General features: G+C 63.9%; 54 protein-coding genes and 1 tRNA gene (1 of these 55 running past the window's edge). 23 read left to right on the top strand and 32 right to left on the bottom strand.

Annotated features, from left to right (window positions below; all coding sequences use genetic code 11):
* From fusA to rpoB, 5 genes are all read right to left on the bottom strand, one after another.
* Positions 1-1,895, bottom strand: the 5' portion of a protein-coding gene (gene fusA, locus ACIPY3_RS01255) for an elongation factor G (protein WP_400329113.1). The gene continues 220 nt to the left of window position 1, outside the view; the window shows 1,895 of its 2,115 coding nt (coding positions 1-1,895); its start codon is at positions 1,893-1,895; its stop codon lies beyond the left edge, outside the window.
* A 69-nt stretch (positions 1,896-1,964) separates the two neighbouring features.
* The gene (rpsG, locus tag ACIPY3_RS01250; RefSeq protein ID WP_021472399.1) at positions 1,965-2,435 is read right to left on the bottom strand and encodes a 30S ribosomal protein S7; all 471 of its coding nucleotides are present in this window, start codon (positions 2,433-2,435) and stop codon (positions 1,965-1,967) included.
* Between the two features lies 1 nt (position 2,436).
* The gene (gene rpsL, locus ACIPY3_RS01245) at positions 2,437-2,811 is read right to left on the bottom strand and encodes a 30S ribosomal protein S12 (RefSeq protein WP_009358312.1); all 375 of its coding nucleotides are present in this window, start codon (positions 2,809-2,811) and stop codon (positions 2,437-2,439) included.
* Positions 2,812-3,231: 420 nt separating this feature from the next.
* A complete protein-coding gene (locus ACIPY3_RS01240; RefSeq protein ID WP_400329110.1) occupies positions 3,232-7,131 on the bottom strand; it encodes a DNA-directed RNA polymerase subunit beta' in 3,900 nt (1,299 codons plus the stop codon).
* A 104-nt stretch (positions 7,132-7,235) separates the two neighbouring features.
* Positions 7,236-10,742, bottom strand: a complete 3,507-nt coding sequence (gene rpoB / locus ACIPY3_RS01235; protein WP_397325854.1) for a DNA-directed RNA polymerase subunit beta — start codon at positions 10,740-10,742, stop codon at positions 7,236-7,238.
* 394 nt (positions 10,743-11,136) lie between these two features.
* On the opposite strand from rpoB, the gene ACIPY3_RS01230 reads away from it, so the two are divergent.
* Together ACIPY3_RS01230 and ACIPY3_RS01225 are read left to right on the top strand one after the other, a co-directional pair.
* Positions 11,137-12,327 (top strand): acetyl-CoA C-acetyltransferase, encoded by a 1,191-nt coding sequence (locus ACIPY3_RS01230; RefSeq protein WP_400329106.1) that lies wholly within the window; start codon positions 11,137-11,139, stop codon positions 12,325-12,327.
* A gap of 54 nt (positions 12,328-12,381) precedes the next feature.
* Positions 12,382-12,861 carry an aminoacyl-tRNA deacylase gene (locus tag ACIPY3_RS01225; RefSeq protein ID WP_400329104.1) on the top strand — a complete coding sequence of 160 codons (480 nt, stop codon included), beginning with the start codon at positions 12,382-12,384 and terminating at the stop codon, positions 12,859-12,861.
* A 129-nt stretch (positions 12,862-12,990) separates the two neighbouring features.
* Here the strand turns inward: ACIPY3_RS01225 and rplL are convergent, their stop codons facing one another.
* From rplL to ACIPY3_RS01180, 9 genes are all read right to left on the bottom strand, one after another.
* A complete protein-coding gene (rplL, locus tag ACIPY3_RS01220; RefSeq protein ID WP_387435074.1) occupies positions 12,991-13,368 on the bottom strand; it encodes a 50S ribosomal protein L7/L12 in 378 nt (125 codons plus the stop codon).
* 75 nt (positions 13,369-13,443) lie between these two features.
* Positions 13,444-14,037 carry a 50S ribosomal protein L10 gene (gene rplJ / locus ACIPY3_RS01215; RefSeq protein WP_400269568.1) on the bottom strand — a complete coding sequence of 198 codons (594 nt, stop codon included), beginning with the start codon at positions 14,035-14,037 and terminating at the stop codon, positions 13,444-13,446.
* 301 nt (positions 14,038-14,338) lie between these two features.
* Positions 14,339-15,508, bottom strand: a complete 1,170-nt coding sequence (locus tag ACIPY3_RS01210; protein ID WP_400329101.1) for a GNAT family N-acetyltransferase — start codon at positions 15,506-15,508, stop codon at positions 14,339-14,341.
* The gene (locus ACIPY3_RS01205) at positions 15,487-16,587 is read right to left on the bottom strand and encodes a GNAT family N-acetyltransferase (protein WP_400329099.1); all 1,101 of its coding nucleotides are present in this window, start codon (positions 16,585-16,587) and stop codon (positions 15,487-15,489) included. The genes ACIPY3_RS01210 and ACIPY3_RS01205 overlap by 22 nt, the downstream gene beginning before the upstream one ends.
* A gap of 124 nt (positions 16,588-16,711) precedes the next feature.
* The gene (gene rplA, locus ACIPY3_RS01200) at positions 16,712-17,419 is read right to left on the bottom strand and encodes a 50S ribosomal protein L1 (protein WP_400329096.1); all 708 of its coding nucleotides are present in this window, start codon (positions 17,417-17,419) and stop codon (positions 16,712-16,714) included.
* 145 nt (positions 17,420-17,564) lie between these two features.
* A complete protein-coding gene (gene rplK, locus ACIPY3_RS01195; protein WP_166183617.1) occupies positions 17,565-17,996 on the bottom strand; it encodes a 50S ribosomal protein L11 in 432 nt (143 codons plus the stop codon).
* 129 nt (positions 17,997-18,125) lie between these two features.
* Positions 18,126-18,974 carry a transcription termination/antitermination protein NusG gene (nusG, locus tag ACIPY3_RS01190; RefSeq protein ID WP_400329093.1) on the bottom strand — a complete coding sequence of 283 codons (849 nt, stop codon included), beginning with the start codon at positions 18,972-18,974 and terminating at the stop codon, positions 18,126-18,128.
* 111 nt (positions 18,975-19,085) lie between these two features.
* The gene (secE, locus tag ACIPY3_RS01185) at positions 19,086-19,367 is read right to left on the bottom strand and encodes a preprotein translocase subunit SecE (RefSeq protein WP_387435083.1); all 282 of its coding nucleotides are present in this window, start codon (positions 19,365-19,367) and stop codon (positions 19,086-19,088) included.
* A gap of 80 nt (positions 19,368-19,447) precedes the next feature.
* Positions 19,448-19,520: transfer RNA gene (locus ACIPY3_RS01180), tRNA-Trp, on the bottom strand.
* A gap of 256 nt (positions 19,521-19,776) precedes the next feature.
* Between ACIPY3_RS01180 and ACIPY3_RS01175 the strand changes: the two genes are divergently transcribed.
* Positions 19,777-21,006 carry a pyridoxal phosphate-dependent aminotransferase gene (locus tag ACIPY3_RS01175; RefSeq protein ID WP_400329091.1) on the top strand — a complete coding sequence of 410 codons (1,230 nt, stop codon included), beginning with the start codon at positions 19,777-19,779 and terminating at the stop codon, positions 21,004-21,006.
* Between the two features lie 148 nt (positions 21,007-21,154).
* On the opposite strand, the gene ACIPY3_RS01170 is transcribed toward ACIPY3_RS01175, so the two are convergent.
* On the bottom strand, positions 21,155-21,829 hold the full coding sequence (locus ACIPY3_RS01170) for a LuxR C-terminal-related transcriptional regulator (protein WP_400329089.1): 675 nt from the start codon (positions 21,827-21,829) through the stop codon (positions 21,155-21,157).
* On the bottom strand, positions 21,826-23,310 hold the full coding sequence (locus tag ACIPY3_RS01165; RefSeq protein ID WP_400329086.1) for a PspC domain-containing protein: 1,485 nt from the start codon (positions 23,308-23,310) through the stop codon (positions 21,826-21,828). The genes ACIPY3_RS01170 and ACIPY3_RS01165 overlap by 4 nt, the downstream gene beginning before the upstream one ends.
* A gap of 125 nt (positions 23,311-23,435) precedes the next feature.
* On the opposite strand from ACIPY3_RS01165, the gene ACIPY3_RS01160 reads away from it, so the two are divergent.
* The 5 genes from ACIPY3_RS01160 (at position 23,436) to ACIPY3_RS01140 (ending at position 27,598) form a co-directional block, all read left to right on the top strand.
* On the top strand, positions 23,436-24,962 hold the full coding sequence (locus ACIPY3_RS01160; protein ID WP_400329083.1) for a PspC domain-containing protein: 1,527 nt from the start codon (positions 23,436-23,438) through the stop codon (positions 24,960-24,962).
* A 1-nt stretch (position 24,963) separates the two neighbouring features.
* Complete coding sequence (locus ACIPY3_RS01155; protein WP_400329081.1) at positions 24,964-25,365, top strand: hypothetical protein; 402 nt, start codon at positions 24,964-24,966, stop codon at positions 25,363-25,365.
* Positions 25,366-25,367: 2 nt separating this feature from the next.
* Complete coding sequence (locus tag ACIPY3_RS01150; RefSeq protein WP_400329078.1) at positions 25,368-25,616, top strand: PspC domain-containing protein; 249 nt, start codon at positions 25,368-25,370, stop codon at positions 25,614-25,616.
* A gap of 206 nt (positions 25,617-25,822) precedes the next feature.
* Entirely contained in the window at positions 25,823-26,848 is a 1,026-nt protein-coding gene (locus tag ACIPY3_RS01145) for a 6-phosphofructokinase (RefSeq protein ID WP_387435091.1), read from the top strand.
* 9 nt (positions 26,849-26,857) lie between these two features.
* On the top strand, positions 26,858-27,598 hold the full coding sequence (locus ACIPY3_RS01140; RefSeq protein WP_400329076.1) for a GNAT family N-acetyltransferase: 741 nt from the start codon (positions 26,858-26,860) through the stop codon (positions 27,596-27,598).
* A 100-nt stretch (positions 27,599-27,698) separates the two neighbouring features.
* Here the strand turns inward: ACIPY3_RS01140 and ACIPY3_RS01135 are convergent, their stop codons facing one another.
* The 7 genes from ACIPY3_RS01135 to ACIPY3_RS01105 form a co-directional block, all read right to left on the bottom strand.
* Positions 27,699-29,231 (bottom strand): DHA2 family efflux MFS transporter permease subunit, encoded by a 1,533-nt coding sequence (locus ACIPY3_RS01135; protein WP_400329074.1) that lies wholly within the window; start codon positions 29,229-29,231, stop codon positions 27,699-27,701.
* Positions 29,215-29,844 carry a PadR family transcriptional regulator gene (locus ACIPY3_RS01130; RefSeq protein ID WP_400329072.1) on the bottom strand — a complete coding sequence of 210 codons (630 nt, stop codon included), beginning with the start codon at positions 29,842-29,844 and terminating at the stop codon, positions 29,215-29,217. Before ACIPY3_RS01130 ends, ACIPY3_RS01135 begins: the two co-directional genes overlap by 17 nt.
* Positions 29,845-29,956: 112 nt before the next feature.
* Positions 29,957-30,382 (bottom strand): ankyrin repeat domain-containing protein, encoded by a 426-nt coding sequence (locus tag ACIPY3_RS01125; protein WP_400329068.1) that lies wholly within the window; start codon positions 30,380-30,382, stop codon positions 29,957-29,959.
* On the bottom strand, positions 30,379-31,464 hold the full coding sequence (locus ACIPY3_RS01120) for a YgfZ/GcvT domain-containing protein (protein WP_400329065.1): 1,086 nt from the start codon (positions 31,462-31,464) through the stop codon (positions 30,379-30,381). Before ACIPY3_RS01120 ends, ACIPY3_RS01125 begins: the two co-directional genes overlap by 4 nt.
* A 52-nt stretch (positions 31,465-31,516) precedes the next feature.
* Positions 31,517-32,239 (bottom strand): flavodoxin family protein, encoded by a 723-nt coding sequence (locus tag ACIPY3_RS01115; protein ID WP_400329062.1) that lies wholly within the window; start codon positions 32,237-32,239, stop codon positions 31,517-31,519.
* 80 nt (positions 32,240-32,319) lie between these two features.
* Positions 32,320-32,919: an FABP family protein gene (locus ACIPY3_RS01110; protein WP_397324283.1), complete on the bottom strand. Its 600-nt coding sequence runs from the start codon at positions 32,917-32,919 to the stop codon at positions 32,320-32,322.
* Positions 32,920-33,085: 166 nt separating this feature from the next.
* Positions 33,086-33,820 (bottom strand): permease, encoded by a 735-nt coding sequence (locus ACIPY3_RS01105; protein WP_397324284.1) that lies wholly within the window; start codon positions 33,818-33,820, stop codon positions 33,086-33,088.
* A gap of 264 nt (positions 33,821-34,084) precedes the next feature.
* Between ACIPY3_RS01105 and ACIPY3_RS01100 the strand changes: the two genes are divergently transcribed.
* The 10 genes from ACIPY3_RS01100 to asd all read left to right on the top strand — a co-directional run bounded on the left by ACIPY3_RS01100 (position 34,085) and on the right by asd (position 44,290).
* Positions 34,085-34,783: a winged-helix domain-containing protein gene (locus ACIPY3_RS01100; protein ID WP_397324286.1), complete on the top strand. Its 699-nt coding sequence runs from the start codon at positions 34,085-34,087 to the stop codon at positions 34,781-34,783.
* A gap of 208 nt (positions 34,784-34,991) precedes the next feature.
* A complete protein-coding gene (gene mshD / locus ACIPY3_RS01095; protein ID WP_400329058.1) occupies positions 34,992-35,963 on the top strand; it encodes a mycothiol synthase in 972 nt (323 codons plus the stop codon).
* Between the two features lie 104 nt (positions 35,964-36,067).
* Positions 36,068-38,317: an RNA degradosome polyphosphate kinase gene (locus ACIPY3_RS01090; protein WP_397324289.1), complete on the top strand. Its 2,250-nt coding sequence runs from the start codon at positions 36,068-36,070 to the stop codon at positions 38,315-38,317.
* A gap of 8 nt (positions 38,318-38,325) precedes the next feature.
* Complete coding sequence (locus tag ACIPY3_RS01085) at positions 38,326-39,294, top strand: NUDIX domain-containing protein (RefSeq protein WP_400329055.1); 969 nt, start codon at positions 38,326-38,328, stop codon at positions 39,292-39,294.
* Between the two features lie 64 nt (positions 39,295-39,358).
* A complete protein-coding gene (locus tag ACIPY3_RS01080) occupies positions 39,359-41,008 on the top strand; it encodes a hypothetical protein (protein ID WP_400329052.1) in 1,650 nt (549 codons plus the stop codon).
* Complete coding sequence (locus ACIPY3_RS01075; protein WP_400329049.1) at positions 41,005-41,403, top strand: GntR family transcriptional regulator; 399 nt, start codon at positions 41,005-41,007, stop codon at positions 41,401-41,403. Before ACIPY3_RS01080 ends, ACIPY3_RS01075 begins: the two co-directional genes overlap by 4 nt.
* Positions 41,400-42,203 carry a thymidylate synthase gene (locus tag ACIPY3_RS01070; RefSeq protein WP_400329046.1) on the top strand — a complete coding sequence of 268 codons (804 nt, stop codon included), beginning with the start codon at positions 41,400-41,402 and terminating at the stop codon, positions 42,201-42,203. The genes ACIPY3_RS01075 and ACIPY3_RS01070 overlap by 4 nt, the downstream gene beginning before the upstream one ends.
* Positions 42,200-42,799 (top strand): dihydrofolate reductase, encoded by a 600-nt coding sequence (locus ACIPY3_RS01065; RefSeq protein ID WP_400329043.1) that lies wholly within the window; start codon positions 42,200-42,202, stop codon positions 42,797-42,799. Before ACIPY3_RS01070 ends, ACIPY3_RS01065 begins: the two co-directional genes overlap by 4 nt.
* 19 nt (positions 42,800-42,818) lie before the next feature.
* Positions 42,819-43,040 carry an NF038396 family protein gene (locus ACIPY3_RS01060; RefSeq protein ID WP_400330578.1) on the top strand — a complete coding sequence of 74 codons (222 nt, stop codon included), beginning with the start codon at positions 42,819-42,821 and terminating at the stop codon, positions 43,038-43,040.
* Between the two features lie 107 nt (positions 43,041-43,147).
* The gene (asd, locus tag ACIPY3_RS01055) at positions 43,148-44,290 is read left to right on the top strand and encodes an aspartate-semialdehyde dehydrogenase (protein WP_397324302.1); all 1,143 of its coding nucleotides are present in this window, start codon (positions 43,148-43,150) and stop codon (positions 44,288-44,290) included.
* A gap of 72 nt (positions 44,291-44,362) precedes the next feature.
* Here asd and ACIPY3_RS01050 read toward each other — a convergent pair whose 3' ends face one another.
* Positions 44,363-45,511 carry a winged helix DNA-binding domain-containing protein gene (locus ACIPY3_RS01050; RefSeq protein WP_400329039.1) on the bottom strand — a complete coding sequence of 383 codons (1,149 nt, stop codon included), beginning with the start codon at positions 45,509-45,511 and terminating at the stop codon, positions 44,363-44,365.
* A gap of 86 nt (positions 45,512-45,597) precedes the next feature.
* Between ACIPY3_RS01050 and ACIPY3_RS01045 the strand changes: the two genes are divergently transcribed.
* A complete protein-coding gene (locus ACIPY3_RS01045; protein ID WP_397324305.1) occupies positions 45,598-46,077 on the top strand; it encodes a hypothetical protein in 480 nt (159 codons plus the stop codon).
* Between the two features lie 21 nt (positions 46,078-46,098).
* On the opposite strand, the gene ACIPY3_RS01040 is transcribed toward ACIPY3_RS01045, so the two are convergent.
* From ACIPY3_RS01040 to ACIPY3_RS01015, 6 genes are all read right to left on the bottom strand, one after another.
* Entirely contained in the window at positions 46,099-47,166 is a 1,068-nt protein-coding gene (locus ACIPY3_RS01040; protein ID WP_400329036.1) for a UDP-N-acetylmuramate dehydrogenase, read from the bottom strand.
* A gap of 125 nt (positions 47,167-47,291) precedes the next feature.
* Positions 47,292-47,726 (bottom strand): MaoC family dehydratase, encoded by a 435-nt coding sequence (locus ACIPY3_RS01035; protein WP_400329033.1) that lies wholly within the window; start codon positions 47,724-47,726, stop codon positions 47,292-47,294.
* Positions 47,726-48,187 (bottom strand): MaoC family dehydratase N-terminal domain-containing protein, encoded by a 462-nt coding sequence (locus ACIPY3_RS01030; protein WP_400329030.1) that lies wholly within the window; start codon positions 48,185-48,187, stop codon positions 47,726-47,728. The genes ACIPY3_RS01035 and ACIPY3_RS01030 overlap by 1 nt, the downstream gene beginning before the upstream one ends.
* 61 nt (positions 48,188-48,248) lie before the next feature.
* Positions 48,249-48,473 (bottom strand): DUF3188 domain-containing protein, encoded by a 225-nt coding sequence (locus ACIPY3_RS01025; RefSeq protein WP_400329027.1) that lies wholly within the window; start codon positions 48,471-48,473, stop codon positions 48,249-48,251.
* Between the two features lie 31 nt (positions 48,474-48,504).
* A complete protein-coding gene (locus ACIPY3_RS01020) occupies positions 48,505-49,425 on the bottom strand; it encodes a DUF2797 domain-containing protein (protein ID WP_400329024.1) in 921 nt (306 codons plus the stop codon).
* A 2-nt stretch (positions 49,426-49,427) separates the two neighbouring features.
* Complete coding sequence (locus tag ACIPY3_RS01015; RefSeq protein WP_400329021.1) at positions 49,428-50,291, bottom strand: HpcH/HpaI aldolase/citrate lyase family protein; 864 nt, start codon at positions 50,289-50,291, stop codon at positions 49,428-49,430.
* A 380-nt stretch (positions 50,292-50,671) separates the two neighbouring features.
* On the opposite strand from ACIPY3_RS01015, the gene ACIPY3_RS01010 reads away from it, so the two are divergent.
* The 4 genes from ACIPY3_RS01010 to ACIPY3_RS00995 are packed head-to-tail and all read left to right on the top strand — an operon-like array spanning position 50,672 to position 54,500.
* On the top strand, positions 50,672-51,733 hold the full coding sequence (locus ACIPY3_RS01010; protein WP_400329018.1) for an ABC transporter substrate-binding protein: 1,062 nt from the start codon (positions 50,672-50,674) through the stop codon (positions 51,731-51,733).
* A 2-nt stretch (positions 51,734-51,735) separates the two neighbouring features.
* On the top strand, positions 51,736-52,620 hold the full coding sequence (locus tag ACIPY3_RS01005; protein WP_400329015.1) for an ABC transporter ATP-binding protein: 885 nt from the start codon (positions 51,736-51,738) through the stop codon (positions 52,618-52,620).
* Positions 52,620-53,522, top strand: a complete 903-nt coding sequence (locus tag ACIPY3_RS01000; protein ID WP_400329012.1) for an ABC transporter permease — start codon at positions 52,620-52,622, stop codon at positions 53,520-53,522. Before ACIPY3_RS01005 ends, ACIPY3_RS01000 begins: the two co-directional genes overlap by 1 nt.
* A 54-nt stretch (positions 53,523-53,576) precedes the next feature.
* Positions 53,577-54,500: a TauD/TfdA dioxygenase family protein gene (locus ACIPY3_RS00995; RefSeq protein ID WP_400329009.1), complete on the top strand. Its 924-nt coding sequence runs from the start codon at positions 53,577-53,579 to the stop codon at positions 54,498-54,500.
* Between the two features lie 92 nt (positions 54,501-54,592).
* On the opposite strand, the gene ACIPY3_RS00990 is transcribed toward ACIPY3_RS00995, so the two are convergent.
* Positions 54,593-55,546: an aldo/keto reductase family oxidoreductase gene (locus ACIPY3_RS00990; RefSeq protein ID WP_400329007.1), complete on the bottom strand. Its 954-nt coding sequence runs from the start codon at positions 55,544-55,546 to the stop codon at positions 54,593-54,595.
* Between the two features lie 13 nt (positions 55,547-55,559).
* Positions 55,560-57,314, bottom strand: a complete 1,755-nt coding sequence (locus tag ACIPY3_RS00985) for a glycoside hydrolase family 13 protein (protein WP_400329004.1) — start codon at positions 57,312-57,314, stop codon at positions 55,560-55,562.
* Positions 57,315-57,367: the final 53 nt, after the last annotated feature.

Raw genomic sequence — 57,367 nt, 5'->3', positions numbered from 1 at the left:
CCGATGACGTCGCCCATGTATTCCTCAGGGGTACGTACTTCGACGGCCATCAGCGGTTCGAGCAGGACGGGGTTGGCCTTGCGGGCACCTTCCTTGAACACCTGGGAACCGGCGATCTTGAACGCCATTTCCGAGGAGTCGACGTCGTGGTATGCGCCGTCGATCAGGCTGGCCTTGACGCCTACCATCGGGTAGCCGGCAAGGATACCGAACTGCATGGCATCCTGGATACCAGCGTCAACGGAGGGGATGTATTCACGCGGAATACGGCCACCGGTGACCTTGTTTTCGAACTCGTAGAAGGTACCGTCCGTGGTTTCCAGGGGCTCGAAGGAGACCTGGACCTTTGCGAACTGACCCGAACCACCAGTCTGCTTCTTGTGGGTGTAGTCAACCTTCTCCACAGCGCGCTTGATGGTTTCGCGGTAAGCAACCTGCGGCTTGCCGACGTTGGCCTCAACCTTGAATTCGCGGCGCATACGGTCAACGAGGATGTCGAGGTGGAGTTCACCCATACCCGCGATAACGGTCTGGCCGGTTTCTTCGTTGAGGGAGACCTGGAAGGTCGGGTCCTCAGCGGAGAGCTTCTGGATGGCCGTGGAGAGCTTCTCCTGGTCACCCTTGGTGTTCGGCTCGATCGCAACAGAGATCACGGGCTCCGGGAAGCTCATGGACTCGAGGACGATCTGGTTTGCGGGATCGCACAGGGTGTCACCGGTGGTGGTGTCCTTCAGGCCGATCGCTGCGTAGATGTGGCCGGCGGTAGCGCCCTCAACAGGCATTTCCTTGTTGGCGTGCATCTGGAAGAGCTTGCCGATGCGCTCCTTCTTGCCCTTGGTGGAGTTGACCACCTGCGCACCGGAGTCGACGTGACCGGAGTACACGCGGACGAAGGTGAGCTGGCCGAAGAAGGGGTGTGCTGCGATCTTGAACGCAAGAGCGGAGAACGGCTCGTCAGCGGAAGGCTTACGGGTCAGTTCCTTCTCTTCGTCGCGGGGATCGTGGCCGATCATCGCAGGAACGTCGAGCGGCTTCGGCAGGAAGTCCACAACGGCGTCGAGCATCGGCTGGACACCGCGGTTCTTGAACGCAGAACCACAGAAGACCGGGTAGAGCTCGGAGTTGATGGTCATCTTGCGGATGCCGGCCTTGAGCTCTTCGAGGGTGAGTTCTTCACCTTCGAGGTACTTCTCCATGAGTTCCTCGGAAGCCTCGGCAACAGTCTCAACGAGCTGTGCGCGGTATTCCTCGGCCTTTTCCTTGAGGTCGGCAGGAATTTCCTGGACCTCGTAGGAAGCGCCCATGGTCACGTCACCCTTGGCGTCGCCCGGCCAAACCAGTGCGCGCATTTCAAGGAGGTCAACAACGCCAACGAAGTCGTTCTCGGCACCGATCGGCAGCTGCATGACCAGCGGCTTGGCGCCAAGGCGGGAAACGATGGTGTCAACGGTGAAGTAGAAGTCAGCGCCGAGCTTGTCCATCTTGTTGACGAAGCAGATACGCGGAACGTTGTACTTGTCGGCCTGGCGCCAAACAGTCTCGGACTGCGGCTCCACGCCTTCCTTGCCGTCGAACACGGCAACTGCACCGTCGAGGACGCGCAGGGAGCGCTCAACCTCAACCGTGAAGTCCACGTGGCCCGGGGTGTCGATGATGTTGATCTGGTTCTTGTTCCAGAAACAGGTCACGGCCGCGGACGTGATGGTGATGCCGCGTTCCTTTTCCTGTTCCATCCAGTCGGTCGTCGAAGCACCGTCGTGCGTTTCGCCGATCTTGTGGTTCACACCCGTGTAGAACAGGATGCGCTCGGTAGTGGTGGTCTTGCCGGCATCGATGTGGGCCATGATGCCGATATTGCGGACCTTGTTAAGGTCGGTAAGCACGTCCTGTGCCACGGGGTCTCCCTTTCGGATGGACTACACGTTCGCCGCCGGCTCGGTCGAGCCGGCGGCGTCCGGGAAGTTTTACCAGCGGTAGTGTGCGAAGGCCTTGTTGGACTCGGCCATCTTGTGGGTGTCTTCGCGACGCTTCACAGCGGCACCGAGACCGTTCGACGCATCCAGGATTTCATTCTGGAGACGCTCGGTCATCGTCTTTTCGCGGCGGGCCTTGGAGTAGCCCACGAGCCAACGCAGAGCGAGGGCGGTGGAGCGACCCGGCTTGACCTCAACCGGAACCTGGTAGGTGGCGCCACCAACACGGCGGGAGCGCACCTCGAGGGAAGGCTTGACGTTGTCCATGGCCTTCTTCAGGGCTGCGACGGGGTCGCCGCCCGTCTTGGCGCGGGCACCTTCAAGGGCACCGTAAACGATGCGCTCTGCGGTGGACTTCTTGCCGTCGATGAGGACCTTGTTGATCAGCTGGGTGACCAACGGGGAGCCGTAAACGGGATCTGAAACGAGCGGCCGCTTGGGGGCCGGACCCTTGCGAGGCATATTACTTCTTCTCCATCTTTGCGCCGTAGCGGCTGCGGGCCTGCTTGCGGTTCTTGACACCCTGGGTGTCAAGGGCGCCGCGGACAATCTTGTAGCGGACACCCGGGAGGTCCTTCACACGACCACCACGGACGAGCACGATGGAGTGCTCCTGCAGGTTGTGGCCAACACCGGGGATGTAGGCGGTAACTTCCACACCACCGTTGAGGCGCACACGCGCAACCTTACGGAGAGCCGAGTTCGGCTTCTTCGGGGTGGTGGTGTAGACGCGGGTGCAAACACCGCGGCGCATCGGGCTGCCCTTCAGCGCGGGAGCCTTGGTCTTGGAGACCTTCGGCGTGCGGCCCTTTCGGACCAGCTGGTTAATCGTAGGCACTTTCGTGTTCTCCGTTTGTTTGATCTCTGCCCCCACACACAGGCGCCAGCCGGTGCTCAGTGGGAACTTTGGCGTTGCTCTCGCGGCCAGCCGGAACTCCCGGTAGGCGTGCAAAAGTGCGGCATTCGTTGCGCAAGTTGCCCGCAACCCGGAAACAGGCTCCACCCAACATCATGAGAACAAAACCAAAATGATGTTGCGGCGGCCATCATCCACTGCCACACAGAACAATTACCAAAAGTCTAGCACGGCTTGATCCGGCACCTTAATCGGGTGTATGGAGGACGACGGCGGCAGGCGGCTGCCGCCGTCGTGGTTCACTCCCCCGCCTCACCGGGCGGACCAACGCGTTAACGGGCCAGGCCCCGCACTCGATGAATGCGGGGCCTGGCCTTCAGTCACTGACTACTGCCTTATATTTCAGCGGAAGTCGTTGCCGAGATCGTAGTCATCCAGCGGGATGGCGTGGAACTCGGGAGCACCGTCGCCACCCAGGGCGTCATAGGAGAAGTCGGTGAAAGCGCTGGGGCCCGTGAACAGGCTTGCCTTCGCTTCTTCCGTCGGCTCCACAGTGACCTCTGTGTAGCGGGGCAGACCCGTACCAGCCGGGATGAGCTTACCGATGATGACGTTTTCCTTGAGGCCGAGCAAGGGATCGCTCTTGCCTTCCATGGCCGCCTGCGTCAGGACGCGGGTGGTCTCCTGGAAGGAAGCTGCCGACAGCCACGACTCGGTAGCCAAGGAAGCCTTGGTGATACCCATGAGTTCCGGACGGCCGGAAGCCGGTGCCTTGCCCTCGGACACGACGCGGCGGTTCTCGTCCTCGAAGCGGGCGCGCTCTGCGAGCTCACCCGGGAGCAGCTCGGAGTCGCCGGATTCGATGACGGTCACGCGGCGCAGCATCTGGCGGACGATGACCTCCACGTGCTTGTCGTGGATACCAATACCCTGGCTGCGGTACACGCCCTGCACTTCGTCCACGAGGAACTTCTGTGCGGCACGCGGACCCATGATGCGCAGAACCTGCTTCGGGTCCACCGGACCGTTGATCAGCTTCTGGCCGACGCTGACGTGGTCGCCGTCCTCGATGAGGAGGCGGGACCGGCGCAGCACCGGGTAGGCGATCTCTTCGGAACCATCGTCCGGAGTGATCACCAGGCGCATCTGGCGCTCGGACTCTTCGATGGTGATGCGTCCGGCTGCTTCCGCAATCGGTGCCACACCCTTCGGAGTACGGGCTTCGAACAGTTCCTGGATACGGGGCAGACCCTGGGTGATGTCATCGCCACCACCCGCGGAAACAGCACCACCGGTGTGGAACGTACGCATGGTCAGCTGGGTACCGGGCTCACCGATGGACTGTGCGGCGATGATGCCGACGGCCTCGCCGATGTCCACGGTCTTGCCGGTAGCCAGCGAGCGGCCGTAGCAAAGCGCACAGGTGCCCACCTTGGACTCACACGTGAGTACGGAGCGGACCTTGACCTCGGTGATGCCGGCAGCCAGCAGCTGGTCGATGACGACGTCGCCGCAGTCGGTGCCTGCAGGTGCCAGGACGTTGCCCTCGGAATCGACGACGTCGACAGCCAGGGTACGTGCGTAGGCGCTGTTCTCGACGTTCTCGTCCAGGACCAACTCACCGTTGGAGTCCGGAACGGCGATGGGCGTGACCAGGCCGCGCTCGGTACCGCAGTCCTCTTCGCGGACGATGACGTCCTGCGAAACGTCCACCAGACGACGGGTCAGGTAACCCGAGTTGGCGGTACGGAGAGCGGTATCGGCCAGACCCTTACGGGCACCGTGCGTGGCGATGAAGTATTCCAGCACCGACAGGCCCTCACGGTAGGAGGACTTGATCGGACGCGGGATGATCTCACCCTTCGGGTTGGCCACAAGACCACGGATACCCGCGATCTGGCGGACCTGCATCCAGTTACCACGTGCACCGGAGGACACCATGCGGTTGATGGTGTTCATCGGGGACAGGCTGTCACGCATCGCCTGGGCGATCTCGTTGGTTGCCTTGTTCCAGATCTCGATCAGTTCCTGGCGACGCTCGTCGTCGTCGATCAGGCCCTTGTCGTACTGGCCCTGGATCTTGGCAGCCATGTTCTCGTAACCGGCCAGGATGCCCGGCTTGGTGTCCGGAACCTCGATGTCGGAGATCGCCACCGTGACGCCCGAACGGGTTGCCCAGTAGAAACCGGCGTCCTTCAGGTTGTCCAGCGTGGCAGCCGTAACGACCTTCGGGTAGCGCTCGGCGAGGTCGTTGACGATCCGGGACAGTTCGCCCTTGTCGGCAACAGCCTCGACCCACGGGTAATCCTCAGGCAGCGTCTGGTTGAAGATGACCTGGCCAAGGGAGGTTTCAACGAGCGCCGGCTGGCCGGGCTCCCAACCTTCCGGAGCTTCCCACCCTGCGTAGGGAACGAAGTCCTCCAGACGGATCTTGACCTGGGAGTTCAGGTGAAGATCGCGGGCGTCGTAGGCCATGATGGCCTCGGACACCGAGGAGAACACGCGGCCCTCGCCGGCGGAACCGACGCGCTTGGTGGTCAGGTGGTACAGGCCGATGATCATATCCTGCGAAGGCAGGGTCACCGGACGTCCATCGGACGGCTTCAGGATGTTGTTCGAGGACAGCATCAGGATGCGGGCTTCGGCCTGGGCTTCCGGGCTCAGCGGCAGGTGGACTGCCATCTGGTCGCCGTCGAAGTCAGCGTTGAAGGCGCCACAAACCAGCGGGTGAAGCTGGATTGCCTTACCTTCAACAAGCTGCGGTTCGAAGGCCTGGATGCCGAGGCGGTGCAGGGTAGGTGCACGGTTGAGCAGCACCGGGTGTTCGGTGATGATCTCTTCCAGCACGTCCCAGACCTGCGGACGGTAACGCTCAACCATGCGCTTTGCCGACTTGATGTTCTGGGCGTGGTTGAGGTCAACCAGGCGCTTCATCACGAACGGCTTGAAGAGCTCCAGGGCCATCTGCTTGGGCAGGCCACACTGGTGCAGCTTCAGCTGCGGGCCGACGACGATGACCGAACGGCCGGAGTAGTCAACACGCTTGCCGAGCAGGTTCTGGCGGAAACGGCCCTGCTTGCCCTTGAGCATGTCGCTCAGGGACTTCAGCGGACGGTTGCCCGGACCGGTGACGGGACGGCCACGACGGCCGTTGTCGAAGAGGCTGTCAACAGCTTCCTGAAGCATGCGCTTCTCGTTGTTGACGATGATCTCCGGGGCACCGAGGTCAAGCAGGCGCTTGAGTCGGTTGTTGCGGTTGATCACACGGCGGTAGAGGTCGTTGAGGTCGGAGGTCGCGAAGCGGCCACCGTCCAGCTGGACCATCGGGCGCAGTTCCGGCGGGATCACCGGGACGGCGTCGAGAACCATGCCGAGCGGGCTGTTGTTGGTGGTCAGGAATGCGTTGACAACCTTGAGGCGCTTGAGCGCACGGGTCTTGCGCTGGCCCTTGCCGTTCTGGATGGTGTCGCGCAGCGACTCGGCCTCAGCCTGCATGTCGAAGGTTTCGAGGCGCTTCTTGATCGCCTCTGCACCCATGGAGCCTTCGAAGTACATACCGTAGCGGTCACGCAGTTCGCGGTACAGGCCTTCATCGCCTTCGAGGTCGGCAACCTTGAGGTTCTTGAAGCGGTCCCAGACCTGCTCGAGGCGCTCGATGTCGGCGTCGGCACGCTTGCGGACGTTCGCCATCTGGCGGTCAGCGGAATCGCGGGCCTTCTTCTTGTCTGCACCCTTGGCACCTTCGCCTTCAAGACGGGCAAGCTCGTCTTCAAGGTCGCGTGCAATCGTGGCGATGTCGCTGTCGCGGTTGTCCACCATCTGCTTCTTCTCAAGGTCATGCTCGACCTGGAGGTTGGGCAGTTCGGCGTGACGGTTTTCCTCGTCAACGCTGGTGATCATGTAGGCAGCGAAGTAGATGACCTTCTCAAGGTCCTTCGGAGCCAGGTCCAGGAGGTAGCCAAGGCGCGACGGAACGCCCTTGAAGTACCAGATGTGGGTCACGGGAGCGGCGAGCTCGATGTGGCCCATGCGCTCACGGCGTACCTTGGCGCGGGTGACTTCCACGCCACAACGCTCACAGATGATGCCCTTGAAGCGGACGCGCTTGTACTTGCCGCAGTAGCATTCCCAGTCGCGGGAAGGTCCGAAGATCTTCTCGCAGAAAAGACCGTCCTTCTCAGGCTTGAGAGTGCGGTAGTTGATGGTTTCCGGCTTCTTGACCTCACCGTATGACCAACCACGGATGTCTTCCGCGGTGGCGAGGCCGATCTGCATGAGGCCGAAGGAGGATTCGCTGGACATATGGTCCCTGTTCTCTCTTGTTCTCTAAATTCTGAAGTCTTGGTTACGGAAAGAGGGAGCTGCCCGGCAGGCGGCATTCTTGGTGCCGCCTGCCGGAACGGCTGCTAGACCTCTTCTACGGAACTGGGCTCTGCACGAGACAGATCGATGCCCAGTTCCTCCGCAGCCGTGAAGACTGCGTCATCAGAGTCACGCATTTCGATCGTGGTTCCGTCGGTGGAAAGGACTTCCACGTTCAGGCACAACGACTGCATTTCCTTGATCAAGACCTTGAAGGACTCCGGAACGCCAGGCTCAGGGATGTTCTCGCCCTTGACGATGGCTTCGTAGACCTTCACGCGGCCGTGGATATCATCAGACTTGATCGTGAGGAGTTCCTGAAGGGTGTAGGCGGCACCGTAAGCTTCGAGCGCCCACACTTCCATTTCACCGAAGCGCTGGCCACCGAACTGTGCCTTACCACCCAGCGGCTGCTGCGTGATCATGGAGTACGGACCGGTGGAACGTGCGTGGATCTTGTCGTCCACCAGGTGGTGGAGCTTCAGGATGTACATGTAACCGACGGAGATCGGGTCCGGGAACGGCTCGCCGGAGCGGCCGTCGAACAGACGGGTCTTTCCGGAGGAGTCGATCAGGCGGTCGCCGTCGCGCGTCACGTTGGTGGAATCGAGCAGGCCCGTGATTTCCTCTTCGCGGGCACCATCGAACACCGGGGTGGCAACGGTGGTCTGGCCGGTTTCACGGGGCAGGTTCGGGAGGTTCTTGACCCACTCCGGCTCGCCTTCGATCTTCCAACCGGTCTTGGCAACCCAACCGAGGTGGGTTTCCAGGACCTGTCCAACGTTCATACGGCCCGGAACACCAAGCGGGTTCAGGACGATGTCCACCGGGGTACCGTCTGCAAGGAAGGGCATGTCCTCGACCGGAAGGATCTTGGAGATAACACCCTTGTTGCCGTGGCGGCCGGCGAGCTTGTCGCCGTCGGTGATCTTGCGCTTGGCTGCCACGTAGACGCGGACCAGCTGGTTCACGCCCGGGGGCAGTTCGTCGTCGTTGTCGCGGTCGAAGACGCGGACGCCGATGACCGTACCGGACTCGCCGTGGGGAACCTTCAGGGAGGTGTCACGGACTTCGCGGGACTTCTCACCGAAGATGGCGCGGAGCAGGCGCTCTTCCGGGGTCAGTTCGGTTTCACCCTTGGGGGTGACCTTGCCTACCAGGATGTCGCCGGCTTCAACCTCGGCACCGATGTGGATGATGCCACGCTCGTCCAGTCCTGCAAGGACTTCCTCGGACACGTTCGGGATGTCACGGGTGATTTCCTCGGCACCAAGCTTGGTGTCGCGGGCATCGATCTCGTGCTCTTCGATGTGGATGGAGGAAAGGACGTCCTCGGCGACGATGCGCTGGGACAGGATGATGGCGTCCTCGAAGTTGTGGCCTTCCCAGGACATGAATGCCACGAGGAGGTTCTTGCCGAGGGCGAGCTCACCCTGGTCCGTTGCGGGACCGTCAGCGATGATGCCGCCAACTTCCAGGCGCTGGCCTTCGTTGACCAGGACGCGGTGGTTGTAGCAGTTGCCCTGGTTGGAACGGGCGAACTTGTTGATGCGGTAGTTGGTCTCCGTGCCGTCGTCATTGATCATGACTACGAGCTCGGCGGAAACCTCGGTGACCACACCGGCCTTCTTCGCGATGACCACGTCACCGGCGTCGACTGCTGCGGCGCGCTCCATGCCGGTGCCCACGAACGGAGCCTCGGAACGGACCAGCGGCACAGCCTGGCGCTGCATGTTGGCACCCATGAGTGCGCGGTTGGCGTCGTCGTGCTCGAGGAACGGGATCAGGGCAGTTGCCACGGACACCATCTGGCGCGGGGAAACGTCCATGAACTGGACATCTGCGGCGGGAACCAGAACCGGCTCGCCTCCACCACCACGGGCACGGACAAGGACGGTCTCTTCGGAGAAGCGCTTGTCAGCGTCCAGCGGAGCGTTGGCCTGTGCGATCAGGACCTCGGCTTCGTCGTCGGCAGTCAGGTACTCGACGTCGTCGGAAACCACACCGTTGGAAACCTTGCGGTAAGGGGTCTCGATGAAGCCGAACGGGTTGATGCGGCCGTAGGAAGCCAACGAACCGATCAGACCAATGTTCGGGCCTTCAGGGGTTTCGATGGGGCACATACGTCCGTAGTGGGACGGGTGAACGTCTCGGACTTCCATGCCTGCACGGTCACGGGACAGACCACCGGGGCCAAGGGCCGAGAGACGACGCTTGTGCGTCAGGCCCGAGAGCGGGTTGTTCTGGTCCATGAACTGCGACAGCTGGGACGTTCCGAAGAACTCCTTGATGGCTGCCACAACCGGACGGATGTTGATCAGGGTCTGCGGCGTGATGGCCTCGACGTCCTGCGTGGTCATGCGTTCGCGGACGACGCGCTCCATGCGGGACAGGCCGGTGCGGACCTGGTTCTCGATCAGTTCGCCCACGGCGCGGATGCGACGGTTGCCGAAGTGGTCGATGTCATCGATCTCGACGCGGAGCTCGTGGTCTTCGCCATCGCGCTTGCCCATGATGGTCTTCTCGCCGGCGTGCAGCGCAACGAGGAACTTGATCATGGCAACGATGTCTTCGACGTGCAGGACCGAAGCTTCCTTGTCGCCAAGGGAGCGGTCGATGCCGAGCTTGCGGTTGATCTTGTAACGGCCAACCTTGGCGAGGTCGTAGCGCTTCGGGTTGAAGTACAGGTTGTCCAGCAGGGACTGGGCAGCCTCGACTGTGGGCGGCTCGCCCGGACGCAGCTTGCGGTAGATGTCCAGAAGCGCGTCTTCGCGGGTTTCGGTGGCGTCCTTCTCCAGCGTTGCGCGCATGGAGTCGTACTGGCCGAACTCTTCCAGGATCTGGCCTTCGGTCCAGCCGAGGGCCTTCAGCAGTACCGTGACGGACTGCTTGCGCTTGCGGTCGAGGCGGACGCCCACCTGGTCGCGCTTGTCGATTTCGAGCTCGAACCAAGCACCACGCGAGGGAATGATCTTCGCGGTGAAGATGTCCTTGTCGCTGGTCTTGTCGGCAGCGCGCTCGAAGTAGGCACCGGGCGAGCGGACCAGCTGGGAAACAACAACACGCTCGGTGCCGTTGACCACGAAGGTTCCCTTTTCGGTCATGAGCGGGAAGTCGCCCATGAACACGGTCTGCTGCTTGATTTCGCCCGTGTTGTTGTTCATGAACTCGGCCTTGACGTACAAGGGAGCCGAGTAGGTGGCGTCACGGTCTTTGCATTCGGCCATGGTGTACTTCGGGTCAGCGAACTCCGGCTCGGAGAAGCTCAGGGACATGGTGCCCTGGAAGTCCTCGATCGGGGAGATCTCTTCGAAGATATCGGCAAGTCCGGAGGTGGTGGCGACGCTGAGGTCGCCCTCCTCGACAGCCTTCGCTACCCGCGCCTGCCAGCGTTCGTTTCCGACCAGCCAGTCAAAGCTGTCTGTCTGCAGGGCGAGAAGATTCGGAACATCAAGGGGTTCGTGAATCTTTGCGAATGAGAGGCGGCGGGTGGCACCATCGGTGCTTGCCGTGTTAGCGGTTTCGTTATTAGAGGTGCTCGAGGCGACCAAGAGGGATCCTTCCACAGACCTTCAGGCGTTTTCAGATCTCCCCCGTTTGCATGTTGCGGAGTGCTCCGCAGCATACTTAATCCGGTTCCGCTATATGACCCGGACCCAGCCCTGCAAAAGGCATTTGCACGCTATGGACGGCATGCCAATTGACGCAGCTGAGAGGTAAAGCCCACCGCTATATGAAGGCTGAAGGTTAACAGGGAAGACGCAAATATCTACAATACGGCAAAGCAGCCTTCCTGTCTACCCCAGATCGTCCGTGAATGCAAGCACCGTTGCTGCAGGCACCTAAGCCCAGGAATGCGGCGGCGCCCACATGCGTTGGAACGGATACCTGGAGACGCGCCCCGCGATAGCCTTGCAGTAACACCACCGGACTGGAAGAGAGACCATGACCACCTCCGCTGACGACAATGACGTTGTCATCCTTGCCGCTTCCCGGACTCCGCAGGGCCGCCTCAACGGGCAGTTGGCGGGATTCACCGCCGTCGACCTTGGCGCCCACGCCATTACTGCCGCCCTGGCGTCCAGCGGCGTCAAAGCCGAACAGGTGGACGCCGTGATCATGGGCCAGGTCCTGCAAGCCGGCGCGGGCCAGAATCCCGCCCGGCAGAGCGCGATCGCGGCCGGTGTGGGCTGGAACATCCCTGCCGTGACCATCAACAAGGTGTGCCTCTCCGGGCTGACCGCCGTCATTGACGCTGCCAGGATGATCCGCAGCGGCGATGCCACGGTGGTGGTGGCCGGCGGACAGGAATCCATGACGCGCGCCCCGCACCTGCTGCCGGGCTCACGCCAGGGGTGGACCTATGGCTCCATCCAGGCCCTGGATGCCGCGGCGCACGACGGCCTCACTGATGCGTTCGACGGCCAGTCCATGGGTCTCTCCACGGAGTCCAAGAACGTGACGCTCGGCATCGACCGCCGCGCACAGGACGAGGTGGCAGCAGCTTCCCACCAACGCGCCGCCGCTGCGGCCGCGGACGGAATTTTCGACGTCGAGATCGCTGCGGTGAGCGTCAAGCAGCGCAAGGGAGAGCCGCTGGTCCTCACCACCGACGAAGGCGTCCGCCCCAACACCACCATCGAAACTCTGGCCCCCCTGAAGGCGGCCTTCGCCACAGACGGCACCATCACGGCGGGCAACTCCTCTCCCCTGTCCGACGGCGCCTCTGCACTGGTGCTGGCCAGCCGCCGCTTCGCCAGGGACAACGGCCTGGACTATCTCGCCGTCGTGGGCAAGCCGGGCCAGGTGGCCGGGCCGGACAACTCCCTCCATTCGCAGCCCTCCAATGCCATTGCGCAGGCGTTGAAGAAGGCGGGCTGGACCGCGGAGGACCTTGACTTCATCGAGATCAACGAGGCCTTCGGCTCGGTGGCCGTCCAGTCGCTCAAGGACCTGCAGTACCCGCTGGAGAAGTGCAACATCCACGGCGGCGCCATCGCCCTTGGCCACCCCATCGGTGCCTCCGGCGCCCGTCTTGCCCTGCACGCGGCCCACGAACTCAAGCGCCGGGGAACCGGCAAGGCCGCAGTTTCCCTGTGCGGCGGTGGAGGCCAGGGTGAGGCCCTCCTCCTGTAACGTGACTGAAACTCCAACGACCGTCTCATCAGCGACCAACGAGGACCGAAACCCATGACCCAGACAGCCAACGGAGCGGAGCGCTTCCTTGAGGATGCCGCCGCACGCGGACTGGAGGTGGACGTCGTCGAACGTCCCGCAGCCCGCAGCCTCGAAGAGGCGGCCGTAATCCTGGGCATCAACCCCGGCGACATCGTCAAGTCCCTCGTGGTCAAGCACCGGGACGGCAGCTTCCTGTTCGCCCTGATTCCGGGCGACCGGCAGATCTCCTGGCCCAAGCTGCGGGCGCTGGTGGGCGTGAACAAGCTCTCGCTGCCGCACGCGGACGTGGCCCTTGCCGCGACCGGTTACGAACGGGGAACCATCACTCCCCTGGGCAGCACCACCGCGTGGCCGGTCTACGCGGATGCGACCATCACGGGACGGCGGATCTCCATGGGCGCCGGCGCGCACGGCCGCAGCGCCTTCGTGGACGCGGACGCCCTCACGGCCGCATTGAACGCCACGGTCGCGGACATCAGCGAACCCAACTGAGTCGCAATAGTGCGCGTTTTGACCGCTCAAAACGCGCACTACTGCTACTCAGTTGGGTGGGCACACGGGCGATTTAACAGCAGGAAGCCCCGCCCGGCGAACCGGACGGGGCTTCCCCAGCAGAACGAGTTACTTGATGGTAACCGTTGCGCCAGCTTCTTCGAGCTGAGCCTTTGCCTTCTCTGCGGCTTCCTTGTTGGCGCCTTCGAGAACAGCCTTCGGTGCACCGTCAACCAGGTCCTTGGCTTCCTTGAGGCCGAGGGAGGTGATAGCGCGAACTTCCTTGATCACTGCGATCTTCTTGTCGCCAGCAGCTTCGAGGATGACGTCGAATTCGGTCTTCTCTTCAGCAGCTTCAGCGGCACCGCCGGCAGCGGGGCCAGCAACTGCAACAGCAGCAGCCGTAACTTCGAAGGTCTCTTCGAAGAGCTTGACGAACTCGGAGAGCTCGATGATGGTCAGTTCCTTGAAAGCTTCAATGAGCTCTTCGTTGCTGAGCTTCGCCATGGTGGCGTCCTTCCATTAGGTGGTGCGGATCCGGACTCTGCCGCTCCATGCACCGGAGTTTGATGGGGGGAGAACTTAGTTCTCTTCGGTTGCGGCTTCAGCAGCTTCGGCCGGAGCCGCAGCTTCCTCAGCAGCAGCCTCTTCAGCGGCCGGAGCTTCTTCAGCGGCCGGAGCAGGTGCGCCGCCCTCTTCTTCAAGCTTGAGGCGCAGGGCATCGATGATGCGTGCAGCAGCGGATGCAGGAGCCTTGAGGACACCGGCAACACGTGCAAGCTGGAACTCGCGGGACTCAAGGGCAGCCAGTGCGGCAACACCCTCAGAGTCAAGTGCCTTGCCTTCGAACAGACCGGTCTTGATGACCAGCTGCTTGTTGGCCTTGGCAAAGTCCGTAAGGCTCTTGGCAGCAGCAACGGCGTCGCCCTTGATGAAGGCGATCGCAGTGGGGCCGGAAAGCTGACCGTCGAATGCATCGACACCAGCTTCCTTGGCTGCGATGGCGCTCAGGGTGTTCTTGACGACCGAGAACTTGGTGTCCTGGCCGAGAGCAACACGGAGTTCCTTGAGCTGCGCAACAGAGAGCCCACGGTATTCGGTCAGGACAGCCGCGGTCGATTCCTTGAAATCGTTGGTGATCTCTGCAACTGCGGAGACCTTGCTAGGCGTTGTCATAACCCTCCTTCCGGGGAATAAAGCCGGCCTTCCGGGTCCCCGCTCATGAGAGCTAAAACTAAAAACGCCCCGCGCAGATGCACGGGGCTTGGCTCAACACAGCTTTGCTGTGGAGACTCAACTCGTTCACCTGCGTTGGCCGCCCTATGTCAGGGTCCTTCGTCAAGGAATTCACCTTGTTCTCACGGGCGTGGCTACAGAGTTGAGCTGTGCTCGAAAGGGTGGATTCCCATCAACCGACGGTCTTTGGTACTTCAAGGTTACGGGAGAGTGTTCAGCAAACCAAATCGGGGCCCGAACCCTAGTCCGATGACGTGACCTTGGGTCCGCGATCCGGAAGTTCCTTCTGCCACAGACCGGTGACTCCCGCCGTCGTGAACCCCAACTGCTTGTTCACGGTCAAAAGGTAGCGGTTCTCCGGTGCGTTCCAGGTGTAGATCACCCGGGCGTCCGGGAACTGCTCGCTCAGGCGTTCCATGTTGGCCACCTTGATGAGCAGGCCCAGTTTGTTCCCCCGGTGTTCCTGCAACACCAGGGTGTCGTCCTGGAAGACCACGTCCTGGCGATGCGCCAGGACACTGATGGTGGTCAGGCCCACCAGGCGACCTGACGCGAGATGCTCGACGGCGGTCACCACCGTACGCCGGCCCTGCGCCAAGGCGGCGTCTTCCGTTTCGCGCAGGACCCCGACATCGAAAACCATCCCGGGACTCCCGGCAGCCGGGTCTTCCTCCTCATCTTCGCCATGGACTACCTCACCGGCTGCATTCTCAAGCTCGGCGACCGCCTCCAGCCACGGAGCCGGGCAACGGTCCGTCCAATGGTGCAGCGCGTAGCGGCCGGCGTTCGTCTCCTCTGCCTCGGCCTGGAGATCGCCTACCAGCTTGGTGTCGAGCGGAAGGATGCAGGAGCTGAACTGCTCAATGTGCTGCAGGGTGTAACCCGCGCGCTGGGCAAAATCCACTTCCCGGCTGCTGACGGGGACAAACCCCGGGCCGCTGCCGGGGATCAACTGGTCCTCGGGGATCTCGGTCAGGGACGTCGCCGGATGGTTGGTGTCCACCAGGATCATGGTGCGACCCTCGGCGCGGGCCAGTTGCTCGGCCGCGTCCAGGAGTTGGCGGCCAACGCCCTGCCGTTGGTATTCGGGAAGGATGTCCAAGGTGAACTCGGCGAGGTCCATGTTGTCCATCAAGGGAAGGGCGATGTCCACGGTGCCCACGATCTCGCCGTCAATCTTGGCCACCAGGATGATCTGGCGCTCATAGGGATCGGAAAACTCCAGCAGTTTCTCCAAGGGTGTGTAGGCGAGGTCGTCGCTCCCCCACGTCTGCATGCGGACCCGCCGGCCAACTTCCACCGCGTCCAGGAAGTCTTTGGCATTGGGGCTGTCCAGGTTATCCGGCACCCACACTTGCTCCACCTGAACGGTCTTCGCCTCGTCTACAGTCATCCCAGCCGTTTCTGCCATTCGCCTTCCAAGCCGGAAGGCTTGAATCCCAGGGCGATATTAATGGCCAGCATATGCCGGTTTTCACTGGCGTTCCATGTCATGACCCAGGTGGCGTCCGGCCACGTTACCCCGGCCTGGCGGAGATTGGCGATCTTCACCAGCATGCCCAGCCTGTGCCCACGGTGCCCGGGCGCCACAAGGGTGTCTTCCTGGTAGACCACGGCCGGCGCTTCCGCACGGTGGATCAGCACCGTGTAGGCAGCCAGTTCGCCCGTTTCGTCGTGCCGCGCCGCTGCCACGATCGCGTCGATGCCGCTTGACCGCCACGTCGCTTCCTCTTGCCGGACACGGGCTGAGTCCCAGTCCTCCCCCTCCCACACCAATCCAGCGATGGGGACCTCGGTACTCATCAGGCTTTTCAGGGCAGCGAACGCCTCTACCAACCCATCCGGACACCTGTCCTGCCAAACGATGACGCTGTAGCCCTGCGCTGACGTCAAGGCCCCGGACTCGAGAGAAGCCAGAAGTTCCCCATCGGGAGGCAAAGACAGCGTGCTGTTGCTCTCCACCTGCTCCAGCGAATAGCCATGGCGTAATGCGAAACCGGTGGCGTCGGAGTCCAGTGGAAATCCACCGCTGCCCGACTTCGCGTCCACTAACGGGACACCGGCCTCTATCGGTGCTCCGCAATAGCCGTCGAAGGACACCCGGTCCCGCGCACGGGCTGTATCTTCCAGATGTTGCAGGATCGCCGTTCCAAAGCCTCGCCGCCGGTAGCCGGCGTCCACCAGCACGTCCACGCCCGCCGTCGTCGTATTCTCGCTCAGGGGAAGCGTCAGCGTTCCGCTGCCCACCACGGTGCCGCCGAGCCGTGCGAGGTACACATGGCGTTCTTCGTATTCGTTGCCCAGCCAGAACATGATGTCTTCGGCGAGGGTGGGTGCCCGGTCGGCGTTCCCCCACAGTGCAGTTTCGTGGGCAACGCGCATCCTGTGGAAGGCCAGGAAGTCGGCGGACACGTCGGCATCCGGGCCTGGGGGAACGCTGATGCGTTCTACGGTAAGGCGGTTGCTGGGAGAAACGTTCGACGACGTCACGCCCCACAGCCTATGGCCCGCCTTTGGCGGGGACAAGACTACGCACCGTCTCTTCCGGGACAACGAAAAGGACCGCCCGGCAAAAGCCGGACGGTCCTTCTTCAGAGCCAGAGCCCTACGAAGCTTACGCCTCGGTGAGAACCTTGGTGACGTTCGGGTCAACGGTGATGCCCGGGCCGAACGTGGTGGCGACGGTGGCCTTCTGGATGTAGCGGCCCTTGGAAGCGGACGGCTTCAAACGAAGCACCTCTTCCAGTGCTGCTGCGTAGTTCTCGGCCAGCTTGATGGCGTCGAAGGAAACCTTGCCGATGATGAAGTGCAGGTTCGAGTGCTTGTCGACGCGGAAGTCGATCTTGCCGCCCTTGATGTCGTTGACAGCCTTGGTGACATCCGGGGTAACCGTACCGGTCTTCGGGTTCGGCATGAGGTTACGCGGGCCGAGGACCTTACCGAGGCGGCCAACCTTGCCCATGAGGTCAGGGGTGGCAACGGCTGCGTCGAAGTCGGTCCAGCCGCCTGCGATCTTTTCGATCAGGTCATCGGAACCAACGAAGTCGGCGCCGGCTGCGATTGCTGCCTCAGCCTTGTCACCGGTTGCGAAGACCAGGACACGGGCGGTCTTGCCGGTGCCGTGGGGGAGGTTGACCGTACCGCGGACCATCTGGTCGGCCTTGCGGGGGTCAACGCCGAGGCGGAAAGCTACCTCAACGGTTGCGTCGAACTTGGACGGGTTGGTGTCCTTGGCGAGGGTGATGGCCTCGAACGGGGCGTAGACCTTGTCCGCCTCGATCTTGGCTACGGCTGCCTCATATGCTTTGCTGCGCTTTGCCATGCTGCTTGTTTCTCCTTGTGCAGTTGTGGTCTGCGGACCGCGCTGGGCCCTGCCACAGTCGTGGATCCGGCAAGGATCCTGCGACATTTCAATGTTTCAGATGCCGGTTGCCCGGCGGGAAGGCTCAACGGAGCCTTTGAGGTGATTAGCCCTCGACGGTGATGCCCATGGAACGGGCGGTGCCTGCGATGATCTTGGCTGCTGCCGCGATGTCGTTGGCGTTGAGGTCTTCCATCTTGGTGGAAGCAATTTCCTCGACCTGTGCCTGGGTCAGCTTGGCAACCTTGACGGTGTGCGGGGTAGCCGAACCCTTGGCGACGCCTGCAGCCTTCTTGATGAGCTCTGCAGCCGGCGGGGTCTTGGTGATGAAGGTGAAGGAACGGTCTTCGTAGACCGTGATTTCCACCGGGATAACGTTTCCGCGCTGGGATTCCGTAGCAGCGTTGTACGCCTTGCAGAATTCCATGATGTTGACACCGTGCTGGCCAAGCGCAGGACCGATCGGCGGAGCCGGGTTAGCGGCACCTGCCTGGATCTGCAGCTTGATGAGGCCGGTGACCTTCTTCTTGGGAGCCAATGTAGGGTCCTTCTCTCAATAGCTTCCTGGGGCACAGGAGCGCGTCCCAGGTTGGTGGCCGCCATGGCAAGGCGGCCGGCCGCTTCCGTACCGCTAAGCAGGCGGCCGGGAGCGAAATCTTTGAATCGACTAGATCTTGGTGACCTGGTTGAAGGCGAGCGTAACCGGGGTTTCGCGTTCGAAGATCGAAACCAGCACCACGAGGGTCTGCGACTCGGGCTTGATCTCGGAAATCGTAGCCGGAAGGGTCTCGAACGGGCCTTCCTTGACGATGACGGACTCGCCGACTTCGAAGTCGACAGCCACGGGAGCCTGGTGCTGCTTGTTGACCGGCTTGCCCTTCTCGGCCTGCTCTTCTTCGAAGACCGGAGCAAGCATGGAGAAGACCTCGTCCAGGCGCAGCGGCACGGGGTTGTGGGCGTTGCCCACGAAGCCGGTGACACCCGGGGTGTGCCGGACGGCGCCCCAGGAAGCATCCGTCAGGTCCATGCGGACCAGCACGTAGCCGGGGATGCGCACGCGGTTGATGACCTTCCGCTGCGCGTTCTTGATCTCCACGACCTCTTCCATGGGGACCTGGATTTCGAAGATGTAATCTTCCATGTCCAGGGTCTGGATGCGGGTCTCCAGGTTCGCCTTGACGCGGTTTTCGTAACCGGCGTAGGAGTGGATGACGTACCAGTCACCTTCCTGGCGACGAAGCTTGGACTTGAACTCCTCGGCGGGGTCAACCGGCGCGGCAGCGGCAGCGGCTTCCAGGGAAACGCCTTCCGCTTCGTCGTCGCTGTCTGCGTCGTCGCTGTCCGACTCATCGTCGGATTCGTCGTCTACGTCAGCCTCGAAAGCCTCTTCGGAATCGTCGACGTCGGCAGTTTCGGGTGCAGCGGAATCGACCTCGGACTCGTCCGCGGCAGCGGTCGTGTTCTCTTCGGTCCCATCCAGCTCAGTCTCGTTTACCTCGAGCTCCTGCTCAGACACTTGGTCTCCTGCTTCCTCATTGCCTAACATGCCTATTTAAATGGCTCAATTCCGCAAGCCCCGCAAAATCCCTGTTTCCAGGGGTTTCACATGGCTTGCGGACAGATCCGCTTAGCGGTCCGTAGCGCCTGACCCTCCGAAGACCCAGCTGACACCCGTGCCGAAGGCAAGGTCCAGAAGGGTCACGATGACCATCATGATGACGACGAACACCAGCACCACGAGCGTGTAGTTGATCAGTTCTTTACGGGTCGGAGCGACGACCTTCTTCAGCTCGCCGATGACCTGGCGGACGAAGAGTGCGATCCGGGCAAAGAAACCGGCTTCGGCTTTCTTGGCAGGACGGCCCTTCGAGCTGCTGGCAGCTGTTTCGGTCACCTGGTCCTCACTCACCTTGAAAAGTCGTTGACCCGGCCCTGATCAGAGCCATGGTTGCTGCGCTTGTCCCGGCGTTTCCGCCGGAACAGCCTGCGCAGGGCAGACAGGACTCGAACCTGCAACCTGCGGTTTTGGAGACCGCTGCGCTACCAATTGCGCCACTACCCTATGGATCGAATCCATGTTTCAGGCCGCAGAACAGCCTGTGATGCTTTTCAACACCGGTGAACCAGTCTACGCAAGAATTTCGCGATAGTCGAACCGGCTCGATTCCGGGGCTTTCCGGCGTGTTGCATGCGCTGTGACCAGCACCATCAGTCACATTGCCTGCCACTCACCCGGGAGCTCCGCAGAACAGCATAAGGTAGTTTACGTCGAATCCCATCATCCAGCCCACGAGCTGCCTGCGAAGAACGGTACATAGATGTCTGCCGGAACACCTGCCGCCCGCATTTCACAACGAATCTCCGCCATTGCCGAGTCCGCCACCCTTGCCGTTGATGCCAAGGCCAAGGCACTGAAGGCCGCGGGCCGCCCCGTGATTGGCTTCGGTGCCGGTGAACCCGACTTCCCCACCCCGGATTACATTGTGCAGGCTGCCATTGAGGCCGCCAGCCAGCCAAAGTACCACCGGTACTCCCCGGCGTCCGGCCTTCCCGAGCTGAAGAAAGCCATTGCGGACAAGACACTGCGCGACTCCGGATACCAGGTGGATCCGTCCCAGGTCCTGGTGACCAACGGCGGCAAGCAGGCCGTGTACAACACCTTTGCCACCCTGGTTGACCCGGGCGACGAAGTCATCATCCCCACGCCTTTCTGGACCACCTACCCCGAGGCCATCCGCCTGGCAGGCGGTGTACCCGTTGAGGTCTTCGCCGGTCCGGAGCAGGGCTACCTGGTGACCGTCGAGCAGCTCGAGGCCGCCGTGACCGACAAGACCAAGATCCTGTTGTTCGTGTCGCCTTCCAACCCGACCGGCGCCGTCTACAGCCCGGAACAGGTTGCCGAAATCGGCAAGTGGGCCGCATCCAAGGGCCTGTGGGTTGTCACGGATGAGATCTACGAGCACCTGACCTACGACGGCGTGGAATTCACCTCCATCGCCACCGCCGCACCTGAACTCGGCGACCGGGTTGTCATCCTGAACGGCGTCGCCAAGACGTACGCCATGACCGGGTGGCGCGTGGGCTGGATGATCGGGCCCGCCGATGTCATCAAGGCCGCCACCAACCTGCAGTCGCACGCGACGTCGAACGTTTCCAACATCATGCAGGTGGCAGCTGCCGCCGCCCTCACAGGCCCACTGACCGCCGTCGACGAGATGAAGGTTGCCTTCGACCGCCGCCGCAAGGCGATCGTGGCTGGCCTGAACGCGATTGACGGCGTTGAATGCCCGACGCCGACAGGCGCCTTCTACGTGTACGCGGACGTCCGCGGGCTGCTGGGCAAGGAATTCGAAACCTCCAACGGTACCGCCCGTCCGACGACGTCGGCAGAGCTTGCCGCGCTCATCCTGGACGAGGTTGAGGTCGCTGTGGTCCCCGGCGAGGCCTTCGGTCCGTCCGGCTACGTCCGCCTCTCCTACGCGCTGGGCGACGATGACCTCGCCGAAGGTGTTCGGCGCATCCAGGAATTCCTGGGCAAGGCCAAGTAGCGAAAGTTCACCGAAACGCTCTTCCACCTCGTTTGGTGGAAGAGCGTTTCTGTTTAAGCGGGATTCGGTGAGAGAGGGTTGCCGAAAAAAGGGGCGTTAGGTGAGAGAGCGTCCGGGGGTGGGTGGGGTGTCTGGGGTGGGGAATTGGTTAGAGGAGGCGGCGTTCGGCTGCCCACTTGGTGAGCTCGTGGCGGCTGGAGAGCTGGAGCTTCCGGAGCACCGCGGAGACGTGCGTTTCCACGGTCTTGATGGAAATGAACAGTTCCTTGGCCACTTCCTTGTAGCTGTAGCCCCGGGCGATCAGGCGCATGACTTCCAGTTCGCGGGCGGACAGCTTGTCCAGCTCATCGTCCGCGATGTCCGCCGGGGCCGTCCCGAACGCGTCCAGGACAAACCCCGCGAGCCGGGGCGAGAAGACGGCGTCACCATCGGCCACGCGGATCACGGCATCCGAAATCCCGGCACCGGAGATGGTCTTGGTGACGTAGCCTCGCGCACCGGCACGGATCACGGCCACGACGTCCTCGGCGGCGTCGGAGACGCTGAGCGCCAGGAAGCTCGTGGAGCCCAGCAAGGCAGCGGAACCCGCGATGACTTCGCGGCCACCGCCGCCCAGCCCACCGGGAAGGTGGACATCGAGAAGGACCACCTCGGGCCGGGTCTCTGCTATCACGGCGATGGCCTGTTCCACGGTGCCGGCCTCGCCCACCACATGCATCCTCTGGTCGAGATCGGCCTTCAACCCCGACCGGAAAATGGTGTGGTCGTCCACGATCACCACGCGTACGCTCCGCCCGGTGCCGTCCTGGAGGGTATTGTTCATGGCTTGGTCTCTCCGTTCCGTGAATCGCCGTTCTCGGCGGTGGCCGCGGGCAGCGCCAGGCGGACCTCCGTGCCGTCGGCACTGCTGATGATCTTCGCGGTGCCGCCGTGGCGTTTCATGCGGCCAATAATGGATTCCTTAACGCCCATCCGGTCATCCGGCACGGCGTCGGGGTCGAATCCGGGACCACGGTCCTTGACGAAGACTTCCGTGCCACCGGCCGTGCTTTCCAGGTAGACCGAAACCGTACCGCCGCCATGGCGCGCCGCATTCAGCATCGCCTCCCTGGCGGCCTGGACAAGGGCCTCATGCCTGTCGGTCATCTCCGTGTCACCAACGCTCACCACCTCCACGGCATGGCCGTGGGCGTCCTCCACTTCGGCCGCGACGGCCTTGATGCGCTCGGCCAGGAGTCCTGACTCCTTGGTGGAATCACTGAAGAGCCACGAACGCAGTTCACGTTCCTGGGCCCTCGCCAGGCGGACCACGTCCTGCTCGGAACCGGCCCTTCGCTGGATGAGTGCGAGCGTTTGCAGGACGGAGTCGTGGAGGTGCGCGGCGATCTCGGCGCGCTCGGTTTCCCGGACCCGTCCGGCCCGTTCCGTCTCCAGGTCCTTCCAGAACTTCAGGCCCCAAGGGAGCAGCACCAAGGCCACACCGCCCAGCACGGCCACCGAAGCAAGGAGGGCCAGCCACGTTTGCTCCCAGGACCCCGAGCCGGAAACCATCACGAGGACACCGGCCACCACCAGGGCCAGGCCTGCCGCCAGGCGGACCCAGCCCCCGGCCTGGTCTGCTTTGGTCTTGTCCACCAGGCCGGCCCTGCGTGTTTCGTCGAGCTGCATCCACGCTATGGCTGCGCCGCCCAGGATCGCCGCGGCAGGGATGAGCGTTCCCAGGGGAAGGTCCACGCCGAATTGCCGGGCCACCAGGATGGCAGCCACCAGAAGCAGCCCCGCGCCCAGCAGGATCTCCTTGCCGTACTGGATGCGTCGGAACGTAAACCAAGGTGCACTGCCGTCCGCCGGCCTGAGCCACCCGGCTGCACCGGCGACGGGTTCTTCCTGAGTTCCCGGAGCCGCCACATACGCAGCGGTTCCGGATGGCGCGCCGAACGGTGAGGATGCCGTCGCTGTCCCGAAAGCCGGAGACTCCGGCGGTGCGCCAAAAACGGCAGGTGACGGACCGGCGTCGTACCTTGCTTCTGCTGCGGACGCCGACGGCGGCTGGCTCACCGCAGGAGCAATGGGCGACGCCGGCCGCTTGGCATTGCGGCGTGCGTTCTCATCAGCGGTGGGAACCATGGTCCACAACCAGGCGTAAAAGGCCAGGCCCGCTCCCCCGGCGAAACAGGCCAGGACCATGCCCACCCGGACGTACTTGACCGGCCAGCCCAAATGCGCGGCGAGTCCGCTGCAGACGCCCGCGATCATGCGGTCGCTGCTGCGGACCAGCGGCGGGCGTTGTACGGCAGTGCTCATGTACCCATCCAAACACGGATCAGGGTTGCCCGGACCGGAAACCAGCCTTGTTCGGGGGTCCCTCAGGGATCATTCAGGGTATCCCCCAGTAGAGGCCAGGCAGGCACCAGCGGCAGGATCGAAGTATGAACGCGAACAGCATGAACCCCGAGGAATCCGGCCGCCCCGCCAACGCGGGCTCCCCGGGTCCCGACGCCACGACCGGTGCACCTGCCGGCACACCCACCGGCGAATCCGAAGGTCACTCCGGACGGTCCTGGACGCCGGGCAGCGGTCCCGCCGCTCCACAGCAGAACTTCTTCGATTGGATCCGCAACCAGGGCATCCGCCGTGGACCGGACCGCTGGGTTGGTGGCGTCGCGAGCGGCATTGCCCACCGCTTCGGCATCGATCCGCTCATTGTCCGCGGGATCTTCATTGTCCTGGCCTTGTTCGCCGGCGTCGGCGTGCTCCTTTACGGCCTGGCGTGGGCACTCCTTCCCGAACCCGATGGCCGCATCCATGTGCAGGAAGCCGGCGCGGGACGCTGGTCCGGGGGCATGACCGGTGCGCTGATCACCACGATCATCGGCCTGCCGAGCCTGGGCCGCGGTTTCTGGGGCTGGGGCTGGAACGGACTTCCCGGCTTGTTCTGGACCCTCTTCTGGATAGGCGCCGTTGCCTATTTGGTCTACTACCTCGTGCAACGCAACAAGAACCAGAAAGCGACGCAGCCCATGAACCGGCAAGACTTCGGCGCCTCGGTCCCCTCCGCTACGGCCTATGGCACCGCCGGCTCCGCCGCCACGGTGACCCGCCCGGCGGGGGCCAACACCGGCGTCCCCGTGTACGGGGCGGGGCCAGGCAAGCCAGGTGCACCCGGCACCTCCCAGGCCCCGGCCGGATCAGCCAACCCCGCCGGCCCGAACCATCCGGCAGGACCCTACAACCCGGCAGGTCCGTACAACCCCTCGGGTCCGCGGCCGCCTTACGGCCCCACCCCGCCGCAGGGTGGCGAGCCCAAGCCGGCCCGGCCCAAGCGCAAGGGTCCGGGGGCTGCGATTGTGGCCGTCACCGCCGGAACCGCACTCTTGGCCGGTGGCACCCTGAAGGCCCTCGACGCCGGCAACGTGATCGACCTGGGCAATGCTGCCAACGCCGTGGTTTGGGCTGTGGGCGCTGCTGTCCTGGGCCTTGGCATCCTGGTGGCGGGCCTTCGAGGACGCACCTCCGGGTTCCTGGGCTTCCTGGCGATCGTTGCGCTGGTGATCGGCGGCATCTTCAACGTGATCCCCCGCAACGGTGACCGCTTCACGTTCCATGACGTCAATTGGGCACCTGCCAGCATCGAACAGGCCCGCTCGGGATTCAACGTCACGGGGGCCAGCGGAACGGTGGATCTCACGGACCTGAACCTGACCCCGCCGCTGACCACACCGGTCACCATCCCGGTGGACGCAACGGCCAGCAACGTCACCGTGGTCATCCCGGACAACGTGCCGGTGGAAGTCCAGGCGGACATGACCTTCGGCAACCTGAACGAGCGCGGTACGGACCGTGGCGGCAGGCTGCAGGACGACCGGACACTGTACAACACGGACAAACCAGGAGCCAACCTCGTGGTGAAGATCGATGGCACCTTCAGCAACGTGACCATCCAGGAAGGAAACTGACATGAGCACGAATGAGCCGAACGGAACCCACGATTCCAAGGCCGCCGAAGCACACACGGCGCACCTTCCCCGGGAGACCCGTCCCACGGAGCCCATCCCATCGCCCCGCCTGCAGCAGATCCCCCTGACACCGCACCTGGAGCCCACGTACAAAGTGGACCGGGAAGCGGACGACGACGAACCCCGGCAGGCGCGGATCGGCACCGTGGTATGGGGCCTGGTGGTCATCGCACTGTCAGCACTTTTGCTCGTCTCCACCCTGGGCTGGGTGGTGCTGAACGGAACCTACGTGCTGATCGGCCTCATGATCGGCGCCGGCGCAGCCCTGGTGGTCGGCGGCCTCCTGGCAGCCAGCCGGGGCTCCAGGCGAGTGACAAAGAGCTCCCAACAAGGAAGGGTGTAGCCATGGACAAGTTCTTCAGCATCGTCAGGGGCTTCGGCCTGAAGCGCGGACCGCAACGCTGGTTGGGTGGCGTCTGCGGAGGCATCGCGGCCAAACTCAAGGTCGATGTGGCCTATGTCCGGGTGGCTTTCCTGCTCTTCTGCCTCCTGCCGGGACCGGCCATCGTGTTCTACGTCCTTGCCTGGCTCATCCTTCCGGACCAGGGGAACAAGATCCCCTTGGAATCGTTCATCGGCCGGCGTTCGCGCTGATATCCGGGTCTTCGTTCGAAGACGCCCTGCCTCCCGTGGAGACTTCACGGGACGCAGGGTGTTCGCATGTTGTGGGCAGGTTTCCAATACCGCACGCCCGGGGTGAAAAGTAACCATTTGTGTCCCACCCCACATGCACGTCTAGAATCGTGGGGAGCTCAGCGTGGCGCTCGGCACGTATTCCTCCAAGCCATGAGTGAGCAAACATGAAAATTGGCATTCTTACCAGCGGTGGCGACTGCCCCGGCCTCAACGCAGTGATCCGGGGTGCAGTCCTGAAGGGCATCGCCATCCATGGCCAGGAGTTCGTAGGCTTCCGCGACGGCTGGCGCGGCGTAGTTGAAGGTGATGTCATCGACATCCCCCGCACCATGGTCCGCGGCATCGCCAAGCAGGGCGGCACCATCCTGGGAACTTCGCGCACCAACCCCTTCGAAAACGGCGGCGGACCCGAGGTCATCAAAGAGCATATGGAACGTCTGGGCATCGACGCGATCATCGCGATCGGTGGTGAAGGCACCCTCGCCGCGGCCAAGCGGCTCACCGACGCCGGACTGAAGATCGTCGGCGTCCCCAAGACCGTGGACAACGACCTCGACGCCACAGATTACACCTTCGGCTTCGATACCGCCGTCGAAATCGCCACCGAGGCCATCGACCGTCTCCGCACCACCGGCGAGTCCCACCACCGCTGCATGATCGCCGAGGTCATGGGCCGGCACGTAGGCTGGATCGCCCTGCACTCCGGCATGGCCTCCGGCGCACACGCCATCCTGATCCCCGAGCAGAAGGTCAGCATCGAACAGATCGCCGAATGGGTCCAGGAAGCCCATGACCGTGGCCGTGCGCCCCTGGTTGTGGTGGCCGAAGGCTTCGTGCCGGACCACATGGAATCCCCGCACTCCGAGCGCGGCCTGGACACCTTCGGCCGTCCCCGCCTGGGCGGCATCGCCGACCAGCTCGCCCCGGAAATCGAAGCCCGCACCGGGATCGAAACCCGCGCCACCATTCTGGGCCACATCCAGCGCGGCGGCGTCCCCACCGCCTACGACCGTGTCCTGGCAACCCGCCTTGGCATGGCCGCGATCGACTCCGTCGTGGACGGACGCTGGGGCACCATGGTTGCCCTGAAGGGCACGGACATCTCCCACGTTGGCTTCGAAGAGGCCCTGGGCAAGCTCAAGACCGTGCCGCAGCACCGCTACGACGAAGCGAGTGTGTTGTTCGGCTAGTCTGAATCCATGACTCTCGAGCCCACGTCCGCTGCCATTATCCAGCTGGCGTGGGCTCGCCGTTTAGGGCTCGACGACGCTGCTTTCGCCACCGCCGCGGACCGGCTCGCCTCATCCCCGGCAGGCCCGCGCGATCGGATCACGCTGGTCGATGAGTCAGCCCGCGCCGTCCAGTTCCTCCGCCTGTTCGGCGTGTCAGCGCTGGTGGGTCCCCCTTGGGCCCTCGACGCAGCAGCGGACATACCCGATGCCGAACTGGCACAGCACGTCACGCTGCTGACCCTCACCCGGACGCACGGCGGTCACGGCCTGGGGTCATCGGCGTTGTTCTTCGCCGATGACCTTCCTTTGAACCAACCGTCCGAAGACCTGACGGTATCCCGGGGAAATCCCGAAGCGATCGCCCTGGAGAGCCTGTGCCCTCCCGATGACGTCAACGAGGTTGGCCTCCAGTCGCTGGAGCACCGTTTCACGATCATGCACCCCGAGGACGAGCAAGCCTCGCCGGTAGCCTGCGGTGCCTACGCGGAGTGGGAAGGCCTGCTGGCGGATATGGGTGTGCTGGTGGCTCCCGCATGGCGCCGCCGGGGCGTGGGAAAGCTTGCCGCCTCCATCGCCGCGCACGAGGCCTTGGCCTCCGGCCTCACTCTTCAGTGGAAGGCCGACGTCAGCAATACCGGAGCCTTGGCCATGGCCCGCAGCCTCGGTTTCGCCACCGGAGGGCTTCACGCGGGAGTGCTGCTCGGTTAGTGCCAACCCCGCGAAGCAAAAAGTGTGCACCACTGCTGCCCCTTTGACGGGGGCAACCGCGGTGCACACTCTCTTCTTGGCCGCCAAGCCTGTAAACCGGCTAGTGGCGGGCGTCCTGCGCCGCGGGATCCTGCGCAGGAGCGGCCGCCTCCGCTGGTTTGGCGCCCCAGCTTTCCACCGACTTTGGCTTGGCGAAGAACAGCGCGATCATCGCACCTATCAGGATCGCGAACGCGGGCAGCAGGATGGACTGGCTCATGGCCGTCGAGAAACCTGCGTGCAGGAACTCCGGGAGCACGCCGGTCATGGACGCTTCACCCACCGGAGCTCCTGCCGGCGCAGCGGGAAGTTCCGCGGCAAGCCGGGACTGGATCAGGGCGGCGATGGCCGCCGAACCCAGCACTGCGCCGATTTGCCGGGTGGTGTTGAACACGCCGGATCCTGCGCCGGCCTGGCGGGGCGCCAGGTTCCTGGTGGTGGCGTTGGACACGGGACCCCAGATGAAGGCGTTGGCCACACCCTGGAGGGCGCTGGGCAGGAGGAACATCCAGATGGGAGTGTCCGGCCCAAGGAGCGATGCTGTCCAGAAGAGTGCACCGGACAGGCAGAGCAATCCGAACGCAGCGAACCAGCGGGGGTTGGCCCGGTCGATCAGCTTTCCAACGAACGGGGCCAGGCCGCCGGAGATCACGGCCATGGGGATCATCAGCAGGGCTGACTGGGTGGGCGTCAGTCCACGGACCACCTGGTAGTAGAAGATCGTGGGAAGCGGGAACGCGGTGACCGTGAAGCCCACGGCCATGATGGTGGAGTTGCCCAGGGAGAAGTTGCGGTCCTTGAATAAGCCAAGCGGCAGGAGCGGCTCACCACCGCGGCGCTCGAGCCACCACTGCCAGGCTATGAAAACAGCCAAAACAACGATGCCGGCGATGATGAGTCCCCACACCGTGATGAAGCCGTTGACCACTCCCCACTTGTAGGTCTGGCCCTCCTGGATACCGAAGACCAGCAGGAACATGCCGAGGGCCGAGAGCACCACGCCGAGGATGTCGAAGGAGTGGCTGTGGGTGGTCAGCTTGGGCACGAAGCGGGTGACGAGGATGAAGGCCACGATGCCGATGGGAACGTTGACGAAGAAGATCCACTCCCAGCCCAGTCCGTCCACCAGGACGCCTCCCAGGATCGGGCCGACGAGCACGGCCATGCCGGCAGTGGCGCCCCACAGGCCCATGGCTGCCCCGCGGCGGTCCGGGGGAAAGATGCGGGTGATGACTGCCATGGTTTGGGGAGTCATCATGGCTGCACCCAGGCCTTGGACGGCCCGCGCGGCGATGAGCATGGTGACGTCTCCGGAGAGTCCGCACCACAGCGAGGCCAGGGTGAAGACCACCAGGCCAATGAGGTACAGGTTCTTGGGACCGAAGCGGTCACCAAGCCTGCCGGTGATCAGCAGGGGCACCGCGTAGGCCAGAAGGTACGCGCTGGTTACCCAGATCACGGCGTTGATGTCGGTATTCAGGCCTTCCATGATCCGTGGATTGGCGACCGACACAATGGTGGTGTCGATCAGGATCATGAAGAAGCCAACCACAAGTGACCAGAGGGCCGGCCACGGCTTAGCTACGTTTTCCAAGGGATTCCTTTGGTTTGGTGGAAAGTTCGGCCGGAGTTGGCTGGGGGTTGTCCCAGGGCAGCTGACCGCTGCACAACTCCGCAAGGAGCTCGCGGATCCACGAGATCTCTGTTCGAAGCATGGCTTGTTGATAGGTGACGTCTATCCAATATTTGCGTTCGAGGCCCTTGGCCGTCACAGCCACCTCGGCCTGCTGGAGGAAGTCGAGATCGGCACCGAGGGCCGCCAGCCGCCCCTCGAGCAGTTCGGCCACCACCTCCGCCGGGAGGTGATGGGCCTCCGCGATGGCGTGGGGAAAGGTGGGGTATTCATTGATGGGAGTCGCCAGCATGTCCTGCAGCCGCGCATCCAGGGCTTCGTGGCCGGCGTACGTGATCCGGTACGTCGTGCGCTCCGGCCGGTTGCCTTCGCGTTCGGTACCGGCAGCTTCCACCAGGCCGTTCTCAGCCAGGCGTCCGACGGCGTGGTACAGCGTTCCGGGACGGACCTTGACCAGGCGGTCCTCATGGCGTGCCATCAGGACCTGGTACATCTCGTAAGGGTGCATGGGTCCTTCGGCCAGCAGCGCCAGCGCGGCGACACCCAAGGGCGTCAGGTCAGCGGCTTTTGGCACGACAAACCCCTTCCACAGCAAATATTCCACTACAACTATTCCACGTGGAATAGTCAGACGCAAGAAAACCCTGTTGCCACAGGCAACAGGGTTCTCTGGAACGGCCTTGCGGCTAGCCCAACAAATCCAGGATCTCGGTGCGCGCGAACATCTTCGCTGCGTCCCGGGCACTGGGCGTGCCGGCGTCGGGATCCGCGCCAGCGTCCACCAGGACCCTGGCTACGCCTGCGTAGCCCTTGAAAACCGCCCCGGCGAGTGGAGTCTGCCCACGGTCGTTGGCCGCATTCACGTCGGCGCCGTGATGCACCAGGAGCTGAACGGTTTCCTCGTGGCCATGGTAAGCCGCCAGCATGAGCAACGAATCCCCCGCCGCGTTGGTCAGCGTCGCGGGAGCACCGGCGCCGAGGTAACCCCGCAAGAGTTCGGAGTTGCCTTCCCGGGCGGCGTCAAAGAGCGCGTGCGCCAAAGCCAACGTTTCGTCGTCGGCCTGGTTCGAAGGCTGGGCGTCCGCCGCCTCCGGCGTGGTGGGCTGGGTCATCGGTGGGGTCCCTTCAGGAATCCGGTCTGGCGCCCGACCACCTGGCCGGCGTCGGGGGCGACGATCACTTCCTGGGCTGCGACGTACGGCTCATCGCCGTCCATCACCGTCAACGTATCTTCGGCAGACACCGAACGCTTGATGACAGCCAAAGCCACCGGGCCCATCTCGAAGTGCTGCGCCACAGATGTCAGAGTACCCACCTTGCGTTCCCCGGCAAATACGACGCTGCCAGCGGCGGGGAGGGTGTGCTGTGAACCGTCCAGTTGGAGGAAGACCAACCGCCGCGGCGGATGGCCGAGGTTGTGGACGCGGGCAATGGTTTCCTGGCCCTTGTAGCAACCCTTGTTCAGGTGCACGGACGTACGGATCAGGTCGAGTTCGTGGGGAATGGTCTTGTCGTCCGTTTCGGCACCCAAACGGGGACGCCAGGCGGCGATGCGGAGGGCGTCGGCCGCCATGGCACCAGCCAAGGGCAGGCCCCCGACCGCAGCTTCAAGCCCGGAAACCGGCACGAGGTACTCGAACCAGGGACGTTCCAACCCCGGATGCGATTCTTCGGGAACCAAGCTGTAGGAGTAACCACCCGGACCCACATGCGGCCACGGGTCTTCCCACACCAGGCGGTCGGCGAGTTGCTCCACCGGCCTGGTGGAGCCAACCACGGCCCAGTCCGCAGAAACGTCGGCGATCTCCACGCGCAGCATGAACTTCATCTTGTTCAGCCATTCCGCAAGGGGTTGGGCTTCCGCTGCCTCGACGATCAGCCAGGTGGTGCCGCCGTCGTCGATAACCCGCGCATCGAATTCGATGCGGCCCTGGACGCTGAGCAGCAGCAGTTCGCTGGCCACCTTCGGCTGGAGGTTGGTGAGCTGCTGCGACGAGAGGGTGTTGAGCCAGCTGAGCCGGTCAGGTCCGGCCACCGTCACCACGCCGCGGTTGGACAGATCGACGACGGCGGTACCGGTTGCGAGGGCGCGTTGCTCGCGCAGCGGCTCGCCGTAGTGGGCCGCGACGCCGGCATCGAGGCCGGTGTCCTCGACTGCGCCAGGGCGCGACAACAGAGGGCTCTTGTAAGTCATATGTAGTAGAAGTCCTTGGTGTTCGGGCGTATTCCCTGAGGGGTACGGTTCCTCAGCGGTACTCGGGGTTTTCGAAATCGAAGCGCGTTCCGGCTTTCCATTCATCCGGCAGGTTCCCGTAGGAGGGAATGCCACCGGCGTCGCGCAGGAGCTTGGCCAGGTGCAGCAGGTTCCACGTCATGAAGGTGGTGTTCCTGTTAGTAAAATCACTCTCCGGGCCGCCCGATCCTTCGTCCAGGTAGCTGGGACCGGGGCCCACGGGACCGATCCAGCCGGCATCGGCCTGCGGCGGGATGGTGAAGCCGACGTGCTGGAGACTGTAAAGCACGTTCATGGAGCAGTGCTTGATGCCGTCCTCGTTACCGGTGATCAGGCAGCCGCCGACTTTCGGATAGAAAGCCCACTGGCCCTTGCTGTTGAGCTGGCCCGAGTGGGCGTACAGGCGTTCGATCAGCTTCTTGGTTTGGGAGGAGTTGTCGCCCAGCCAGATGGGGCCGGCCACCACCACGATGTCCGCTTCCTGCACCGAAGGGTAGATCTCCGGCCATTCGTCGCTCTTCCAGCCGTGCTCCCGCATGTCCGGATAGACGCCACTGGCGATGTCATGGTCCACGGTCCTGAACAGCCGGGTGGAGACGCCCTGCTTCTCCATGATGTCCCGGCTGATGCGGATCAGGCCGTCGGTGTTGCTGAGCTGCGGCGAGGGCTTCAAGGTTCCGTTGAAGAACACGGCCTTGAGGCCCTCGTAGCCCCCGGGCTTGAGGTTGTCTGTCACTTGCTGCTCCTTTTGCTGGTTGCTTTATGGAACGTTCAGTGAGGCCTCGCCGCGGATTGGGCGGCCGTCAGGCCGGTGCCTCAGGAGGCTTTATGGAGGAACGCCGAGGCGTGGGCTTCAAGTGACTTGCCGTTGGCGGCTACATCCCACCGCCACAGCAGGTTGCCATCCACCAGTCCGAAGATACGGGTTGCCGCCGTGTATTCCTTGGAGTGGCTGCCCCGCATCACCATGTCGGTGCTGAGCTGGATCTGGGGGCCTTTGATCTGGCCGTAGTACAGCTCCGTGATGCCACCTGGGTGGGAGATCGAAACGGAGAGGTCGAAGCCGCCGTCCTTGTTCCGGCGCTCTTCCACGTCGTCTGCCGTCTTGAGTACGGGAACGATGTCCGCGGGAACCAGTCCGGGGCCGCCATCGCCCTCCTGGAGTTCCCGTTCCAGCGCCCAGAATCCGGTCTCGACGGTCAGCGGGCGCAACTTTGTGCCGGCGTCGTCACTGATCCAGCTCTCGGCCCGGTACTGCAGGTAGGGCAGGCCATTGTGGGTGAAGGAAACATGCTGGACGAAGTGCTCCGAGTCCTCGTCGCCGCTGCCGAGCCGGCCGCGGCCTTCCCACTCGCCAATGAGCCAGGAAAGGGGGACGAGTTCAGGGGTCAGGTCCGTTGGGATCTCAATAGGCACAACCACTACCTCTGTTGAAGGGCGTGAAGGGGGTGATTACTTCTGGCCCTTGAAAAGGCGGTAGACAACAAAGCCGGCGAACCAGGCCATGGAGATGCTGGCGAGGCCAAGGAGGACCAGGAAGAAGATTTCAAATGCGAGAACAGACATGATGCCATCCTAACCGTTAGTAGATGAGTAGTTTGTCTATGAAGTAAGCCAGCGCCCCCACAGCCCAGACGGGTGCAACACCCATGCCCAGTGCCGCAGGAAGATTGAGGCGACCGCGCCGCAGGGTGGTCATGCGGCGGAAGCACACCAGGACCGAGCCCACGACAACGCCAACCAGGGCCGCAGGGAGGACCGCGATGTCGGAGAAAACCAACCCGGCCAGCGGCGCCATGAGCCCGGCCATGACGACGCCCAGGGGTGCGACGATCCGGTCCGGCCAGCGGATGACGCCCACCAGGAGTGCCACGGCTGCGCTGAGTCCGGCCACGAGGACCATCTCCTTGACGCCGTTGAACCGCGCACCGGCGATCCAGCCCGCACCGAGGCAGTTGAGCAGCACGCCGGCGCAGCAACCCAGGGTTGATTCAAGCCGTTGCGCCTGCCCGGTTCCCCGGATCAACTGGATGATAAAGACGGCCATCACGCCCACGGCGATGAAGGCAGGGGTGCCGTCCAGGAATCCCGGCGCGGGCATGTAGGCGGCAGTCACGGCCGAACCGGCGCCGGCCAACGCGATGACCGAAGCCAGGGTTTTCTTGGCGGGGACGGCAAGGAAGTGGGGCCAGCCGATTCCCACGGCGGCGGAGGCAACGATTCCCACGCCCACCATGGCCTCCCGGGAAACGAAGGTGCTGGACACGATGGCTGCGAGCGCCACAAGTCCGAATACCCCAATGCTCCAAGACTTCACTGTGTGCCCGATCCTCAATTCGATGCGCCTAACGACCTCTCGTCAATCCTGCCTCATGGCGGCCCGATATGTCGTAATTCCGGTGCCGGACCGTCACGAATCCCTGACTGCACGGGCCCTGGTGGGTATACTCGGACATCAACAGTGCACTGTCATCGCCTCGATCCCGTTACAACGGCAAGGGCGGTCCCAGTTCGCCGTGACCGGCCGGTGAAACTCCGGTTTCGACGCCCGATGATGCGCGGACAGCCCATTGGAGGAACTATGTCGCACATCCTGCTCCTGACGAACAGCACCGGATCTTCGGTGGACATCCTGCCTGCCTTGGAGTTGCTCAACCACCGTGTGCACATCCTCCCGGCAGAACCTACAGCCCTGCTTGAAACCGACCCTACGGACATCGTCTTCCTCGATGCCCGGAAGGACCTGGTAGGGGCGCGTTCCCTGACGCAACTACTCAAGGCCACCGGCCTCAGCGCACCCCTCATGCTGATCCTGACCGAGGGCGGCATGGCTGCCGTCTCCTCGGCCTGGTCCGTTGACGACATCGTGCTGGATTCTGCCGGCCCCGCAGAGGTGGAGGCCCGCATCCGCCTGGCCATGGCCCGTGCCACGCCGGGCGAAGAGGAAACGCAGACCGAAATCCGGGCAGCCGGCGTCGTTATTGACGAGGCCAGCTACACAGCCCGCGTAGCCGGGCAGCCGCTGAACCTTACTTTCAAGGAGTTCGAGCTCCTGAAGTACCTGGCCCAGCACCCCGGCCGCGTTTTCACGCGCCAGCAGTTGCTCACCGAGGTGTGGGGCTACGACTATTACGGCGGCACCCGCACCGTGGATGTCCACATCCGCCGCCTGCGCGCCAAGCTCGGCGTCGACCACGAGAACCTCATCAGCACCGTCCGCAACGTCGGCTACCGCCTGACGCTGGTCCGGCTTCCGGATGACGAATTGTCCGAAGCCTGACACCCACAGCAGAAAGGGCCGGGAATCACTGTGATTCCCGGCCCTTTGCCGCGTTGTGGAGGACATACGGGTCGAACGTATCGAAGCCACCCCACTGGTGGATCCCCCTCGCGCCCGGCTTCGGGAAGCCGAACGAGATAACGAGACTACCCCTGTTGGCCGGGCATGCCAAATCGCGGGGCTTGCCCCGGGCGTATAGCCTTGCATCATGAGTCACGCGCACCCCGAGAACTGGCCCGTACTGCACGTCACCGGCGCACTTGACCCCGGACTCTTCAAGGACTTCAGCACGCTCGCGGCTGCTGCCGGCGAGTCGGACGGGAATCCCCCGCTCTCGGAGCAGACGCTGGTCACCTTGCGCGGCGCGGACGGCGGCGGACATGCACTCCTTTCCTTGGCACTCTATGCACCCGATGAAGATTCGGATCCGTCCACCGCGGACGACCTCGCCGGCATCGCCGTCGTCGTTGAAGCGCCCGACGGGAGCGGCGTCCTGGAACTGGCCGTGCACCCCAGTTACCGGAACCAGGGCGTAGCGGGCCGCCTCCTGGCGGCACTCCAGGAAAAGCGCGGCTTCGCAGGCCTGACGGCGTGGTCCCACGGCAATCACGAGGCGGCCGCCGAACTGGCCGCGCGCTTCGGTTACGGCCCGGTCCGGGAGTTGCGGAAGATGCGGCTGATGTCCTCCACCGCAGCACTGCCCGACGTCGTCCTGCCGCCGGATGTTTCGCTGCGCGCGTTCGTGCCGGGTCAGGATGAGCAAGCCTGGCTGGCTGCCAACCGCGCCGCTTTCGCGCACCATCCGGAGCAGGGCTCCATGACGCTGGCAGATGTGCAGGCACGCGAGGCCGAGGACTGGTTCGACCCCGAGGGCTTCCTTCTCGCCGTAAACGCCGGCGGGGAACTCCTGGGTTACCACTGGACCAAAGTTCATCCACGGCAGGGAGCCCACCCGGCCATCGGTGAGGTCTACGTCGTGGGTGTCACGCCGGAAGCACAGGGGCTTGGGCTTGGTAAAGCACTCACTGTGGCGGGCATCCGGCACCTCCAGGACCAGGACCTCCACGCGGTCATGCTGTACGTGGACGCGGACAATGAAGCCGCCGTGGCCCTATACCAAAAACTGGGCTTCGTCCGCTGGGACACGGACGTTTTGTATGGACCGTTAACCAAAAATTAACCACGAGCGTCCATCTGCCGGAAAGGGCTGGACATCATCGATTCGAGCCGCCCAATTGCTTGTAATGTGGGAGGAAACCCCAGTCCTGAGCTTAGGAGAAACCCATGCAGCCGGACCCCGTCGGCACCGCCGGATCCACCTCAAAGGGCGCCACGCTGCCCGCGCGCTTCGGCTCCTCGGAAGTGCCCGCCGCACGGGCCACCCAGGATCGCATTGACATTCCGGAGTTCGCCCCGAGCCTGGAGCCCGAAGGCGACATTTCGCCGGACCGGTTCCTCGACCGCGAACTCAGCTGGCTGGCGTTCAACTCGCGCGTCCTGGAACTCGCCGAAGATCCGGACCTCTTCCTGTTGGAGCGGGTCAACTTCCTTTCCATCTTTGCCTCCAACCTGGACGAGTTCTTCATGGTCCGCGTGGCCGGCCTCAAGCGCCGCATCGCCACGGGCCTGGCCGTCCCGTCCCCTGCCGGGCTCAGCCCCATAGAGGTTCTTGAACAGATCGGCGAGGAAGCCCACAAGCTTCAGGAACGCCACGCCCGCGTCTTCGCCGAGCAGATCCGCCCTGCCCTGGCCTACGAGCACATCCACATCATGCACTGGAACGAGCTCGACGAAGAGGCCCGGCACCGCCTTAGCCTCATGTTCCAGGAGAAGGTGTTCCCCATCCTCACTCCCCTGGCTGTGGATCCGGCACACCCCTTCCCGTACATCTCGGGCCTGTCCTTGAACCTGGCCGTGATCGTGAGCAACCCGGTCAGCGAAAAGGAACTCTTTGCGCGTGTGAAGGTTCCGGACCAGCTCCCGCGGCTCATCTCGGTGGACGGACCCCGCGCCGGTGCAGTTCCCGGCCGTGTGGCCCGCTTCATCGCCCTTGAAGAACTCATTGCCGTCCACCTGGACAAGCTCTTCCCCGGCATGGAGGTCCTGGAGCACCACACCTTCCGCGTCACCCGTAACGAAGACGTCGAGGTGGAAGAAGACGACGCCGAGAACCTGCTGCAGGCACTGGAGAAGGAACTCCTGCGCCGCCGTTTCGGCCCGCCCGTGCGCCTTGAAGTCACCACGGACATCAACCCGAACATCCGTGCGCTGCTGGTCCGCGAACTCGGCGTGGACGAATCCGAGGTCTACTCCGTCCCGGCTCCGCTGGACCTCCGGGGCCTCTCGGTCATCGGCGGCATCGACCGCCCGGACCTGCACTACCCCAAGCACGTTCCGCACACGTCCCGGTACCTGAACGAATCCGAGACGTCCAAGGCCGCCAACGTGTTCGCCGCAATGCGCCGCCGCGACATCCTGCTGCACCACCCCTACGACTCGTTCTCCACTTCGGTCCAGGCGTTCCTTGAGCAGGCTGCTGCCGACCCCAAGGTCCAGGCCATCAAGCAGACCCTGTACCGGACCTCAGGCGACTCCCCGATCGTGGACGCCCTGATCGATGCTGCCGAGGCCGGCAAGCAGGTACTGGCCCTCGTGGAGATCAAGGCACGCTTCGACGAGCAAGCCAACATTTCCTGGGCACGAAAGCTCGAGCAGGCCGGCGTACACGTGGTGTACGGCATCGTGGGCCTCAAAACCCACTGCAAATTGTCCCTGGTGGTCCGCCAGGAAGTGGACGGACTGCGGCGCTATTGCCACATCGGGACGGGCAACTACCATCCGCGCACGGCCCGCTACTACGAGGACCTGGGCCTGCTGACGTCCAATGAGCAGGTGGGCGAGGACCTCTCCAAGCTCTTCAACCAGCTTTCCGGCTACGCCCCGAAGTCCACGTTCAAGCGGCTCCTCGTGGCACCGCGTTCGGTACGTTCCGGCCTGGTGGACCGGATCGAGACGGAGATCCGCAACGCCCGCAAAGGTATACCTGCCCGGGTGCAGATCAAGGTCAACTCCATGGTGGACGAAGCCATCATCGACTCCCTCTACCGGGCGTCCCAGGCGGGCGTGAAGGTAGACGTGGTGGTGCGTGGCATCTGCTCGCTGCGGCCCGGCGTTCCCGGGCTCAGCGAGAACATTACGGTCCGTTCCATCCTGGGACGGTTCCTCGAACATTCCCGTGTCTTTGCCTTCGCGAACGGCGGGGACCCGGTGGTGTACATCGGTTCCGCGGACATGATGCACCGCAACCTCGACAGGCGTGTGGAAGCGTTGGTCCAACTTGCCAGCAAGGACGATGTGAACACGGTCCTGGACCTGATGCGCCGCTACGTGGACGACGGTACGGCCAGCTGGCATCTGGACAACCAAGGCCACTGGACCCGCCACCACCTGGACGGTAACGGCGAACCGTTGCTGGACATGCAGTCCTGGCTCCTGGCTTCGCGTTCGCGTCAGCGGGCAGCAGCGCGGCGGTAAGGGAAGAGTTGAACAGCGATACCCCCGTGGCCGACCAGACGGACCATCCGGGCGAACCGGTAGCCGTCGTGGCGGCCGGCGCCATTCCCTGGCGCATCAACAAAGGTGCCCTCGAAGTGCTGCTCATCCACCGACCACGCTACGACGATTGGTCCTGGCCCAAAGGAAAGCTCGACGACGGCGAGACGGTTCCGGAGTGCGCCGTCCGGGAAGTGCGTGAAGAGATTGGGCTGGATGCCACCCTGGGCATCCCCTTGCCACCCATCCACTACCACGTGAATGCCGGCCTCAAGGTTGTCCGTTATTGGGCTGTCCGGGTCAATGGAGATCTTCTCCGTCCGGACGGCAAGGAAGTGGACAGTGTCATGTGGTGCAGCCCGGACAGGGCGGCCACCTTCCTGAGCAACCCTTCGGACGTAGCGCCACTCGAGTACCTGGAGAAAGCGCACGTCAAAGGAGAACTCGACACCTGGCCGCTGGTACTGATCCGCCATGCCAAGGCCAAGCCGCGATCGTCGTGGACCAAGGCCGAAGGAGACAGGCCACTGGCGGCCACGGGGCAGCGGCAAGCCGTTGCCGTGCAGCGCCTCCTGCAGGGATGGAAACCCCAGCGCATCGTGACCAGCCCGTGGGTGCGCTGCGTCGCCACCATCGCCCCCTATGCCAAGGCCAGCGGAGCCAAGGTGAAACTGGTGGAAGCCCTCACCGAACACAACCACGACCGGTCACCGAAGAAGACCGCGGCAGCGGTGGAGGCCCTGTTCGACAAGCAGGTGCCCATCGCCGTGTGCACGCATCGTCCGGCCCTGCCAACCGTGCTGAAGCAACTTGGCCTGCACATGTCCGGGTCCCTGCGAAAGCTGCTGCCCGATTCAGATCCCTTCCTGACCCCGGGCGAAGTGATTGTGTGCCAGGTGGTCCGCGGCAGCGAACGGAAAGTGGTGTCCGTGGAGCAGGTCAGGCCCTTCGACGACTGAGCTCAATTGACCCCCGGGTCTTTGTATCAAATACTTGACACATTGATTCGAAGACTTGGGGGTCTTGACCGTGTCCTTCTACCTGCCGCCTCTGCTGTTGCTCGCTCCAGTCATCGGCGCGCTCCTCGTTTACCTGTTCCTCAGGGTGCAGGTCTGGTCCAGCCCTGATTCCAAGTCCGTGGAATCGCACGGATTGTGGGTGGGCATCATCGGCTGGATGGCCAGCTCCCTTCAGGGTGCCATGAGCGCAGGCATCATCCGGGCCAATCCCGGAGCGTCGAATGCGCCCTTCACCTCGGAGGCGCTCCTGTCGGCATTGTCTTGGCCGATCGCCGCGGTTTTGCTCGTCCACGCCCTGGGCCAATGGAGCTACCCGGCACCGAAAGCACCCCGCAGGTACGCTGAGCTCACCGTCCGCAGGATTCGCGATTTCCTCCCCCGGAAACTTGCTTGGACCACAGGCTTGATCTTTGCCTATGCGGCTGCCGCCATAGCATCGATCGCGTCGTTGCCCGCTTTCACTCCCGTGCTTCCTGCCCCAGCTCCCCCGTCGCCCATGGGAACGACCACCTACACCGGCCAGGGCCAGGACGGCAGGATCGCTGGATCGGAACTCGCAGGATGGCTCGGCGGCGCCTTGCTGGTCCTCGCTGCCGGCACATGGCTGGTCCTGCTGCTCATGGCGAGACGGCGCCAACTGGAAACCCTGGACAGCGATGACAACAAGTCTCTCCGGGCCATCGCAGCCAACCGACTGCTCCGAACCGTATCCACCATCGCAGCGGGCCTGGCGGCCATCGCCGGGAACTACGCCACCCTTCCGGCGCCAGGCGCCGTCTGGCAATCGTCGTGGTTCAACGTGCTAGGCCTGGTCAACGTGGCTGTCCTGCTGGTCATGTGGTGGTGGAGGGTGCCCAAACTCCCTTCGCTCGCTGCCAGCAAGAATGCCGTGAGCGGCCGCTCCCTCCGAACCGATCCAGCCACGCATGGCGCGGTGAAGCTGACAGTGTCCCTTGGCGCCGGCCTGGGGATTGCTGGAGCCTTGCCGCTCCTGACGCTGGGGATGTGGTTCGGTTTCCATCCGAAACAAGGTCAAGGTCCGCTGACCCCCGCCATCATTATCTCGGTGACCGCCACGTTGATCCTCCTGGCCGTCGCTGCTGGCGAGCTGTTGATCGCCCGCAACTATGGCGACCCCGAAGCTCCCTTGCATTGGCCCCGGCAAGCCGTATCGAAGGGTTTGTTCTACTTTGCCCTTGCCTCAGCGGCCGTCTTTCTTGTCACCATCGTCATGACCGGTATGGGGGAAGTGCTTCTGGTTGGACCACCCACGTGGCCTTCCACCCTTTTGCTCATGGTGGGCGTTGGGCTGGTGGGGGCCGCCTCGATCCTGGCCACCCGCCGTCGTCGAGGTCTTCCGGAAGCTCCAGGCGAAGACAGCCTCGACGCTGCGCTGCGGGCCATCGCGATGTACCGGATCGTCCGCACGCTGGCTGCCTTCCTGTTGGCACAATCGGCACTGATGCTGCTCGGAAACGCCGAGGCATGGGCGGCGCTCTTCCCGGCGTTCGATCGGCTGGGACCAAGCCCTGCCCCCATCATCGGCGCCATCTTGTTGGCCACCTCCGTTGCCGCCGCCGTCACGCCCGTCCGCAGCCTGTTTCGGAACCTCTCCCGCCGGAGCGCTTTCCCTCAGGAAACGCCCACGCCATGACCGCCGGGATCACCATCGACCTCGCGGATCCCGTCCCGCCCTACGAACAGATCCGCAGGCAACTCAGTTCGCTGATAGCCGTGGGGGTCTTGCCGCCCGGCAGCCGCCTGCCCACCGTGCGCAGCCTGGCCGCCGATCTCGGCATCGCCGCCGGAACGGTGGCACGCGCCTATCGGGAACTTGAGCAGTCCGGCCTGATAGAAGCACGACGGCGGAACGGGACCGTCGTCGTCGGCCCGCCTGCTGCGCCGCACTGCCCGGTGGGAGCTGATGCGGCGGTGATGGCAGCCATCGACGATGTGATCTCAAGGGCGCGTTTGCTGGGAGTCAGTGACGAAACGCTCCTCGATCTGCTGCGCGGCCGCCTGGCCCAAACAAGTAAGCTTGAACCGTGAGCATTCCCACCCCTTACGAAGACCTTCTGCGTGACGTCATGGCGAATGGCACGCACAAATCGGACCGCACAGGCACCGGAACCCGGAGTGTCTTCGGGCGCCAGCTGCGCTTTGACCTGGGCGCGAGCTTTCCGCTCATCACCACCAAACGGGTCCACTTCAAGTCCGTCGCCGTTGAACTTCTGTGGTTCCTGCGGGGCGATTCGAACGTCAAGTGGATGCAGGACCAGGGCGTGAGCATCTGGGACGAGTGGGCTGACGCCGAAGGCGAACTCGGCCCGGTGTACGGTGTGCAGTGGCGCAGTTGGCCCACGCCCGACGGTGGCCACATCGACCAGATCTCCGAGCTCATGAAGGGCTTGGAAGCCAACCCGGACTCGCGTAGGCACATCGTTTCCGCGTGGAACGTCTCCGAACTCAAGAACATGGCGCTGCCGCCATGTCACGCCTTCTTCCAGTTCTACGTGGCTGACGGCAAGCTGTCCTGCCAGTTGTACCAGCGCTCGGCAGACATGTTCCTGGGCGTGCCGTTCAACATCGCCTCCTACGCTTTGCTCACGCGGATGGTGGCCCAGCAAGTGGGGCTGGAGCCCGGCGAATTCGTCTGGACCGGTGGGGACGTCCACGTCTACGACAACCACGTGGAGCAAGTGGCCGAACAGCTCAGCCGCGAACCGTACCAGTACCCGCAGTTGAACATCCTGCGGAAGCCGGACTCGATCTTCGACTACACGCTGGACGACTTCGAAGTGGTCAACTACCAGCACCACCCCACCATCAAGGCACCGATCGCCGTATGAGCACTCCTTCCCCAGAGAACCCGGCCCAGCTTCCCGGCGTCATCTTCACCCAGGAGACCGCCGCCGCCATGACCGGCATCGGCCTGATCTGGGCACAGACCAAAGCCGGCGTGATCGGCAAGGACGGCAGCATGCCTTGGCACCTGCCGGAGGACCTGAAGCACTTCAGCAAGCTGACCTCGGGACACCCCGTGATCATGGGCCGGAAGACCTGGGAGTCGTTCCCGGACAAGTACCGGCCACTGCCGGGACGAACCAACATTGTGGTCACCCGGAACCAGGAGTGGGCATCAACTCCCGAGGCAGAAGGCGCCACCGTGGTGTCCTCACTGGATGCTGCCCTCCTTGAATCGCAGTTCGCCCCGGGTGGCCAAAAGGTCTGGATCATCGGCGGCGGAGAGATCTTCGAACAGTCCATGGGCATCGCCAACGTCGCGGTCATCACCATCATCGACGCCGAGCTCGAGGGCGATACCTTCGCTCCGGAACTGGGCGACGACTGGAAGTTTGACACCATGGCGCCGGCCGAGGGCTGGCTCACCGCCAACAATGGCACGAAATACCGGTTCACCACGTGGCGCCGGACCGAGAACTAGAAACCAGGACATGCAAGCAATGCTCAAGAAACCCGAAACCCTCTTTGTGCTGGGCTACATGCTGCTGCCGCTCTTCGCCCTGCTCTCGGCCATCGTCGGGTTGACCATGATCCTGGGTGGCAACAAGATCCTGGGGATCATCGTGCTCGTGGTAGTCACGCAGGTTTTCGCCTTCGGCGCCTTCTTTGCGCTGCGGGCCCGGAAAACGGCCCTCCTGCAGGAGCACGACGCCGGCCAGTAGACCCGCTTTTCGGGGCCACCGGGCGCTGTGGTGCGGGCCGTCGTCGTACGTTGTGCGGGTGACGTAACCAACAGCGGCGGGCGGGTCCGAAAGTTTAGACTGGGTGAATGACTACAGCAGCTAATCCGTCCGTTGGACTGGTCGGTTGGCGTGGCATGGTCGGCTCCGTCCTGATGCACCGCATGCAGGAAGAGAACGACTTCGCCAACATCAACCCGGTATTTTTCTCCACCTCGAACGCAGGAGGTGCCGCCCCGTCCTTCGCTGATGGGGCCGGCAAGCTCGAGGATGCGTTCGATATTGAGACGCTTGCCAAGCTGCCGATTATTGTTACCGCACAGGGCGGCGACTACACCAAGCAGGTCCACGGCGAACTTCGCAGCCGCGGCTGGGACGGACTCTGGATCGACGCGGCCTCCACCCTGCGCATGAACGACGATTCGATCATCGTGCTGGACCCCATCAACCGCGACGTCATCGATGCCGGGCTCTCCGGCGGCGTGAAGGACTTCATCGGCGGAAACTGCACGGTGTCCTGCATGCTGATGGGCCTGGGCGGCCTGTTCAAGAACAACCTCGTGGAGTGGGGTACGTCCATGACGTACCAGGCTGCTTCCGGCGGGGGTGCCCGCCACATGCGCGAACTCCTCAACCAGTTCGGTACCCTCAACAACGAGGTCAGCAGCGAGCTCGATGATCCGGCGTCGGCCATCCTGGAGATCGACCGCAAGGTGCTCGCCACCCAGCGCACCGGCGTTGACGCAACGCAGTTCGGCGTCCCGCTGGCCGGCTCCCTGATTCCCTGGATCGACGCCGACCTCGGCAACGGGCAGTCCAAGGAAGAGTGGAAGGCCGGTGTAGAGACCAACAAGATCCTCGGCACCGCCAAGGGCGCCGCGGGCAAGGAACACATTGCCATGGACGGACTCTGCGTCCGCATCGGTGCCATGCGTTCGCACTCGCAGGCATTGACCTTGAAGCTGCGCGAGGACCTGTCCGTGACGGAGATCGAGAACCTCCTGGCCAAGGACAACGAGTGGGCCAAGGTTGTTCCCAACACCAAGGAAGCCTCCATGGCGGACCTCACCCCGGTGGCCGCTTCGGGCACCCTGGACATCCCGGTTGGCCGTATCCGCAAGCTCGAAATGGGCCCGGAGTACATCAGCGCCTTCACCGTGGGCGACCAGCTCCTGTGGGGCGCGGCCGAGCCGCTGCGCCGCATGCTGAACATTGTGACGGGCAAGCTCTAGCCTCACCGCCGTCACGTCCTGAACCCGTTTTTCCGTTGCTGCCCAGCGACGGGAAAGCGGGTTTTTGGCGTCTCAGCCCGCCATGAACTTCGCGAACGCCCGGCCCTGCGCTTGGAACGAGCGGCTTGCGGCTGGACCAAGTTCGCCGAGGAAAGGCTCCGGAACCACGCCCACGTCCTTCCCGTTTCCGGTCCGCGCCCACGTCCCCACCACCACGCCTCCGGAGACGATGATGCGCTTGAACACTCCGTTCCGGCCCGGGACCACCAATTCGGCATGCTCGGGATCCAGCACCAGGTTCCGGTCCTGGTACCCGAGCAGGTACTCATCGAAGCCGGGGAGGGCCAGCAACGAGCGGGAGCCGGGCACACCGGCGTCGAGCATGGCGGCAGTCTCTGGCGAGAGCCAATAGCTGGCACCGTCGAAGGGCAGCTCTACCATCTGCTCCTGCACCGCAGTCAGTGCCTTACGGGCCTCGGTGAGCGGCACCTGGCTCCACCAGGCGAAATCCCGGATGGTGGCCGGTCCATGGCCTCGGATGTAGCGCAGCAGCAGCTCGGCGATGCCTTCCTCACGGTCCAGGTCTCGGGATTCCTTGACCCACTGGTCGAAAGGCACGAACAGTTGCTGGACGCCCACCTTTCCGTTGCTCCCCGCCATTGGACCTTGGACCAGCCATGCCTCCTGGCACAGGCTGCCCAGGAGGTGGATTCCGCGTTGCCCCGTGGTGACCTGTCCGGCTTCCCCAAAGGCTGCGAAGAGCTGTTCCCGGCTGGCACCGATGGTCCCATCAGAGCTCTTCAGGGCCTCCAAGGTCTTCAGTGCGATGTCCCTGGCGTGGCTGATGTCGTCCGGGGTGATGGCCAGTTCGCGGTGCCGGCCGGTCAACGACTTCAAGAGTCGCGGACGGGTGATGGCAAGAATCCAGCGAAGATCTTCCGGCGCCAACAGGTGCAGTGTGCCGCGCATGGGCCACGAACGGACGATGGTTCCGGCGTCCAGGGCGGCCCGGACGTGGGAGGCCGCTGTCCCGGGCACCCGCTGTCCCACGGCCCACAGTGCGTGGCCAAGATCCTGCGCCTGCATGGCCGTCATCCAGCGGACAGCATCGGGCACGGAAGGAAACCCGCCGCCCAGCAGTCCTTGGCTCACCAAGCGTAAACGGCCCATGACCTGCGGCCGGACGGACAGCGTGCTGGAGGAAAGCGGCTTCGCAGGCATGCTTCATCCTATGGGCCGCCCGGGGGCACAGGGAACCTTGCCGCGCCTCCCAGCGGCCTTCCAGAACCGTTTCCTAGGATGGATTCATGCTTTTTGGTGATCTTGCCCCTCTGGTGCGGCCGCTCAGCCGTTGGCTTGCCGCCGCCGGTTGGTGCTGCACCGCCATTGGGCTCGGCGCCGGACTCATCGTTGCCGTCGGCACGGGAGTAAGCCTGTCCCCCTCCATGCAGGGAATCCAGCTGGCGGGACTCGTTGCCACAGCCGCAGCTGCCCTCCTGATTGGCACGGCTGCCGTGAGCCAGCCCGTATCAGACCGCGACGACGACGCCCCCGAACCATGGTTCTACCCTGCCGCCGCGGCGCAGGTCCGCAGTTTCCTGCTGGGTTCCATCGTCATGATGCTCGGATTGGTGGGTTTTGCCACGGCCGGGCTTTTCCTCCCGAGCGGCCCGTCGCCGCAGAGCATCGCCTTCAGCCAGATCTTCCTGCTGGGGGCAGTCAGTTGTGGCCTGACATTCCTGCTGCTCAACAAGGTTCTGCCCATCGCGGAGCGACGCGTCCGCTGACGCCCAACCTTCCGGAAAGCCCTAGAGCGCTACCCCGATGAGCAGCGGCTCCGGGTGGAGCTCGATTCCAAAGCGATCCACGACGCCGGCACGCACTTCGCGTGCGATCGCCACCATGTCAGCGGCACGGGCTGAGCCGCGGTTGGTGATGGCCAGCGTGTGCTTGGTGGACAGGGAGGCCCGGCCACCGGAAACACTCGACTCCTCCAGGCCGAACCCCTTGGTGAATCCCGCTTGGTCAATCAACCAAGCCGCGGAAAGCTTCACCAGCCCATCCTTCCCCGCCGGGTATTTGGGCGCGTTCTCCGGCAACTGCGCAGCCTGCTCGGCCGGCACGATCGGGTTGGTGAAGAACGAGCCCGTGGAGAAGGTGTCACGGTCATCAGCGTCCAGGACCATTCCTTTGGACGCCCTGAGCTTCAGGACTTCGCGGCGGACATCGTTGGCGTAGGCGCGTTTGCCCACCTCAACTCCCAGGACGCGGGCCAGCTCGGCGTAGCGGATCGGGGCACTCATCCCGCCCAGTGCCAGCTGGAATTCGACCGTCAGCACCACGTATCGCGGCGAGCCCTCCACAGTGGTCTGCTTGAGGATGGAATCACGGTAGCCAAACTCCAGCTCGGAGTTCGTGAAGGTCTGCACGGCATTGCGTTCGCGGTCCCAGGTGCGGACGGTGGCGATGGTCTGCGAGACATCGGCACCGTAGGCACCCACGTTCTGGACGGGCGTGGCGCCCGTGGCACCGGGAATCCCGGACAATGCTTCGAGGCCGGACCAGGCATGCAGGACGGTGTATTCAACCAGCGCATCCCAGTTGTGGCCTGCCTGGACCACCAAGGAGACTCCCCCGCAGCTGTCCTCGGAGTCCACCGTGAACCCCTCTGAGGCGATCTTGAGGACCGTCCCGGGGTAGCCCGCATCCGAAACGAGGAGGTTGGAGCCGCCGCCGATGATCAGCAGCTTCTCCCCCGCAGCGTCAGCCGACCGGACGGCGTCGATGATCTCAGCCTCGGTATGGGCCTCCACATAGGTACCTGCGGGGCCGCCGACGGCAGCCGTGGTCAGTTCGGAAAGCAGCGTCTGGGTCACCCATCAAGCCTAACGGGGATTGGCAGCGGGCTCCGCCGCTGGCCGCGCAGGGGGCAACAACAGCGGCGCGCCACCTGGCATTCCTGCCGTGGTGACGCGCCGCCGCGTTGCAGTATTGCGTCTGGTCAGGCGACCTTGACAACCGCCTGGGACTTCATCAGGACCTTCTGCCCAGCGGCAACCACGGTCAGGTCGATGCGGGCGGTGCCGGCCTCGGCGTCGAGCGCGCCAACCACGCCGGTGACGTCAATGACGGCTCCCGCTTCAGCGGTACCGGTGGTGTCGGCGACCAGGACGGGCTTGGTAAAGCGGGTCTGGTAGTCGACGACGGCGGCAGGGTCACCGGCCCAGTCGCTCACCAACTGCACTGCGGAGCCCATGGTGAACATGCCGTGCGCGATGACGCCCGGAAGTTCCACGGAGGTGGCGAAGGCTTCGTTCCAGTGGATCGGGTTGAAATCACCGGATGCCCCGGCATACTTGACCAGGTCCTGGCGCGTGACCTCGATGCTTGTGGAGCCAATTTCCTGGCCGACTGACAGGTCTCCGAACTTTGGCATTACTGTCCCTCTCCGCGGACCAGGATGGATGAGGTGGTAGTGGCTACCTTCTCACGGTCGTCGCCGTCGGTCAGAGCATAGATTTCCGAACGCGTGGTAATCATGGCACCGCCGCCCATGGCGCGGACACCGTCCACATGGAGCTCGGCCACCAGCCGGTCGCCGGCCACGATGGCGCGGTGGTGCGTGAAACGCTGGTCGGCGTGGACCACGCGGGAGAAGTCGATCCCCGCCTCGGGGTCTTCCACCAGTTGGGCGTCGGCGCGCTGGGCAATGATGATGGCGAACGTCGGCGGCGCAACGAGGTCGCGGTGGCCCAAGGCGCGCGCCGTTTCTACGTCGAAGTGCGCGGGGTTGGTGGCTTTCACGGCCTTCGCGAACTCGCGGATCTTTTCACGGCCAACGTCGTAAACCTCTGCGGCAGGGTAGCTTCGGCCCTGCAGGTCCGGATTGATACTCATGGTTCCAACCCTATCGGCCAGCCACTGCCGGATGCAGCGCCGATACCGCCTGATGAAGCGGTTATTTCTTGTAGCTCTTGCGGATCTTCTGGCCGCGGACCACCAGGCCCACTACGTGGAGCACCAGGCCCAGGCCAATGACGGGCAGCGAGGCCAGCGCGAGCCCTTGGTTTCCGGAGGTATTGCCTGCGATCGAGAGGATCAGCCCGACGGCGATCAGCCCCATGGCGCTGAAGACCAGCGCTTTGTACCCGGTGGAGGCAGAGGCCCAGAATTCGTTCAGCACCGTCCAAGCCTACCGGCGGCCACTCAACGCCTTAGAACAGGGAGTCCTGCAGCGCGGGGATCTCCGTGACGTGCTGGCCGAGTTCGATCCTGCGGCCCTTCAGCGCTCCGAGGTCTGCGACGAAGCTGCCCTCCACCTCAACGCCGGAAGCGTCCGGGAGCCCGGCCAAGGCGATAGCCCCTGACAGCGAGCGGACCCGCAGTCCGTGACCGCCGTCGTCGAACGTTGCAGGGTAGGCGTGGCGGATGGCGCCGGAGGCGCGGGCGTTGCACAGCCGGTCGGCCAAAGCAGGGCGCTCCCACTCTTCCTCCACAACCGTGTAACCGGTCATGGCCAAGCCACCCAGCAATTCCCGCACGCTGGCGGCCTGCTTCCGGTTGATCGCTTGGAGTTCGACGCCGGGACGCGGCTCCACGAGCGAGGTCGCCTTGGCAGCGGAGCGGACTTGCTGGACGAGCCCCAGGTCCCGCGTCACGAGGTCTTCGAGTACACGGACAATCCGGCCGTCCTCGGCGTTAGCAACGTAGGAGGCGTGAACGGCTCCTTGCTCGGCGAGCCGGTTCCACTTTCTCGGAGCAGACGCCGTCCCTATCTTGGTGGCGCCATTGGCAAACGTGGCGACGTAGAGCCAGTGCGGCTGCATGAGGTAGGCCCGAAGCCCGGGCGGGACGGAACCGCCGCGGTGGAAGTCGTGCATGAGCCGGGAATCGTCCTTGGCAAAGCAGGCGCCACACTGTTTGCCGCGTTCGGCAGGGGAAGAACTGCGGCAGGGAACGTGGGTCCGCTCCCCTGGCCCATGCACTTTGACGTGGCCGAGGCACCACAGACCCGGGATAACGCGCAGGCCCAGGGATGATCCCTGGGCCAACGCAACGTCAGTGAACTCCCCGGCAGGAGTGTGGAGGCGCAACGCTGGGGAGGACGAGTCCCAGACGACGCCGTGGACGAGCATGGTTACAGCGAAGGCTGGACCCCGAAGGCCACCGCGAGCTTCATGATCTTCTCTGCGCGGCCAAGGCGCGGGAGGTCCGAGCCGTCGCGGATCACGCGGCCGTTGGCTTCGAAGTCGTTCATGAAGTCGGTGGCCCAGGCGACATCGGACGGCGTGGGGCTGATGACCTCGTTGATGACGGTGGTCTGGTCGATGGCCAGGCACAGCTTGCCGGTCATGCCCATGGTCACGGTGATGCCGGTCTGCTCGCGCAGGATCGGGTGGTTGGTGCCCACGGTGGGGCCATCAATCGGGCCCGGCAGGTTGCCGACGCGGCTGGCGACCACGAGCTTGGCACGCGGGTAGGCCATGGCCTCCGGGGTTGCCGCCATGCCGGTATCGCGACGGAAGTCGCCCGAACCGAACGCCAGGCGGAACGCACCCTGGGCGCGGGCAATGTGGTTGGCCTCTTCGATGCCGAGGGCGGACTCCACGAGCGCGATCACGGGGGTCTTGCCGTCCATGCGGTGGTAAGACTCGGTGACCTGGTCCGCGGATTCGGTCTTGGCCAGCATCACGCCGAGCAGGCCGGGGGTACCGCGCAGGCCTGCGAGGTCGTCGGCCCAGAACGGGCTGGTGGCGTCGTTGATGCGGACCCAGGCCTGGCCGCCGTTGGCCAGCCAGTTCACCACGTTCTCGCGGGCCTTGTCCTTCTGGGACGGGTCAACGGCATCTTCGATGTCAAGGATGATGGCGTCTGCACGCGAGCCCGCCGATTCGTCAAAAAGCTCCGTCTTCATGGCGTTCACGAGGAGCCAGGAACGGGCGATATCGGCAGGAATGTTGCGGGTAGGCCGAACGGACTCGGCGGCGATGCTAGACGTCATGTATCTACCGTATCCGCCCACCGGCCCGCGGGGCGAAGAATTGCGGCCGGTTGTGAGGATCAATACGAACTAAACCCCATATTGCTGTGGGGTCCCGCAGTATGACTGCCCGACGCCGGTACGGGCCAGTCGCTTTGGTCCTGCCTGTCGCCGAACGTCACCTCGCGGAACACAGCCTTCACGCGGCTCAACAAGAGGACTTTGTGTCTTCCCATTGCCTCCGGTGGCCCCGGATTTCATTGCGTTGCCCGCTGTTTCCCCGCGTTTCCGGCCGTTACCGGATCGCTTCCCTGCCGCCGTCGAAATGGGCTTTCATCGTTCCCAAGCCGTTTCGCAGATGGCTTCCCCAACCACAAACCAACCACCCGAAAGTAGCTCCCATGAAACTGCAACTGCCCCTCCTGAGCGTCGCGGCCGCCGTCGTACTAGCGCTGACGGTGAGCGGCTGCGGCGGTTCAGCCGACGCCGGTCAAGCCAGCCAAGCGGGCCCCGAAGTCAAGGAACTCCGCTACCAGGGCTGGGCCAACCAGGTCACTTTCCCGGAGCTCGCCGCGGACCTGGGCTACCTGGGCGACATCAAGCTTAACTGGGTGGGCAACACCACCAGCGGTCCGCAGGACATCCAGTCGGCGGCGACCAACCAGACCGACTTTGGCGGGGCGTTCACCGGCGCGGTGACCAAGCTGATCGAGGCCGGCGCACCCGTGAAGGGCGTCATCAACTACTACGGAGCAGACGCCAAGAACTTCAGCGGCTACTACGTCAAAGCCGACAGCGATATCAAAGGACCCCGGGACCTGATCGGCAAGAAGATCGCCGTCAACACCCTGGGCGCCCACCATGAGGCCGTCATCAACACGTACCTCACCAAGAACGGCCTCAGCCAAGACGAAATCAAGCAGGTCCAGTTGGTGCCTTTGCCGCCCAACGACACCGAGGAGGCTATCCGGCGCGGGCAGGTGGACGCCGGAACTCTGGGCGGAGTCCTGCAGGACCGGGCCATCGAGGCCGGCGGATTGCGGTCCCTGTTCAACGACTACGAGCTGTTCGGCACGTTCGCCGGGGGCCAGATCGTGCTCCGGAACGACTTCATCGAAAAGAACCCGAACACCACCCGCGAGTTCACCACCGCCATTGCCAAAGCCCTGAAGTGGGCCACGGAAACGCCGCGTGAGGAAGTGATCGCACGCTTCACCAAAATCATCGAAAGCCGTGGACGCAACGAAAGCACGGCCAACCTCAAGTACTGGAAGAGCCCAGGCGTGCCCAACAACGGCGTGATCAAGGATGAGGACTTCACCCGCTGGGAGGCGTGGCTGAATTCCTCGGGCATCGTCAAGGGCAACCTGACGCCGTCCAAGTATTACACCAACGACTTCAACGATCTTGCGAAGCAGCCTGCGGCCAGCGCCACAGCTTCCAGCGGGACGACGAAGGGATAGCAATGACCGCGAAAATCAGCCTGAAAAGCGTCACCAAGGAATTCACCGTCCGTGCCACGAAAGGAGCACCCGCTTCCCGGCTCACGGCCATCGATAGGCTCAGCCTGGACGTGCGCGACGGCGAGTTCCTCACCTTGGTAGGGCCCAGCGGCTCTGGCAAGACCACCCTGCTGGACCTGTTGGCGGGGCTTTCCACGCCGACCTCGGGAGAGGTCCTGGTGGACGGCAAACCCGTGACCGGACCGGGCAAGGACCGCGCCGTGGTGTTCCAGCAATACGCACTCTTCCCGTGGCGGACGGCCTCGGCCAATGTGTCCATTGGGCTCGAAGGCAAGGGACCCGACGGCAAAAAGCTGAGCCGCCGGGAACGTGCTGCCAAAGCCAGTGAGTACCTTGCACTCGTAGGGTTGGCGGGCTTCGAGGACCGCTACCCGCACGAGCTGTCCGGTGGCATGAAGCAGCGCGTGGCCATTGCCCGGAGCCTGGCCTACGAGCCCGACGTCCTGCTGATGGACGAGCCGTTCGCTGCTTTGGATGCCCAGACGCGCGAGCAGTTGCAGGACGAACTGCTCAGGATCTGGAAGGCCACCGGCAAGACGATCGTCTTCATCACGCACGGCATCGACGAGGCCGTGTACCTGGGCCAGCGGGTCGCCGTGCTCAGCGCGCGGCCCGGCCGGCTCAAGGAAATCGTGGACATCGATATTCCGGACCGCGACGGGGACGAGGACATCCGCTCCAACCCGGCCTTCGTGGAACACCGGCACCAGGTCTGGACACTCCTCCACGACGAAGTCCGGCGAGCGCAGGACGCCGGACACCGCAAGATCCTGCCGGACGGCAGTGCCCCCGACGAACCAACCACCCTTGAAAGGAGCGCGGCCTGATGACGACCACCCTGACGCACGCAGAAACCGCAGCCGCCGCACCCCAGCCGACTGCCGCCGTCGAACCTTCAGTCCGTTTGGAGGCGGAACGCACGACGCCGGTCCGCGCCGTGGCGCGCAGGATCACCGCGATTGCGGGTTCGGCCGTGTGGAAGTCTGCAGCGATCCTTGCCTTTCTGGCACTCTGGGAGCTCGGCCCCACGTATCTGGCCAGCCCGTCCACTCGGGTGTTCCTGCCGCCGCTGCATGAGGTGCTCGCCGCCTGGGGCAAACTGTTCGACGCCGGGACCATTCAAGGTCACATCGCCGCCAGCCTCACGCGCTCGGTGGCCGGATTCGGTGCTGCACTGGTGGCGGGTGTGGCGCTGGGCCTGCTCATCGCCTGGTACGGGAAGCTGAACGCCGTCCTGAACCCGCTGCTGGAACTGTTCCGCAATACGGCTGCGCTGGCCCTGCTCCCGGTGTTCACGCTCCTGTTGGGCATCGGCGAGGAATCGAAAATCAGCATCGTTGCCTACGCTGCGTTCTTCCCGGTGCTGCTCAACACGATCGCCGGCGTGAAGACCGTTGATCCCCTGCTCATCCGGGCCGCACGCTCACTGGGACTGAACAACTTCCGGCTCTTCCAGAAGGTCATCCTGCCCTCTGCAGTGCCCACCATCTTCACCGGTATCCGCATGGCCGGCACCGCATCCATTCTGGTGCTGATCGCGGCCGAAATGGTCGGAGCCAAGGCCGGCTTGGGCTATTTGATAGTCAACGCGCAGAGCAGCTTCCTCATCCCGGACATGTACGCGGGCATCCTCACCGTGTCCCTCCTGGGGCTTGCCGTGAACTTCCTGCTGGTCGCCCTGGAACGGCACTTCTCCCGCTGGCGGACCGCAGTGGGTTCCGCCGCCTGATTTTTGTACCCGTGGCACCTCGCCACACCATCACTGAAAGAAAAGGAAAGAACCATGACTGTCATTACCGAAACCAAGCTCGAATTTGCCAAGCTGGGCTCGCGCATCGGCGCCGAGATCCGTGGCCTGGACATCTCCGGTGACCTCAGCGCGGAGACCGTCGCTCAGATCCGTTCGGCGCTCAACGAGCACAAGGCGCTGGTGTTCCGGGAAGCGAACATCCTCACCGACGAAGCGCAGGTGAAGTTCGCTTCCCACTTCGGCCCACTGACCAAGGCGCACCCCACGGTGGCCTCGGTTGACGGCGAGGAGAACGTCCTGCCCGTGGACAGCGAGAACGGTTCGGCCAACAACTGGCACACGGATGTCACGTTCGTCGTGAACCCGCCGCAGGCTTCCACGCTCCGGAGCATCGACCTCCCGGCGTACGGCGGCGAGACGCTGATTGCTTCCTCGGCAGGCGCCTACCAGGACCTGCCGGAGGAGCTGCGCAACTTCGCGGACACTCTGTGGGCCATCCACACCAACGACTACGACTACTCCGTGCCCAAGAACCTGGAGCACGCCAACGCCGAGGAACGCCGCAAGGAGTTCACCCGGCTGAAGTTCGAGACGGCCCACCCCGTGGTCCGGGTCCACCCGCTGACCGGCGAGCGCGGATTGTTCATTGGGGGCTTCGCGCAGCGGCTGCGGATCGTGGGCCTGTCCAACACGGAGTCCAAGGACATCATCCGGCTGCTGCAGGCGTATGTGACGCGTCCGGAGAACGTGGTCCGCGTGAACTGGGAACCCAACCAGGTGGTGCTGTTCGATAACCGGATCACCCAGCACTACGCTCCGGACAACTATGACGGCCAGCCGCGCAAGCTGAACCGCGTGACCATTGCCGGTGACATCCCAGTGGGTGTGGACGGCAAGCTGAGCCAGTCACTACAAGGTGACTCGAGCACCTACTCCGTGGTGGCTGACGCTTCGTAGGAGGCCTAATGTGTTGCTGTTGTCACCCAACTAGGGGACAGCAGATGTCCCTATGGATAGCCATAGCGACGTCTGCTGTCCCCTAGTTGGGTTTACGGGAGGTTGCTTCCGCGGGCAGCGGTCCAGAGGCCGTACCACTCGGCACGGGACATGTTCTCTGCGACGTCGATGGCCTGGGCGCAGGCACCGATCCGGCCCGGGTTGGTGGTGCCCACCACCGGCGAGATGCCCGCAGGGTGCTTCATGAGCCAGCCCAGGAGGACGGATTCGGGAGTGGTGTTCTTCTCCCCTGCCAGCCGTTCGAGCATCGCTGCCGTTGCTGTATCAGCGGGGGTTCGTCCGCCGGCACCCGTGTAACGCCCCTGCGCCAGGGAACCGTAGGCCTGCAACTCAATCCCGTTTGCCATGCAATGCTCCAGCGTTCCATGGGGGAAGCTGTACGCGGTGCCCTCAGGATGGTTGACCAGCACCGTGCTCTCCAGCCAATCCCGGCGGAGCAGGCTCATTTCCAACTGGTTGGCCACGATGGGCGTCTCCAGCCGGTGCTGCAGGTAGGCGATCTGAGCCCCGGACATGTTGGACACACCCAGTTGCCGCACCTTGCCTTCGGCCATCAACTGCCCGACGGCGTCAGTCACCTCGCGCGCGTCCATGAGGGGATCCGGCCGGTGCAGCAGGAGGATATCCACGTACTCCGTCTGGAGCCGTTTCAAGCTCTGGTTGACCCGCTCCAGGATGGCTTCGCGGCTGAGGTCGTAGTGGGTATCCAAACCTCGCTCCCCCAACCGGATTCCGCACTTGGTCTGAAGCTGGACCGATTCCCGCAAACCCTGCGAACGGGCGAGGACTTCCCCGAAGACGGCCTCCGATTTGCCGCTGCGGTAGATATCGGCATGATCGAACAGATCGATCCCGATGCCCTGCGCGGCTTCGATCACGGCAGCAGCCTGGTCGATCTCCCTGGCGCCGTAGGATGTGCCGTCCCACGGGCCACCGAGTCCCATGCAACCGTAAATGAGGCGTCTCCGCCCGTTCGTTTCAGTCATCTTCCAAGGATGCCTATGCGTCCCGGACTACCCACGCCGTGGTGTCGGCGGGCAGCTTGCCGTCTTCCAACGGTCCGCTGCTGACGACGACGGTCCCCGCCGGAAGCTCGAAGGCTTCCGTCCCGAAGTTGGTCACCGTCTCCCAGCCACCATGGCGGCTGAAGTGCAGCACGTCCGGCTTGCCGGTCTCCACCCATTCGAGTTCTTCGTCCGTCTGCAGCTCACTGCGGAGGCGCAGAGCCTTGCGGTACAGCTCCAGCGTGGAGCCTTCCACGCCCTCCTGGGTGGATACTGCGTAGTCCTTGAACCAGGCAGGCTGCGGCAGGTGGGCTGTGTCGCCGCCGAAACCGAAGGCGGAACCTTCCGGGGTCCAGGGCAGCGGAACGCGGCAGCCGTCGCGGCCGATCTCCACGCCCTTGTTGCGGAAGAACGACGGGTCCTGGCGCTCGGCGTCGGGAATTTCCGTGACTTCGCGGAGGCCAAGCTCTTCGCCCTGGTACAGGTACGCCGAACCGGGGAGCGCGAGCAGGAGCAGCGAAGCAGCGCGTGCCCTGCGCAGGCCACGTTCGATGTCCAGTTCGTCGGCGGGGGCACCCGCGAGCAGCCAGCCCTTGCCATCCTGGCCCTTGGGCTCGGTGCCGGTGATGTCCTGCGCTGCGTTGGTTCCCTGGGCAACAGACCCACCCTTCGGCAGCCCGTAGCGGGTGGCGTGGCGGACGACGTCGTGGTTGGAGAAGACCCAGGTGGAGGAGGCGCCGGATTCCTTGGCGGCCACCAGGTTGTCCGTGATGATCTTCTTGAACGAGGCGGCGTCGAAGTCCGACTGCAGGAGATCGAAGTTGAACGCCTGGCCAAGTCCTTCCGGGCTGGCATAGCGGGCCCGGCGGGACTCGTGGACCCAGGCTTCGGCGACGGCGGTGCGTGGCGGGTTGTACTCGTTGAAGAGCTTGCGCCACTCAGCGTAGACCTCGTGGACTTCGTCGCGGTCCCAGAAGGGGTGCGAACCGTCGGTGAAGCCATCGGTGTTGTGCGCCTTGGCAGCCAGGTCAGCCTTCATGGGCATCGGCTCGGAGAGGTCCTTGGCCATGCCGTGGGCAACGTCGATCCGGAAGCCGTCCACGCCACGGTCGGACCAGAAGCGCAGGGTCTTCAGGAAGTCCTCGCGGATTTCCGGGTTTTCCCAGTTAAAGTCCGGTTGTTCCTTGGCGAAGATGTGCATGTACCACTGGCCGGCCGTGCCGTCGGGTTCAGTGATGCGTTCCCAGATGGGGCCGCCGAAAACAGAGTCCCAGTCCGACGGCGGCAATTCGCCGTTTTCGCCGTTGCCGTCGCGGAAGATGTAGCGGTCGCGGGCCGCGGACCCCTTCGGCGAGGCCAGGGCCTCCTTGAACCATTCGTGCCGGTCCGAGGAGTGGTTGGGCACAATGTCCACCACGAGCTTGATGCCTGCTGCGTGCAGGGCGGCGGCCATCTCGTCGAAGTCCTCCAGCGTTCCAAGCTTTGGGTCCACGTTGCGGTAGTCGTCCACGTCGTACCCGCCGTCGGCGAGCGCGGAGGGGTAGAACGGGCTCAGCCACACGGCGTCGACGCCAAGTTCCTTCAGGTACGGAACCTTGGCAGTGATGCCTTTGATGTCGCCCAGCCCATCACCGTTCGCGTCGTAGAAGCTGCGCGGGTAGATCTGGTACACCGCCGCCTGGCGCCACCAGTTGGGGTCGGCCATGCGGTCGGAGTGGGACAGGTTTGCCTTGGTGGCGGAGGTGCTCACGAAACTCCTTTGATTTAGATTCTAAATTTAGTTCCCGAACCAGTATCTGACGG

This window comes from Paenarthrobacter sp. NPDC089714 (genome assembly GCF_044748905.1).
Taxonomy (GTDB): domain Bacteria; phylum Actinomycetota; class Actinomycetes; order Actinomycetales; family Micrococcaceae; genus Arthrobacter.
Note: the sequence above shows the minus strand (reverse complement) of the source record. Positions and strands in the feature narration are given on the sequence as shown.

Coding starts and splice junctions, on each gene's coding strand:
- ACIPY3_RS01150 (WP_400329078.1), top strand. CDS start 25,368: ATGGACAAGTTCTTCAGCATCGTCAGGGGCTTCGGCCTGAAGCGCGGA.
- ACIPY3_RS01240 (WP_400329110.1), bottom strand. CDS start 7,131: ATGTCCAGCGAATCCTCCTTCGGCCTCATGCAGATCGGCCTCGCCACC.
- ACIPY3_RS01020 (WP_400329024.1), bottom strand. CDS start 49,425: ATGCTCGTCCACGGCGTCGTCTGGGACTCGTCCTCCCCAGCGTTGCGC.
- rplL (WP_387435074.1), bottom strand. CDS start 13,368: ATGGCGAAGCTCAGCAACGAAGAGCTCATTGAAGCTTTCAAGGAACTG.
- ACIPY3_RS01140 (WP_400329076.1), top strand. CDS start 26,858: ATGACTCTCGAGCCCACGTCCGCTGCCATTATCCAGCTGGCGTGGGCT.
- ACIPY3_RS01050 (WP_400329039.1), bottom strand. CDS start 45,511: ATGCCTGCGAAGCCGCTTTCCTCCAGCACGCTGTCCGTCCGGCCGCAG.
- rplA (WP_400329096.1), bottom strand. CDS start 17,419: ATGGCAAAGCGCAGCAAAGCATATGAGGCAGCCGTAGCCAAGATCGAG.
- rplJ (WP_400269568.1), bottom strand. CDS start 14,037: ATGACAACGCCTAGCAAGGTCTCCGCAGTTGCAGAGATCACCAACGAT.
- ACIPY3_RS01100 (WP_397324286.1), top strand. CDS start 34,085: ATGTCGCACATCCTGCTCCTGACGAACAGCACCGGATCTTCGGTGGAC.
- ACIPY3_RS01125 (WP_400329068.1), bottom strand. CDS start 30,382: ATGACCCAGCCCACCACGCCGGAGGCGGCGGACGCCCAGCCTTCGAAC.
- ACIPY3_RS01035 (WP_400329033.1), bottom strand. CDS start 47,726: ATGCCAAAGTTCGGAGACCTGTCAGTCGGCCAGGAAATTGGCTCCACA.
- asd (WP_397324302.1), top strand. CDS start 43,148: ATGACTACAGCAGCTAATCCGTCCGTTGGACTGGTCGGTTGGCGTGGC.
- ACIPY3_RS01160 (WP_400329083.1), top strand. CDS start 23,436: ATGAACGCGAACAGCATGAACCCCGAGGAATCCGGCCGCCCCGCCAAC.
- ACIPY3_RS01010 (WP_400329018.1), top strand. CDS start 50,672: ATGAAACTGCAACTGCCCCTCCTGAGCGTCGCGGCCGCCGTCGTACTA.
- ACIPY3_RS01000 (WP_400329012.1), top strand. CDS start 52,620: ATGACGACCACCCTGACGCACGCAGAAACCGCAGCCGCCGCACCCCAG.
- ACIPY3_RS01015 (WP_400329021.1), bottom strand. CDS start 50,291: ATGACGTCTAGCATCGCCGCCGAGTCCGTTCGGCCTACCCGCAACATT.
- ACIPY3_RS01175 (WP_400329091.1), top strand. CDS start 19,777: ATGTCTGCCGGAACACCTGCCGCCCGCATTTCACAACGAATCTCCGCC.
- ACIPY3_RS01155 (WP_400329081.1), top strand. CDS start 24,964: ATGAGCACGAATGAGCCGAACGGAACCCACGATTCCAAGGCCGCCGAA.
- ACIPY3_RS01165 (WP_400329086.1), bottom strand. CDS start 23,310: ATGAGCACTGCCGTACAACGCCCGCCGCTGGTCCGCAGCAGCGACCGC.
- ACIPY3_RS01030 (WP_400329030.1), bottom strand. CDS start 48,187: ATGAGTATCAATCCGGACCTGCAGGGCCGAAGCTACCCTGCCGCAGAG.
- mshD (WP_400329058.1), top strand. CDS start 34,992: ATGAGTCACGCGCACCCCGAGAACTGGCCCGTACTGCACGTCACCGGC.
- ACIPY3_RS00990 (WP_400329007.1), bottom strand. CDS start 55,546: ATGACTGAAACGAACGGGCGGAGACGCCTCATTTACGGTTGCATGGGA.
- ACIPY3_RS01145 (WP_387435091.1), top strand. CDS start 25,823: ATGAAAATTGGCATTCTTACCAGCGGTGGCGACTGCCCCGGCCTCAAC.
- ACIPY3_RS01045 (WP_397324305.1), top strand. CDS start 45,598: ATGCTTTTTGGTGATCTTGCCCCTCTGGTGCGGCCGCTCAGCCGTTGG.
- ACIPY3_RS01230 (WP_400329106.1), top strand. CDS start 11,137: ATGACCACCTCCGCTGACGACAATGACGTTGTCATCCTTGCCGCTTCC.
- rpsG (WP_021472399.1), bottom strand. CDS start 2,435: ATGCCTCGCAAGGGTCCGGCCCCCAAGCGGCCGCTCGTTTCAGATCCC.
- ACIPY3_RS01120 (WP_400329065.1), bottom strand. CDS start 31,464: ATGACTTACAAGAGCCCTCTGTTGTCGCGCCCTGGCGCAGTCGAGGAC.
- ACIPY3_RS01210 (WP_400329101.1), bottom strand. CDS start 15,508: ATGGCAGAAACGGCTGGGATGACTGTAGACGAGGCGAAGACCGTTCAG.
- ACIPY3_RS01075 (WP_400329049.1), top strand. CDS start 41,005: ATGACCGCCGGGATCACCATCGACCTCGCGGATCCCGTCCCGCCCTAC.
- ACIPY3_RS01170 (WP_400329089.1), bottom strand. CDS start 21,829: ATGAACAATACCCTCCAGGACGGCACCGGGCGGAGCGTACGCGTGGTG.
- ACIPY3_RS01060 (WP_400330578.1), top strand. CDS start 42,819: ATGCTCAAGAAACCCGAAACCCTCTTTGTGCTGGGCTACATGCTGCTG.
- ACIPY3_RS01005 (WP_400329015.1), top strand. CDS start 51,736: ATGACCGCGAAAATCAGCCTGAAAAGCGTCACCAAGGAATTCACCGTC.
- ACIPY3_RS01225 (WP_400329104.1), top strand. CDS start 12,382: ATGACCCAGACAGCCAACGGAGCGGAGCGCTTCCTTGAGGATGCCGCC.
- ACIPY3_RS01065 (WP_400329043.1), top strand. CDS start 42,200: ATGAGCACTCCTTCCCCAGAGAACCCGGCCCAGCTTCCCGGCGTCATC.
- ACIPY3_RS00995 (WP_400329009.1), top strand. CDS start 53,577: ATGACTGTCATTACCGAAACCAAGCTCGAATTTGCCAAGCTGGGCTCG.
- ACIPY3_RS01090 (WP_397324289.1), top strand. CDS start 36,068: ATGCAGCCGGACCCCGTCGGCACCGCCGGATCCACCTCAAAGGGCGCC.